45 protein-coding genes are annotated in these 51,091 nt (G+C 66.6%); 20 read left to right on the plus strand and 25 right to left on the minus strand.

Annotated elements, in window-relative coordinates; translation table 11 throughout:
- Positions 1-156: 156 nt before the first annotated feature.
- The 6 genes from ilvA to ACYQ2W_RS09845 form a co-directional block, all read right to left on the minus strand.
- Complete coding sequence (ilvA, locus tag ACYQ2W_RS09820) at positions 157-1,674, minus strand: threonine ammonia-lyase, biosynthetic (RefSeq protein ID WP_459865760.1); 1,518 nt, start codon at positions 1,672-1,674, stop codon at positions 157-159.
- Between the two features lie 289 nt (positions 1,675-1,963).
- Complete coding sequence (locus tag ACYQ2W_RS09825) at positions 1,964-2,395, minus strand: copper-binding protein (protein ID WP_459865762.1); 432 nt, start codon at positions 2,393-2,395, stop codon at positions 1,964-1,966.
- Positions 2,396-2,543: 148 nt separating this feature from the next.
- A complete protein-coding gene (locus ACYQ2W_RS09830) occupies positions 2,544-5,690 on the minus strand; it encodes an efflux RND transporter permease subunit (protein ID WP_459865764.1) in 3,147 nt (1,048 codons plus the stop codon).
- Positions 5,683-7,503 (minus strand): heavy metal-binding domain-containing protein, encoded by a 1,821-nt coding sequence (locus ACYQ2W_RS09835; RefSeq protein WP_459865766.1) that lies wholly within the window; start codon positions 7,501-7,503, stop codon positions 5,683-5,685. The genes ACYQ2W_RS09830 and ACYQ2W_RS09835 overlap by 8 nt, the downstream gene beginning before the upstream one ends.
- Positions 7,500-8,759, minus strand: coding sequence for a TolC family protein (locus tag ACYQ2W_RS09840; protein ID WP_459865768.1), 1,260 nt, complete (start codon positions 8,757-8,759; stop codon positions 7,500-7,502). Before ACYQ2W_RS09840 ends, ACYQ2W_RS09835 begins: the two co-directional genes overlap by 4 nt.
- A gap of 88 nt (positions 8,760-8,847) precedes the next feature.
- Positions 8,848-9,201, minus strand: a complete 354-nt coding sequence (locus ACYQ2W_RS09845; RefSeq protein WP_459865770.1) for a hypothetical protein — start codon at positions 9,199-9,201, stop codon at positions 8,848-8,850.
- Between the two features lie 157 nt (positions 9,202-9,358).
- On the opposite strand from ACYQ2W_RS09845, the gene rpiA reads away from it, so the two are divergent.
- The gene (rpiA, locus tag ACYQ2W_RS09850) at positions 9,359-10,015 is read left to right on the plus strand and encodes a ribose-5-phosphate isomerase RpiA (protein WP_459865772.1); all 657 of its coding nucleotides are present in this window, start codon (positions 9,359-9,361) and stop codon (positions 10,013-10,015) included.
- A 302-nt stretch (positions 10,016-10,317) separates the two neighbouring features.
- On the opposite strand, the gene ACYQ2W_RS09855 is transcribed toward rpiA, so the two are convergent.
- The 3 genes from ACYQ2W_RS09855 to ACYQ2W_RS09865 form a co-directional block, all read right to left on the minus strand.
- Positions 10,318-13,239, minus strand: coding sequence for an Lcl C-terminal domain-containing protein (locus ACYQ2W_RS09855; RefSeq protein WP_459865774.1), 2,922 nt, complete (start codon positions 13,237-13,239; stop codon positions 10,318-10,320).
- Positions 13,240-13,576: 337 nt separating this feature from the next.
- A complete protein-coding gene (locus ACYQ2W_RS09860) occupies positions 13,577-14,848 on the minus strand; it encodes a virulence factor BrkB family protein (protein ID WP_459865776.1) in 1,272 nt (423 codons plus the stop codon).
- A gap of 112 nt (positions 14,849-14,960) precedes the next feature.
- A complete protein-coding gene (locus tag ACYQ2W_RS09865; RefSeq protein ID WP_459865778.1) occupies positions 14,961-15,644 on the minus strand; it encodes a DUF4126 domain-containing protein in 684 nt (227 codons plus the stop codon).
- A gap of 119 nt (positions 15,645-15,763) precedes the next feature.
- Here ACYQ2W_RS09865 and lspA point away from each other — a divergent pair, with 119 nt between their 5' ends.
- Positions 15,764-16,231, plus strand: coding sequence for a signal peptidase II (gene lspA, locus ACYQ2W_RS09870; RefSeq protein WP_459865780.1), 468 nt, complete (start codon positions 15,764-15,766; stop codon positions 16,229-16,231).
- 171 nt (positions 16,232-16,402) lie between these two features.
- Complete coding sequence (locus ACYQ2W_RS09875; protein WP_459865782.1) at positions 16,403-16,843, plus strand: FKBP-type peptidyl-prolyl cis-trans isomerase; 441 nt, start codon at positions 16,403-16,405, stop codon at positions 16,841-16,843.
- A gap of 257 nt (positions 16,844-17,100) precedes the next feature.
- On the opposite strand, the gene ACYQ2W_RS09880 is transcribed toward ACYQ2W_RS09875, so the two are convergent.
- The 7 genes from ACYQ2W_RS09880 to ACYQ2W_RS09910 form a co-directional block, all read right to left on the minus strand.
- The gene (locus ACYQ2W_RS09880) at positions 17,101-18,243 is read right to left on the minus strand and encodes a D-alanyl-D-alanine carboxypeptidase family protein (protein ID WP_459865784.1); all 1,143 of its coding nucleotides are present in this window, start codon (positions 18,241-18,243) and stop codon (positions 17,101-17,103) included.
- Positions 18,244-18,398: 155 nt separating this feature from the next.
- Entirely contained in the window at positions 18,399-19,322 is a 924-nt protein-coding gene (locus ACYQ2W_RS09885) for a septal ring lytic transglycosylase RlpA family protein (RefSeq protein ID WP_459865786.1), read from the minus strand.
- A gap of 70 nt (positions 19,323-19,392) precedes the next feature.
- Entirely contained in the window at positions 19,393-20,526 is a 1,134-nt protein-coding gene (rodA, locus tag ACYQ2W_RS09890; protein WP_459865788.1) for a rod shape-determining protein RodA, read from the minus strand.
- 381 nt (positions 20,527-20,907) lie between these two features.
- Positions 20,908-22,749: a penicillin-binding protein 2 gene (mrdA, locus tag ACYQ2W_RS09895; RefSeq protein ID WP_459865790.1), complete on the minus strand. Its 1,842-nt coding sequence runs from the start codon at positions 22,747-22,749 to the stop codon at positions 20,908-20,910.
- Between the two features lie 111 nt (positions 22,750-22,860).
- Complete coding sequence (gene mreD / locus ACYQ2W_RS09900; RefSeq protein ID WP_459865792.1) at positions 22,861-23,355, minus strand: rod shape-determining protein MreD; 495 nt, start codon at positions 23,353-23,355, stop codon at positions 22,861-22,863.
- Positions 23,352-24,242, minus strand: coding sequence for a rod shape-determining protein MreC (mreC, locus tag ACYQ2W_RS09905; protein WP_459865849.1), 891 nt, complete (start codon positions 24,240-24,242; stop codon positions 23,352-23,354). Before mreC ends, mreD begins: the two co-directional genes overlap by 4 nt.
- A gap of 114 nt (positions 24,243-24,356) precedes the next feature.
- Positions 24,357-25,403 carry a rod shape-determining protein gene (locus tag ACYQ2W_RS09910; RefSeq protein WP_459865794.1) on the minus strand — a complete coding sequence of 349 codons (1,047 nt, stop codon included), beginning with the start codon at positions 25,401-25,403 and terminating at the stop codon, positions 24,357-24,359.
- 706 nt (positions 25,404-26,109) lie between these two features.
- On the opposite strand from ACYQ2W_RS09910, the gene gatC reads away from it, so the two are divergent.
- From gatC to ACYQ2W_RS09945, 7 genes are all read left to right on the plus strand, one after another.
- A complete protein-coding gene (gatC, locus tag ACYQ2W_RS09915; protein WP_459865796.1) occupies positions 26,110-26,397 on the plus strand; it encodes an Asp-tRNA(Asn)/Glu-tRNA(Gln) amidotransferase subunit GatC in 288 nt (95 codons plus the stop codon).
- A gap of 121 nt (positions 26,398-26,518) precedes the next feature.
- Entirely contained in the window at positions 26,519-27,973 is a 1,455-nt protein-coding gene (gene gatA / locus ACYQ2W_RS09920; protein WP_459865798.1) for an Asp-tRNA(Asn)/Glu-tRNA(Gln) amidotransferase subunit GatA, read from the plus strand.
- Positions 27,974-28,020: 47 nt separating this feature from the next.
- Positions 28,021-28,272 carry a type II toxin-antitoxin system HicB family antitoxin gene (locus tag ACYQ2W_RS09925; RefSeq protein ID WP_459865800.1) on the plus strand — a complete coding sequence of 84 codons (252 nt, stop codon included), beginning with the start codon at positions 28,021-28,023 and terminating at the stop codon, positions 28,270-28,272.
- Positions 28,273-28,294: 22 nt separating this feature from the next.
- A complete protein-coding gene (locus tag ACYQ2W_RS09930) occupies positions 28,295-28,486 on the plus strand; it encodes a type II toxin-antitoxin system HicA family toxin (RefSeq protein WP_459865852.1) in 192 nt (63 codons plus the stop codon).
- A gap of 61 nt (positions 28,487-28,547) precedes the next feature.
- Positions 28,548-29,984, plus strand: a complete 1,437-nt coding sequence (gene gatB / locus ACYQ2W_RS09935; protein ID WP_459865802.1) for an Asp-tRNA(Asn)/Glu-tRNA(Gln) amidotransferase subunit GatB — start codon at positions 28,548-28,550, stop codon at positions 29,982-29,984.
- Between the two features lie 252 nt (positions 29,985-30,236).
- A complete protein-coding gene (gene mobA / locus ACYQ2W_RS09940) occupies positions 30,237-30,830 on the plus strand; it encodes a molybdenum cofactor guanylyltransferase MobA (RefSeq protein ID WP_459865804.1) in 594 nt (197 codons plus the stop codon).
- Between the two features lie 136 nt (positions 30,831-30,966).
- The gene (locus ACYQ2W_RS09945) at positions 30,967-32,610 is read left to right on the plus strand and encodes an HD-GYP domain-containing protein (protein ID WP_459865806.1); all 1,644 of its coding nucleotides are present in this window, start codon (positions 30,967-30,969) and stop codon (positions 32,608-32,610) included.
- 263 nt (positions 32,611-32,873) lie between these two features.
- Here ACYQ2W_RS09945 and ACYQ2W_RS09950 read toward each other — a convergent pair whose 3' ends face one another.
- Together ACYQ2W_RS09950 and ACYQ2W_RS09955 are read right to left on the minus strand one after the other, a co-directional pair.
- Positions 32,874-33,608 carry a hypothetical protein gene (locus ACYQ2W_RS09950; protein WP_459865808.1) on the minus strand — a complete coding sequence of 245 codons (735 nt, stop codon included), beginning with the start codon at positions 33,606-33,608 and terminating at the stop codon, positions 32,874-32,876.
- A 167-nt stretch (positions 33,609-33,775) separates the two neighbouring features.
- Positions 33,776-34,525 (minus strand): HesA/MoeB/ThiF family protein, encoded by a 750-nt coding sequence (locus tag ACYQ2W_RS09955; protein ID WP_459865810.1) that lies wholly within the window; start codon positions 34,523-34,525, stop codon positions 33,776-33,778.
- Positions 34,526-35,066: 541 nt separating this feature from the next.
- Between ACYQ2W_RS09955 and ACYQ2W_RS09960 the strand changes: the two genes are divergently transcribed.
- From ACYQ2W_RS09960 to ilvC, 3 genes are all read left to right on the plus strand, one after another.
- Positions 35,067-36,761: an acetolactate synthase 3 large subunit gene (locus ACYQ2W_RS09960; protein WP_459865812.1), complete on the plus strand. Its 1,695-nt coding sequence runs from the start codon at positions 35,067-35,069 to the stop codon at positions 36,759-36,761.
- Between the two features lie 15 nt (positions 36,762-36,776).
- Complete coding sequence (gene ilvN / locus ACYQ2W_RS09965; RefSeq protein WP_459865814.1) at positions 36,777-37,271, plus strand: acetolactate synthase small subunit; 495 nt, start codon at positions 36,777-36,779, stop codon at positions 37,269-37,271.
- Between the two features lie 169 nt (positions 37,272-37,440).
- Positions 37,441-38,457 carry a ketol-acid reductoisomerase gene (gene ilvC, locus ACYQ2W_RS09970; protein WP_459865816.1) on the plus strand — a complete coding sequence of 339 codons (1,017 nt, stop codon included), beginning with the start codon at positions 37,441-37,443 and terminating at the stop codon, positions 38,455-38,457.
- A gap of 302 nt (positions 38,458-38,759) precedes the next feature.
- On the opposite strand, the gene ACYQ2W_RS09975 is transcribed toward ilvC, so the two are convergent.
- The 6 genes from ACYQ2W_RS09975 to ACYQ2W_RS10000 form a co-directional block, all read right to left on the minus strand.
- A complete protein-coding gene (locus ACYQ2W_RS09975; RefSeq protein WP_459865818.1) occupies positions 38,760-39,203 on the minus strand; it encodes a hypothetical protein in 444 nt (147 codons plus the stop codon).
- Positions 39,204-39,286: 83 nt separating this feature from the next.
- Complete coding sequence (locus tag ACYQ2W_RS09980; RefSeq protein WP_459865819.1) at positions 39,287-39,718, minus strand: hypothetical protein; 432 nt, start codon at positions 39,716-39,718, stop codon at positions 39,287-39,289.
- A gap of 243 nt (positions 39,719-39,961) precedes the next feature.
- Positions 39,962-42,187, minus strand: a complete 2,226-nt coding sequence (spoT, locus tag ACYQ2W_RS09985; protein WP_459865821.1) for a bifunctional GTP diphosphokinase/guanosine-3',5'-bis pyrophosphate 3'-pyrophosphohydrolase — start codon at positions 42,185-42,187, stop codon at positions 39,962-39,964.
- A gap of 22 nt (positions 42,188-42,209) precedes the next feature.
- Positions 42,210-42,479: a DNA-directed RNA polymerase subunit omega gene (gene rpoZ / locus ACYQ2W_RS09990; RefSeq protein ID WP_459865823.1), complete on the minus strand. Its 270-nt coding sequence runs from the start codon at positions 42,477-42,479 to the stop codon at positions 42,210-42,212.
- 265 nt (positions 42,480-42,744) lie between these two features.
- Positions 42,745-43,374 carry a guanylate kinase gene (gene gmk, locus ACYQ2W_RS09995; protein ID WP_459865825.1) on the minus strand — a complete coding sequence of 210 codons (630 nt, stop codon included), beginning with the start codon at positions 43,372-43,374 and terminating at the stop codon, positions 42,745-42,747.
- 61 nt (positions 43,375-43,435) lie between these two features.
- Entirely contained in the window at positions 43,436-44,296 is an 861-nt protein-coding gene (locus ACYQ2W_RS10000) for a YicC/YloC family endoribonuclease (RefSeq protein WP_459865827.1), read from the minus strand.
- A gap of 178 nt (positions 44,297-44,474) precedes the next feature.
- Between ACYQ2W_RS10000 and rph the strand changes: the two genes are divergently transcribed.
- From rph to ACYQ2W_RS10025, 5 genes are all read left to right on the plus strand, one after another.
- Positions 44,475-45,191 (plus strand): ribonuclease PH, encoded by a 717-nt coding sequence (gene rph / locus ACYQ2W_RS10005; protein WP_459865829.1) that lies wholly within the window; start codon positions 44,475-44,477, stop codon positions 45,189-45,191.
- Positions 45,192-45,467: 276 nt separating this feature from the next.
- Positions 45,468-45,839 (plus strand): succinate dehydrogenase, cytochrome b556 subunit, encoded by a 372-nt coding sequence (sdhC, locus tag ACYQ2W_RS10010; protein WP_459865831.1) that lies wholly within the window; start codon positions 45,468-45,470, stop codon positions 45,837-45,839.
- Entirely contained in the window at positions 45,827-46,168 is a 342-nt protein-coding gene (gene sdhD / locus ACYQ2W_RS10015) for a succinate dehydrogenase, hydrophobic membrane anchor protein (RefSeq protein ID WP_459865833.1), read from the plus strand. The genes sdhC and sdhD overlap by 13 nt, the downstream gene beginning before the upstream one ends.
- Entirely contained in the window at positions 46,165-47,943 is a 1,779-nt protein-coding gene (gene sdhA, locus ACYQ2W_RS10020; protein WP_459865835.1) for a succinate dehydrogenase flavoprotein subunit, read from the plus strand. The genes sdhD and sdhA overlap by 4 nt, the downstream gene beginning before the upstream one ends.
- On the plus strand, positions 47,943-48,704 hold the full coding sequence (locus ACYQ2W_RS10025) for a succinate dehydrogenase iron-sulfur subunit (RefSeq protein WP_459865838.1): 762 nt from the start codon (positions 47,943-47,945) through the stop codon (positions 48,702-48,704). The genes sdhA and ACYQ2W_RS10025 overlap by 1 nt, the downstream gene beginning before the upstream one ends.
- Positions 48,705-49,010: 306 nt before the next feature.
- On the opposite strand, the gene ACYQ2W_RS10030 is transcribed toward ACYQ2W_RS10025, so the two are convergent.
- A complete protein-coding gene (locus tag ACYQ2W_RS10030; RefSeq protein WP_459865841.1) occupies positions 49,011-49,451 on the minus strand; it encodes a hypothetical protein in 441 nt (146 codons plus the stop codon).
- Positions 49,452-49,984: 533 nt separating this feature from the next.
- Here ACYQ2W_RS10030 and ACYQ2W_RS10035 point away from each other — a divergent pair.
- Together ACYQ2W_RS10035 and ACYQ2W_RS10040 are read left to right on the plus strand one after the other, a co-directional pair.
- Complete coding sequence (locus ACYQ2W_RS10035; protein WP_459865843.1) at positions 49,985-50,335, plus strand: hypothetical protein; 351 nt, start codon at positions 49,985-49,987, stop codon at positions 50,333-50,335.
- 114 nt (positions 50,336-50,449) lie between these two features.
- On the plus strand, positions 50,450-51,073 hold the full coding sequence (locus tag ACYQ2W_RS10040) for a rhodanese-like domain-containing protein (RefSeq protein ID WP_459865846.1): 624 nt from the start codon (positions 50,450-50,452) through the stop codon (positions 51,071-51,073).
- Positions 51,074-51,091 lie beyond the last annotated feature (18 nt).

Consider the following 51,091-nt stretch of genomic DNA (forward strand, 5'->3'; position numbering starts at 1 on the left):
TAACCAGGAACCTTGGACGCTCTGCGTCCTCGTGTCCGGTACGGCGGTGAGGTTTCGGTGCCTTCGTTCGGCAGGACGCGGAGCGTCGAAGAAGACGTTTCCACGCAGAGCGTGGAAACGAGATGATGAGCGCGGAAACGAGATACATCTCATCCCTCATCCCTGATTGAGAAACAGCCGATAGGCCGGATTCTCCGTCTCCTCCCGCCACAGGTAACCGGTCCCCTCCAGGAAGTCGCGGAAGCGGCCGCGGTCGCCGTAGGGCACCTGGATGCCCACCAGCACCCGGCCGTAGGCGGCGCCGTGGTTACGGTAGTGGAACAGCGAGATGTTCCACTTCTGGCCGATGGCGGTGAGGAAGCGGAGCAGGGCGCCGGGGCGTTCCGGGAACTCGAAGCGGTAGAGGATCTCGTCCTCCACCCGCGCGCTCCCGCCCACCATGTGGCGGATGTGCAGCTTGGCCATCTCGTCGTCGGTCATGTCGATGACCGGATAGTCATGGCGCTCCAGCGCCTCCAGCACTGCCGCCCGCTCCTCGTCGCCGTCGGCCAGCTGGATGCCGGCGAAGACGTGGGCGCGGTCGGCATCGGCGTAGCGGTAGTTGAACTCGGTGATCGGGCGCTGGCCGATCACCTGGCAGAACTTGCGGAAGGCGCCGGGACGCTCCGGGATGGTCACCGCGAACAGCGCCTCGCGCCGTTCGCCCAGCTCCGCCCGCTCGGCGACGTGGCGTAGCCGGTCGAAGTTGATGTTGGCGCCGGAGTTGATCGCCACCAGGTGCTCGTCGCGAATGCCCCGCTCGGCGACGTACTTCTTCAGCCCCGCCACGCCCAGCGCGCCGGCCGGTTCGACGATGGATCGGGTGTCGTCGAAGATGTCCTTGATCGCCGCGCAGAGCTCGTCCGAGCTGACCGTCACCACCTCGTCGACGTGGTCGCGGCACACCTTGAAGGTCTCGCGGCCGATCTGGCGCACCGCCACCCCGTCGGCGAACAGGCCGACCTGGGGCAGGGTCACCCGCCGCTTCTTCTCCATGGCGGCGGCGAGGCAGGCGGCGTCGTCGGGCTCCACCCCGATCACCTTGATCTCCGGGCGCAGCGCCTTGACGTAGGCGGCGACGCCGGCGATCAGCCCGCCGCCGCCCACCGGCACGAAGATGGCGTGGATCGGTTCCTGGCGGCAACGCAGGATCTCCATGGCGATGGTGCCCTGGCCGGCGATCACCTCGGGGTCGTCGTAGGGGTGGACGAAGGTGTAGCCCTTCTCGTCGCACAGGGCCCGGGCGTGCTGGCTCGCCTCGTCGAAGGAGTCGCCGTGGAGTACCACCTTGGCGCCGTAGCCGCGCACCGCCGTCACCTTGATCGGCGGGGTGGTCTTGGGCATCACGATGACCGCCTTGATCCCCATCTGGTGCGCCGAGAGCGCCACCCCCTGTGCGTGGTTGCCGGCGCTGGCGGCGATCACCCCAGCGGCGCGCTGTTCGGGGCGCAGGCCCGCCATCTTGTTGTAGGCGCCGCGCAGCTTGAAGGAGAAGACCGGTTGCAGGTCCTCGCGCTTGAGCAGCACCGTGTTGCCGAGACGGATGGAGAGCTTCTTCGCCTCCTCCAGCGGGGTCTCGCGGGCGACGTCGTAGACGCGGGCGGTGAGGATCTTCTTCAGGTAGCGCTCGAGCATGGGGCGGCCTTCGTAGGGGAGGGCGGGAGATCGACCCATTGTAAATGAATCCCCCGCAAGACGAAGGCCGCCCCGATGGAAACATCCTTGCCTGTCCTGTTTTCCATTCTCCGTCAATCTGAAAAATCGGGATGCGGTTCTCGTAGGATGGGCAAAGGAGCGCTAGCGACGTGCCCATCGAACGAAGGCAGTGAATTTTGCTGTGGCAGTGCCGTTTTGATGGGCACGCTACGCTTTGCCCATCCTACGGCTACGGGAAGATTTCATCCCAAATTTTCAGATGGACAGACTACTGGTGTCCCATGTGGTGAGCGCCCCCCGCCGCCTCCATGGCGGTGATCCGGAACCGGTCGTCGCGTCCCTTCTTGAGGGTGAACATCACCTCGTCACCCGCCTTGAAGACGGAGAGATCGACCCGCTTGGTGACCGGCAGGTCCATGGTCATCGCCGGCCAGTTGAGCGCCGGGATCGGGGCGTGGCTCAGGTTGACCGTGCGCGCCTCGGCGTCCACCGCGTGGAGGGTGCCGTGTCCCTCCGCCTCGTCGGCCGCCGGGGCGGCCATCGCGGCGTGGTCGTGCATGGTGTGGTCGCCGTGTTCCGCCGAATCGCTCATCGCGGCGTGGTCGCCCATGTCGTGGCCGCTGTGCTCATCGGCCGACGCGGGGGCGGCGGCGAGGGTGAGCAGGGAGGCCAGCAGGGTGATTTTCAGGGTTCCGTTCATCGGAGTTCTCCTCGGGTTGGTTGTGGGGAAAAAATTCAATGAACCGCAGATTTACGCAGATTGGCGCAGATCAAGAAGACAGAAATCTGCGTTCATCTGCGTAAATCTGCGGTTCACTCTTCTCTTCATCCGGGTGGGTCGGCGGCGGTTATCGCGGGCAGCGCCGGCCCTCCCAGATCAGGTAGATTGCCGGGATGACGATCAGGGTCATGACGGTGGTGCTGACCATGCCGCCGACCATCGGCAGGGCGATGCGGCGCATCACATCGGCGCCGGGGCCGTCGGTGAAGAACACCGGCAGGAGGCCGGCGATGATCACCGAGACGGTCATCAGCTTGGGGCGCACGCGCAGCGCGGCGCCGGCTATGATCGCCGCGAACAGGTCAGCGCGGTTGGCGGGGGGGCGCTGGCGCACCTGCTGGTCGATGTAGAGCAGCATCACCACCGCGGTCTCCACCGCGATGCCGCCGAGCGCGATGAAGCCCACCGCCACCGCCACCGAGAGGTTGTAGCCGGCGAGATGGACCGCCCACAGCCCGCCCACCAGGCCGAAGGGCAGCGCGCTCATCACCATCACCGTGCGGTCGGCGCGGCCGAAGTGGATCATCAGCAGCACCAGGATGATCGCCGCCGCCGCGGGGATGGCGAGGTTGAGCCGCGCGCGCGCCTCCAGCATCTGCTCGTACTGCCCCGACCAGGCGATGGCGTAGCCGGGCGGCAGTGCCACCTCTTGCGCCACCCGCGCGCGGGCCTCCTCGACGTAGCCGCCGATGTCGCGCCCGCCGATGTCGACGAAGACCCAGCCGGTGAGCCGGGCGTTCTCCGACTTGATCATCGGCGGCCCCTCGGCGAAGGCGATGGTGGCCAGCTCGCCGAGTGGGATGTGCATCCCCTCGGGGGTCGGCACCAGGATCCCGGCGAGGTCGTCGGGGCGTTCGCGGAACGGACGGTCGTAGCGCAGGATGATGTTGTAGCGCTCCCGCCCGCGCACGCTTTCGGCGATCTTCATGCCGCCCAGCGCGGTCTGGATCACCCCCTGGAAGGTGCCGAGGTCGATGTTGCGCCGGGCCAGCTCCTCGCGGTTGGGGGTGATCTCCAAGTACTTGCCGCCGGTGATCCGGTCGGCAAAGGCGCTGCGCGTGCCCGCCACCTCCTTGACCGCCGCCTCCACGTCGAGGGCGATGCGGCCGATCTCCTCCAGATCGGCTCCCGAGATCTTGATCCCCACCGGGGTGCGGATGCCGGTGGAGATCATGTCCATGCGGATCTTGATCGGGTAGCCCCAGCTGTTGACCAGCCCCGGCAGGCGGACTCGCGCGTCCAGCTCGTCGATCAGCCCGTCGACGTCGAGCCCCGGCCGCCACGCTTCGCGGGGCTTGAGGCGCACCCAGCTCTCGATCATCGAGATCGGCGCGGGGTCGGTGGCGGTGTCGGCCCGTCCCACCTTGCCGAAGACCTGCTCCACCTCGGGCACGGTGCGGATCAGCCGGTTGGTCTGGGCGAGGATCTCCTTCGCCTTGGTCAGCGACACCCCCGGCAGGGTGGTGGGCATGTAGAGCAGCTCCCCTTCGTAGAGTGCCGGCATGAACTCGGAGCCGAGCTGCTTGAGCGGCCAGGCGAGGCTGGCGACCGCCGCGACCGCCGCCGCCAGGGTGAGCCAGCGGGTGCGCAGGGCGAAGCGCAGCAGCGGTTTGTAGAGGGCGACGAAGAGCCGGTTGAGCGGATTGGCCTCCTCGCGCCGGATGTGCCCGCGGATCAGCCACATCATCAGTACCGGCACCACGGTGACCGAGAGCAGCGAGGCGAAGGCCATGGCGTAGGTCTTGGTGTAGGCGAGCGGTGAGAAGAGCCGGTAGCTCTCGCCGGTGAGCGCGAACACCGGCAGGAAGGAGACGGTGATGATCAGCAGGCTGAAGAAGAGCCCCGGCCCCACCTCCTTGGCGGACTGGAGCAGGGCGCCGTTGCGGGCGATCCGGTCGGCGTCGGCGGGCAGCTCGCTCAGCTTACGGTGGGCGTTCTCCACCATCACGATGGAGGCGTCGACCATCGCGCCGATGGCGATGGCGATCCCTCCCAGGGACATGATGTTGGCGGTTATCCCCTGCGCCGCCATCACCGTGAAGGCGCCGAGCACCCCCAGCGGCAGGGTGACGATGGCGACGAAGGCGGAGCGGGCGTGGAGCAGGAAGATCAGGCAGACCAGCGCCACCACCAGCCCCTCCTCGATCAGCTTGTGATTGAGGTACTCCACCGCGCCGCGGATCAGCGGCGCGCGGTCGTAGACGGTCTCGATCTCCACCCCCTCGGGTAGCCCGCCGCGCAGGGCGTTGAGCTTGCGTTCCACCGCCTTGATCACATTCAAGGCGTTCTCGCCGGAGCGCATCACGATGATCCCGCCGACCACCTCCCCCTCGCCGTTCAGCTCGACCACCCCGCGGCGCAGCTCCGGCCCCTCGATCACCCGCGCCACGTCGGTGAGCAGCACCGGCGTGCCGTTGCGCGCCCGCAGCACCACCCGGCGCAGCTCGTCGACCGAGGCGACGTAGCCCTTGGAGCGGATCATCAGCTCGGTCTCCGCCCGCTCCAGCACCCGCCCGCCCACCTCGGCGCTGGCCGCCTTCACCGCCTCGCGCACGCGCACCAGCGGGATGTCGTAGGCGCGCAGCCGGTTGGGGTCGATCAGCACCTGGAACTCGCGCACGAAGCCGCCCACCGAGGCGACCTCGGAGACGCCGGGCACGGTGGCCAGCTCGAAGCGCAGGAACCAGTCCTGCAACGCCCGCAGCTCGGCCAGGTCGTGGCGGCCGCTGCGGTCGACCAGCGCGTACTGGTAGATCCAGCCCACCCCGGTGGCGTCCGGACCGAGCCGCGCGGTGGCGTTGGCCGGCAGCCCCTTCTGCGCGCTGGCCAGCGCCTCGGTCACCCGGCTGCGTGCCCAGTAGGTGTCCACCCCGTCCTGGAAGATGACGTAGACGAAGCTGGTGCCGAACATCGAGAAGCCGCGCACCGCCTCGGTCTTCGGCAGCCCCAGCAGGGTGGTGGAGAGGGGGTAGGTGACCAGGTCCTCGACGATCTGCGGCGCCTGTCCGGGAAAGTCGGTGCGGATGATCACCTGGGTGTCGGAGAGATCGGGGATGGCGTCGAGCGGCATCCGCCCGAGCGCCAGCAGCCCGGCCGCCGCCAGGGCGAGGGTGAAGACCACCACGATCAGCGGGTTGTGGACCGACCAGCCGATCACCCGGGCGACGAACGAGCGGGTGGGGTCCTCCCCGCCGAGGTCGTGGGGGCTACTCATGGCCGTCGCCCCCGCCGTTCACCGCCTCCCCCTTGGCCGAACCGTAGGGGTTGTAGGGCGTGGCGCCCTGTTGCAGCCAGAGCCGGTCGCGCTGCGGGTCGCGGAACAGCCGCACGTCCTTGTCGCGGTAGTGGGCGGTGCGCCCCTCCAGCACCCACGGGCGTAGCGCGGAGACCAGGTGGTGGAGCGCTTCGGTCAGGGTGCTCTCGGTGCGCGCCTGCTGGGCCTCGCCGACCGCCTGCTCGGCGGCGTCGAGCAGCGGCCCCAGCCGGGTGTCGCCGAAGCGCGGCCAGAGCAGGCCGCGGATCTCGCGGGCCGGCTGGAGCTGCTCCGGGGTGACGTCGTAGCCGTCGACCAGCGCCTCGTGGAGGTAGAGCGCGGCGTCCACCAGATGGTCCATCATCGCCAGCTGGGCCGCGCTCAGGGTGAGGTCGGCGAGCGTCTGTTTGAGCCTTTGCAGCTTGCGGAACGAGTCGCGGAGTGCGCTTTCGGAGTCGATCAGGAACTGGCCGGAGACCACCACCCGGTCCCCCGCCGCCGCCCCTTCGAGGATCTCGGTATAGCCGTCGGCGGAGAGTCCGGTGCGCACCGCCCGCGGCTGGAAGCGGCCGTCGCCGAGCGCCGCCACCAGATAGGGGCCACCGGCCCCCAGCAGCAGGGCGCTGTCGGGCACCGCCAGCCGCTGTACCGCCTCCACCTCGAACAGCACGTCGGCGTAGGCGCCGGGGCGTAGCGCCCCGTCCGGGTTGTCCAGGGCGAGACGCACGGTGCCGGTGCGGCTGGCGGGGTCTACGGTGGGGTGGATGTAGTCGACCTTGGTTTCGATCACCTGCCCCGGCAGGTTGGGGAGCACCACCCGCACCGCGGTATCGGGGCCGATCGCCGTTAGCCTGCATTTCTCACCAGCCTCCGTAGCGAGGGCGCCGAGATCCCGCTGTGACGGGGCGCGCGGACTGGAGGGCGACGAAGGCATAGCCGACTCTATGTTGAGGAGCCTGGAGGGAGCACGCCTCGTCACAGCGGGAAGATCGGCGGTCGCAGTAGGAGGCTGGTGAGAAATGCAGGCTAAATCCTGCTCCGCCACCGCGGCGTTGATCCACACGGACGAATAGTCCTGGATCACCGCCAGGGTCTCGCCGGGGCGCACGTAGGCCCCCTCGCGCACCCGCAGCTCGGCGAGTGTGCCGGCGGTGGCGGCGGCGAACGGCACCCGCTCCTCGACCTTGCGGGTCTGCTTCAGCCGGTCGATGAACTCGGTCGAGACCCCTAGCGCGCGCAGCCGGTCGGCGGCCGAATCGCTCCGCTCCGCGCCGTTGCGCGCCAGGGCGCTCAGGTAGTCGCGCTGGGCGGCGGCCAGATCGGGGCTGAACAGGCGATAGAGCACCTGCCCGCGCTGCACCGGGTCACCCACCGCGGTGACCGCCAGCGCCTCCACCCAGCCCGCCACCCGGCTCGCCACCTCGCCGCGCCGCCGCTCGTTGGCCACCACCACGCCGTAGGCGCGGATGCGGCGGCCGAACCGGGTCGGCTCGGCGCGGCCGTAGCGCACCCCCATGTTCTGGATGGTCTCGGGGGAGATGGTCACCTCGGCGCGGGCCGGTGCCCCCGTCGGGTCGTCGGCGACCGGTTGCGCGGGGCCGCTCGCCACCGGCACCAGATCCATGCCGCAGATCGGGCAGGTGCCCATCTGGTCGGCGATGTAGTGGGGGTGCATCGGGCAGGTGTACTGGGTAGCTTCCTCCGCCGCGAACAGCGGGGCGGTCCAGGCGAGCAGCAGCCACAGCAGGGCCGCGGGAAGTGGTAGCCGTTTCATGGCATCTCCTCCACCAGCAGGGCGTTGATCCGCGCCGCGGCGACGGTGCGCCGCGCCCGCTGGGTGGCCCGTTCCAGCTCCAGCTCGGCGTGCTGCATCGCCGGGCGGATCACCGCCTCCAGCGAACCGTCGCCTGCCTCGTAGCGGCGCCGGTTGGCCGCCTCCAGGTCTTCCAGGCGCGCCGCCCGGTGTTTTAGCTCGGTGAGCAGTGCGGCGGCGGTCTCGTAGTCGGCGCGCGCCGTGTCGTACTCCCGGCGGGTCTCGCGCAGCCGTTGCTCCCAATGGGCGGTGGCCCGCTCCAGGGCCACCTCGGCGGCGGCCAGCTTGGGTCGCTGGTTGTTCTCCGCCCACAGCGGCACGCTCACCGTCAGCTTTACCGTGAACCAGTCCTCACCGTCGAAACCGCGGCCCGACTCCCGCTGCTGCCAGGCGAAGCCCACCGCATAGTCGGGGGAGAGGTCGGCGACGCGGCGCGCCACCCCGTTGCGGGCCAGGGTCCGTTCGCGCTCGGCGATCAGCGGCGCGAAGGCCCCTTCCGGCGAACCGTCCCAGCTCCGCGGCTCGACCGCCGGCGGCGGCATCTCGGGTACCGCCTCCACCAGCTCGCGCAGCGTCGCCTCCCAGCGCCGCGCCTCCCCCTCCAGCGCCACCCGGCGCTCACCGATCCGCGCCCGCTGGATCTCCAGCTCGTCGAAGCGACCGTAGACCGCCTCTCCACCCGCCATCTCGCCGCGCAGCCACTGCTCCAGCTCGCCGATCAGCGTCACCTGCCGCGCCAGCGCCGCCCGCGACGCGCCGATTCGCTCGCGCTCGGCGAGCGCCTCGATCAGCCGCCGCTCCAGCGCCGCCAGCCGCTCGCGCCGCTCCAGCTCGGCCAGCCCCCGGCGGGTGAGCAGGGTGTCGCGCTCCGCCTCGCGGCCCGCCGCGTTGGGGATCTTCTGGCTCACCTCCAGGCTGCGGCTGCTCGGCAGGTAGCGGTCGAAGCGGGTCGGCTCGTTCACCGGCAGGTTGTTGAGGCCGAGGGTGACGCTGGGGTTGGGTAGCCCCAGCGCCCCCTCCGCCTGACGCGCCCACTGGCGCGCCTGGGCCTCGTCGGCGCGCACGTCGGGGTGTTGGGCGAGTCGGGCGCGCAACGCTTCATAGGCGGGGGTGGAGGCGCCGGCCGAGGCGCAGAGCGCCAGGGTCAGCGAGGCGAGCGCACGCAGCCGAACGTGCGCGGCGGATCGGCGCCGATGCGCCGAGAGGGCAGTGGACATGGAGGGAACTCCCAACCGGGGATGGGCCGCGCCGCAGCCACGGCACGACGACCGCCGGCCCGGTATTCAACCGGGGCCGGCCCGATGCTCAGACCGGACGGTTGGGTTGGGGAGGGCGCAGCTCCACCGGCTGTTCGAAGTGGTGGGCGCTCCGGTCGGAGAAGGGTTCCAGCTGGGAGAGCAGGGAGAAGAAGGTATCGACCCGCGGGGCGTGGGCGGTGGGGGCGACGCCGCAGAAGACGCAGCCGCGATCCTTGCACGGGCCGCTTTGATCGGCGGCCCCGTCATGGCAGTGGTGGGTCCCGTCGGCGGCCATCGCCATCGCCGTGGGGGCCCCTGCTTGTGGGGCCTCCCCGCGGTGCAGCCACGGCGCGCTCACCGTCGTCTGCAACAGCAGCAGGGCGAGCAGCAGGGTGGACCAGAATTTGCGATGGGTAGCCATGACGGCCCGATTGTTCTCCCGGCCGGGCGTGGCTGTCAACATCGCGCTGTGCGGTGAAATCATCCTCGCTCGGGAGGAACTGACGTCGGTTCGGAACCACTGGTATGATGGATCGGACTCGCGCAGAGCCTTTCGTCAAAATTAGAGAGAACGAACGATGACCCAGGATGAACTGAAGAAGAAGGTGGCCGAGGCCGCCCTCGAATACGTCGAGCCCGGCATGGTGGTCGGTATCGGTACCGGCTCCACCGCCAACCACTTCATCGATCTGTTGGCCGGCATGAAGGGCAAGATCGACGGCACCGTCGCCAGTTCCGTCGCCTCGGCGGACCGGCTGCGCGGCCACGGCATTCCGGTGATGGAGCTGAACGAGGCGGGTTCGCTGCCGATCTACGTGGACGGCGCCGACGAGTCCAACCGCCACCTGCACCTGATCAAGGGCGGCGGCGGCGCGCTGACCCGCGAGAAGATCGTGGCCGGGGCGAGCGAGAAGTTCATCTGCATCGCCGACGAGTCGAAGCTGGTGGACGTGCTCGGCAAGTTCCCGCTGCCCATCGAGGTGATTCCGATGGCCCGCTCGCTGGTCGCCCGCGAGATCGTCAAGCTCGGCGGCGAGCCGGTGCTGCGCGAGGGCTTCACCACCGACAACGGCAACATCATCCTCGATGTCCACGGGCTGGAGATCATGGAGCCGACCAAGCTGGAGCAGCAGCTCAACAATCTGGCCGGCGTGGTCACCGTCGGCATCTTCGCCATCCGCCCGGCCGACGTGCTGCTGCTCGGCTGCGCCGACGGCGTCAAGAAGTTCGACTAACGCGGAAATCCCGCCCCATCGCCGCCCCGCGGGCTTTCGCCGCGGGGCGGCGATGGGGCGGGATTTCCGTGTGTGTTATGTCGAAAAGGTTGCGTTGGGTTTCCTCTGGTTACTACGCTCTGCGTAGTAACCCGCTTCATCTGGTCCTCTGGTTACTACGCTCTGCGTAGTAACCCGCTACCTTGGACGCTCTGCGTCCGGGATTACGACGCGGAGCGTCGCGGTGGTGCGTTACGACGCGGAGCGTCGTAACGAGAGGAGAGAGGACGGCGGGCGCCCGCGCTTTCAGCGCCGTCTCCGGATCACCAGCAGAAACAGTACCCCGAGCTGGCGTTGTACAAACCGCCCGAGGTCCACGCGCCCCCGGCGGCCCGGCAGTCCGTGCTGTTGTAGATGTTCGCCACCGCGTCGCGGTCGCAGGTGCCGGTGTTCCCCGTCTGATCACCGCAATTCGTGCCGATCTCGAACGTGGGGGCGCTATGCACATAGTCGGCGCCGTATTCCCAGCGCATGATCGGCTGATACTCCCGGCTCTCCAGGTAGTCGCTGGTGTCATCGTCCACCGTGATGGTGACCTCGTGCAGCAGCCGCTTGCGCTTGAAGTAGTAGGCGCTCTCGCTGCACGGCCCGTTCGCGCCTGAACCCTCCTGATCCCACGCGTCGGCGAAGCTCCTGGCGATGGAGATGATCGGGATGCCCCGGGTGGTCATGTCCAACGCCTTGTCGGTGACGACGCGGATCGCGTTGCTGTCGGTGTTGTCCCGGGCGTCGCGAAATCCGGCGACGACACCGGATACGAAGTCTCCCACCCGCTCCTTCCACACGCCGATGAAGCCGACGCTGCTGTTGACCAGTCCGTAGAGCTGGCAGCGCGTGGTCCAGGCGTCGAAGTCGTCGCCCGGCACGGTGATGTAGAAACGATAGAGGTAATCCGCCTCGCTCCCCTCATAGGTGTTTTCCCACACGTCGGCGCGGTAGGTCCGGGCGAGCAACGGGTATTTCTTGGCGAGGATGGCGCTGAAATTCCGCCGTACGGTGACCTTCGGCGCGCGCTCCGCGCAGGTCATGATGTCGCCGATGTAGGTCAGCTCGGTATACGCCTCGTAGGGCCGGCCGTCCCGCGGCAGGGTGCGTCGGGTCGACGTGCGCGCCGCCATGCCGGCGAAGCGGTTCGCGATCCTCATCGTCTCGCTTTCGCCGTTCACCGACAGGGTGATCTCCGCGATGTCGGCGGAGGGGTAGGAGAAGCCGATGGTGCCATCGGCCCCGCCGCGCAGCTCAAACAGGGTGGGCCGGCCCAATTCGTCGAACTCCATGGCCACATAGGCGTCCAGTGAGCCGTCGGCGTTCTTGTCGAACGTCTCCAGGCGGTTGTAATAGATCGGCTGGTTCTGCCCGTCCTTCACCGCGTAGAGGGCGTAGTAGCGGTCGTTGGCATCGGTGAAGGTGGCATAGAGCGGGTCGCTGCCGTACTCGTTCAGATAGAGGTTTCTGAACGGGGCGGATCTCGTGGCGCCGGTCGGGGTGAGGCCGTTGATGTCGAATCCGATGGGGTTCGCTGATGCCAGCGACAGGCCCACCTCGTAACCGTTCTCGCCGACTGAAACGCAGGCGATGTCGAGCGTCCCCGATTCGGGGTCATATTCGCTGCAATCCGGATTGACTGCGCCGCTGCGGGCGGTGCCGACGCCGGTGACGGTAAACCGCGCGCCCCGGTCCATCTGCAGATTGGCGGAGAGCGCCTGGTCGTCGGTGATGACGCACGGGATGTCGACGGCCCCGCTGGCGGGGTCGAAGGTGGCGCACTGCTCCCGCTCCGTGTTGTAGCGGCATTGGCCGGTCTGGCAGGCGCCGTTGCACCAGTAGCCGTTGCCCTCGGAGACGCAGGTGAGTGCGGAGGCGCAGCGGCCAAGCGTGGTCGGGCCACACTCCGGAACATGGGAGGAGCTTACGATGTCGCCGCTATCGTCGGTTCCGCCATCACCCGTTCCCGGATCGACGGTGCCTTGGTCGCCGGTGTCGTCTCCGTTGTCTCCGCCGTCGGTGTTGTCATCCGGTGAAGTGTTGTCATCCGGTGAAGTGGTGTCATCCGGTGAGGTGGTGTCATCCGGGGTGTCGGCGTCGTCCGGGGGGGGCGGGTCACCCGGTGAGGCGGAGTCGTCGGCGGGGGCGTGGGGTTCCAGGCGCACCTCGTTCACCAGCATGTAGGTGTTCGTGTCGACGCTATCCGCAAAGCCCATCCGGAACGAAGTGCTGGCGCAGGCCGCCAGTTCGTCGGCGCTCAAGGTACCGCTGTGGGCGGCGAGCGGCGTGCCTCCCGCATCGTCATAGTTCCCTGTCGCAAGGTTCGTGGAGTAACTCCCGTCGCCATCGATGGCGATGCGCAGGTATACGGTGGTGGTATTCGGCAAGAGGTCACCGTCGCCGCTGGTCTGACCGGTGCTCATGGCGATGGGAGGTATACAGGCGGGCTGCGCCGTGATGGCGGAGAAATACCCCCGGTCCAGCATCTTGAAGGAGAGGTAGCTGGTCGCCCCTACATGGTCGTAGGTGTAGAGGGAGTGAACGGCGTTTCCTCGGGTGGTGTCCTGCATCAGTCTCAGGCCGTCGACGGAGGTGAGGATGCTCCCGCTCTGCCCGGATTCCTGGACCCACAGGGGGGCGGCCATCGGGATGTCGTTGAGCGGATCCACCTCCGACCACGATCCGTCGGCCCCGTCGCTGCCGTCCATGGAGCGGACGCAGCGGACGTACCCGGTATTGACGTTGTAATAGGTGTGCGAATAGCCCCGATAGAAAAACAGGACCCATGCCTGGTCGGTGTCGGCGGCATCGACGTTAGACGACCAGTAGTAGGTGTCGTGGCTGTTCGGAAAAAAGGAGTCGTTGATGGTCGGGTAGTAGCTGGTGTCGACGATGCTTTCCAACTGGTGGATGCCGGGCAAGACCCAGTCGGTGTGCCCGCCGAGCCTCAATCCCTGGCAGTAGGCGCAAGCGGTTTCCCAGTTGTACAGCCTGCCATCGTCCTGTTTTTGCCACACGTATCCCGTGCTGCTATCGCTGACGGTGCCGTCACCGTTGTCGGTGAAGGTGTCGTTGACGCCGTCCTCGTAAAACCCATTGGCATAGTGGATGGCGTCGCCGCACTCTGCCGTCCATGCGGGAGTGGAACAAAGCAGACCGGTGACCACGGATACCCACGACAACAGATGTTTCATCTTCATCGACAGCACCCCTTCAAGTGTTTTTCGCGATTTCCATGCCACTCCCCAGAGGGTTCGCGGTGGCGTGGAGTGACGTCATCTGTTCCGGTCAGCACCCCTTCCTGTCGGGTGTTTTTTTATTCCCTGATAAAAAATATGTAAATCAGTTTGGATCATAGGAGGTTTCGATCCACCCGTAAATCGGAATCGGGGGGGGGGCAGTCGAGGTGCTCCGGCTGGACGGGCCTTCCGCTCCTTCGGTTCCCACGTTCTGTGTGGTGACCCACTGCCTTGGAGACGCTGCATGGGGAATCGGAGGCTCAGGGTGTGGTAACGAGCCTGTCGGACCACGGATGAATCAGCCGGGGGATTTTCCGGATTTCGTCGGCTGCTTGGCGTGAAGGAGCGGTCGCAACGGGGTGGAGAGAGTCTGTTCCAGCGCCTCTTCGCCGGCGTGCAGCTGCGCCTCCAGGGCGGCGCGCCACGGCACGTGGCCGATCTCCGGCGGCAGTTCGCGGGGCAGCGGCCAGGGCAGGGCGTGGTGCAGGTCGAGCAGGGTGAGGTCGTCCAGGTCGCGGGCCAGCAGGTAGCGGTGGGCGTTGGTGTGCTGCACCCAGCGGGCCTCCTCCAGGGGGGAGAGCACCCGGCGCAGCGCCTCCTCGTGGAGGTCGGGGTGGCGGCGCAGCAGGTCGTTGAGGGCGAGGGTGTCGCCGCGGCGCTGGGCCTCCTCCAGGGTGGCCAGCAGGCGCAGGGCGGTGACGAAGCCGAAGCGGCCCGGATCGTCGCCGCTCTCCTGGTGGATGCGGTAGGTGGCGAGGCAGTAGGTCACCTCCGCGCCGAACAGGATGATCAGCCAGGAGACGTAGACCCAGATGAGGAAGATCGGGACGGCCGCCAATGCCCCGTAGATCAGCTCGTAGGTGGGGAAGCTGGTGACGTACCAGGCGAACCCTCGTTTCCCCGCCTCGAACAGCAGCGCGGCCACCACCCCGCCCACCGCGGCGAAACGCAGCGGCACCCGGCGGTTGGGGATGGCGAGGTAGAAGAGGGTGAAGGCGACCGTCACCAGGGCGAAGGGGACCAGCGCGAGGATCGGCTTGTGCAGCCCGGCGGTGGTGTCGGCGAGCAGCGGCAGGGAGACCAGGTAGGAGGTGACCGCGAGGCTCATGCCGACCAGGATCGGGCCGAGGCTGAGCACCGCCCAGTAGACCAGGAAGCTGGCCAGCCCGTTGCGCTGTACCTTCACCTTCCAGATGTCGTTGAGGGCGCGGTCGATGGTGCGCAGCATCATCAGCGCGGTGGCGAGCAGCACCAGGGTGCCGATCGAGGTGAGCTGTTTGGTCTGCTGGGAGAATTGGGTGAGATGCTCGCGCACCGTCGCGCCGGCGGTGGGGACGAAGTTGTCGAAGATGAAGTCGTTGAGCGGATCGGTCAGCCCCTGGAACACCGGAAAGGCGGAGAGCAGGGCGAAGACCATGGTGGTCAGCGGCACCAGCGAGAGCAGGAAGGTGTAGGCGAGGCCCGAGGCGGTCTGCATCACCCGGTCCTCGGCGGTGTTGCGCAGCAGGTAGCGCAGGAAGCGCAGCGGGTGTTGCAGCGCCTCGTTGTCGATCAGGTCACGTGGCGACATCGGAATACCGGAAGAGTTGAACGCAAAGACGCAAAGACGCAGGGGGTCGGGTTGTTCCGGAAACCGTTTCCCTTTTGCGTCCTCCGCGTCTTTGCGCCTTTGCGTTGGATGCTCAAGGTTTTTCGTCGTGCCGTCCCGGTGGTGGGAGGTGGTGGGGCGGGGGACCGTGTTCGGTGAGTTTGGTGCCCTGGGTCTTCACCTGGCCGAAGAAGCCGGCGAGGAAGCGGAAGACCTTTTTCACCCCCGCCCACAGCTTCGGCAGCAGCCACACCAGCAGCACGATGAACAGCGCCAGCAGCACCAGGAAGAGCGCCGGGTGGTTGAGCGCGGTCCACAGCCCGGCGATCACCGCCACGTCCTCGCCCACCGAGGCGAACCAGTTGGTGAAGGGTTCCGGCGAGGTGTTGATCAGCACCCGCGAGCCCGCCTTGGTGGCGTGGGTGGCGGTGGTCAGGGTGCCGCCGAGGATGCCGGCTGCGAGGATGAAGGCAGGGTTCACGTCGCCCACCGCGCCGGCCGCGAGGGCGGCGCCTGCGGGGATGCGGACGAAGGTGTGGAGGGTGTCCCAGCCGGTGTCGACGCCGGGCATCTTGTCGGCGAAGAATTCGACGAAGTACATGAAGCCGGCGGCCGAGATCACCATCGGGTCGGCGAGGATCTCCAGGTTGGGCGGCAGTTCCATGTAGCCGTTGGCACCCATGAAGCCGAGCATGAACATCGCGGCGTAGAGGTTGATGCCGCTGGCCCAGGCGACGCCGAGGGTCAGGGCGATGGTGTGGACGATCTGCGTTTCCATGGGGATGCTCTTGGTTTTTCGTCTCCTTCCGGGAAATTTCAGTATAGGCCGCGGGCCCGCCGGGGCGGAAGGCGCGGTGGTACAATGGGCGCCCGTTTTTTCCGGCGAGGACCCCCTGCGTGGTCTGGCTTCTGCTCTCTTTGGCGGTGGTGGCGCTCGATCAGGCGAGCAAGCATTGGGCGCTGAATGCCCTGGTGCTGCATCAACCGCGGCCGGTGGTGCCCCACTTCGATCTCACCCTGGTGTTCAACCAGGGGGCCGCCTTCAGCTTTCTCAGCGATGCCGGCGGTTGGCAGCGCTGGCTCTTCGTCGGCCTGGCGGTGTTGGTGAGCGTGGTGCTGATGGTGTGGGTGTTGCGTCTGGGGGCGCGCCAGCGCTGGATCGGCAGTGCCCTGGGGCTGGTGTTGGGCGGAGCGGTGGGCAATCTGATCGACCGCATCCGCTTCGGCCATGTGGTCGATTTCCTCGACTTCCACTACCAGAGCTACCACTGGCCCGCCTTCAACCTGGCCGACAGCGCGATCACCGTCGGTGCGGTAATGCTGCTGATCGACGCCTTTTTCCTCGCCGGGCGCAGTTCTTCCTGAGCTTAGGCACCAATAACGCGGAGAACGCAGAGACGCAGAGAACGCTGAGATTCCGTGTGCGGGGTCGTGAGGCGACCCGGGTGGATCGAGTTCTATTCAATTCTGTTTTCTTCTCCGCGTTCTCTGCGTCTTTGCGTTCTCTGCGTTTAACGACAATGTCAGGAGATTCGAGTGAGTGATGTGGTCGAGGCCGGGGCGCAGGTGACGCTCCATTTGCGGATCGCGCTGGAGAGCGGGGCGGTGGCGGAGGAGAGTTTCGGCAAGGAGCCGCTGACCTTCACCATCGGCGACGGCACCATGATCGAGGGGCTGGAGAAGTTGCTGATCGGGTTGAAGGTCGGTGAGCAGGCGAATTTCCTCGTCGCCCCCCGGGACGCCTTCGGCATGCACGACCCGGACAAGGTCCACCTGATGGAGCGCACCGAGTTCCCGTTGGCGATGAGCGAGCAGCTCCAGCCGGGTCAACTGGTCGCCTTCCACACCCCGGCCGGCGACGAGATGCTCGGCATGATCAAGGAGCTGACCATCGACCGGGTGGAGGTGGATTTCAACCACCCCCTGGCCGGCCGCACCATCCGTTTCGAGGTGGAGATCCTCAAGGTCGGTTCGTAACGCGCCCTCGTGGCGTTTTCGTAGCGGCCTTCAGGCCGCGATCGAGGCGGAGTGGGGCGTTTCGTTTTCGATTGGCGGGAGTTGCGGAGAGGGCGTCCGGCTTCCGCATCCTGCTCACGCCAAGTACCTACATCCCTGTAGGCAATCGCGGCCTTGGGGCCGCTCCTACAGGGGGGCGGTAGATCGTGAAAGGGGCGGCCTTTGGCCGCCCCTTTTTTGTCATCCCAAATGATGATTTTTCGCGCTTTGGCGAAAAATCATTGGAACATCATCATCACCTTGTCGGTCATCTTCTGCCACAGGCTCCCCTCGGGGATCTCCTGGTAGGCCACCAGCGGTACGCTGGCCAGCGGTTTGCCGTCGAGGGTGACGTTGACCTGCCCGTACTCGCCGCCCTTGGCCACCGGGGCGATGATCGAGGACTGCACCTCCATGGTCGCCTTCAACTGCTTGTATTGGCCGCGCGGGATCACCACATGGAGGTCCCGGGCGAGCCCCAGCGGGAGTTTGTCCGCGGCGCCCATCCACGCGCGCGCCTCGGTGAGCGGCTTGCCGGCGGCGTAGAGGCGGTGGCTCTCGAAGAAGCGGAAGCCGTAGTTGATCAGCTTCTGGCTCTCGCTGGCCCGCGCCTTCTCGCTCTTGGTGCCGAGCACCACCGAGATCAGCCGCATCCCCTCGCGCAGGGCGGAGGTGACCAGGCAGAAGCCGGCCGATTCGGTGTGGCCGGTCTTCACGCCGTCCACCGAGGGGTCGCGCCACAGCAGCTTGTTGCGGTTGTACTGGGTGATGCCGTTCCAGGTGAACTTCTTCTCCGAGTAGAGCTTGTAGTGGTCGGGGTACTCGTGGATCAGCGCGCGGGTGAGCAGGGCGATGTCGTAGGCGGTGGTGTAATGCTCGGGGTCGGGCAGGCCGGTGGCGTTGACGAAGTGGGTGGCATTCATCCCCAGCTTGCGGGCGTAGCGGTTCATCAGGTCGGCGAAGGCCCCTTCGTCGCCGGCGACATGTTCGGCCAGCGCCACGCTGGCATCGTTGCCGGACTGCACGATCATGCCGCGGATCAGATCCTCGATGTCGACCTGCTTGCCGACCTCGATGAACATCCGCGAGCCGGGCATGCGCCACGCCTTTTCACTGATCCGCACCTTGTCGGTGAGCTGGATGGTCCCTTCGCGCAGTGCCTGGAAGACTACGTAGGCGGTCATCAGTTTGGTGATGCTGGCGGGTTCCATCCGCTCACGGGCGGCCTCCTCCACCAGTACCTGACCGCTGTCGTAGTCCATCAGCAGGTAGCCCTTGGCGGCCAGTTCGGGGGCGCTGGGGACCGGCAGGGCGGCGGCGTGGGCGAGGCCGGAGACGAGCAGCAGCAGGGTGCCGATGAATTGGGGAAAAGGGGTTCTCATGGTGGGTTCGACTCTCGGTTCCATGGCGGGCGCTCCGGGAAGGGGAGGGCCCGGGGAGGTTCGCGGGTGGTGGCGTCAGGGGATGGCGCCGACGATGGGGCCATTTTACCAGTCTCTCCCGTCGGTCTGAACCGGCCCGTCGCGCCGAATCGACGTCAGTCGGAGACCACCCGGGGGCCGACGACGCCGAGCTGGCTGGCCCGAGTGGCCAGGCGGTCGGCCTCCTCGGGGTCGTGGAGGGGGCCGATGCGGACCCGGTAGAGGGCACCCTCGGCGGTGCGCAACTCGCTGATCTCGGGACTGCCGAGGCCGCCGGCGCGGAGCCGGTCGGCCAGCCGTTGGGCATTGCCGCGGCTGGAGAAGGCGCCCAGCTGGAGGTAGAAACGGGCCGGTACGGCGGCTGCGGCCGCCTGGGGGGGGGCGGCCTCGGCCCGCGAGGCGGCCTCCGCCGCGGCGCCGGCCGCGGTGGCGGTGTACACCGGCGCGGCCGGTGCGGAGGGCGGCGTGGCCGCAAGCGAGGGGCGGCCCCAGGTGGCGGGGTCGATCGCCTCCACCTCGACGAAGCCGGTGCCGGTGGCCTTGATCCCGAGTTTCACCGCGGCGGCGTAGGAGAGGTCGATCAGGCGGTTGTCATGGAACGGGCCGCGGTCGTTGATCTTGACGATGACGCTGCGCCCGTTCTTCAGGTGGGTGACCCGGGCATAGGTGGGCAATGGCAGGGTCTTGTGGGCGGCGGTCATCTGGTAGAGGTCATAGGGCTCGCCGCTGGAGGTCTTGCGGCCGTGGAACTTGGTGCCGTACCAGGAGGCGATGCCCCGCTCCTTGTAGCCCTTGGCGCTCTTGCGGACATAGTAGCGCTTGCCGTAGACCTCATAGGATTCGGGGTTGCCGTAGCGGGCGCGGGGTTCGATCCGCGGCACCGCGTCGTGGATCGAGGCGACGTCGATGTGGCGGTCGGGGGCGCCGTCCTCCTCCTCGAACAGGTCGCCGACGCGACTGGTGGTGCCGCAGGCGGCGAGGGTGAGGGCCAAGGCGGTGGCCAGGGCGGCGGCGGCGAGCGGTCGCAGCGGGCATCCCATGGGGCGGCTCCTACCGCCGGGCGGGCGGGCGGGGGGCTGAAGTTGTATCGGGTGGTCGGGCAATGCGGGATCAGAACGCCAGCAGGCGGCGGTGGGTGTGGATCGACATCAGCATACCGAATCCGGCCATCAGGGTCACCATGGAGGTGCCGCCGTAGGAGACCAGCGGGAGCGGCACGCCGACCACCGGCAGCAGCCCGGTGACCATGCCGATGTTGACGAACATGTAGATGAAGAAGGTGAGGCTGAGCGCGCCGGCGAGCAGCCGGGTGAAGGTGTCCTGGCCCTGGGTGGCAATGTACATGCCGCGCACCACGATGAAGAAGTAGAGCACCAGCAGCAGCAGGATGCCGATCAGGCCGAACTCCTCGGCGAACACCGCGAAGATGAAGTCGGTGGAGCGCTCGGGGATGAAGTCGAGCTGCGACTGGGTGCCGTTGAGCCAACCCTTGCCGTAGAGGCCGCCGGAGCCGATGGCGATCTTGGACTGGATGATGTGGTAGCCGGCCCCCAGGGGGTCGTTCTCCGGGTTGAGGAAGGTGCGCACCCGCTGGCGCTGGTATTCGTGCATCGCGTACCACAGCAGCGGCATGCAAGCGGCGCCCAGCGCGCCGAGGGTGTAGATGATGCGCGGCCGCAGGCCGGCCATGAACAGCACGAAGGCGCCGGCGGCGCCGACCAGCAGCGCGGTGCCCAGGTCGGGCTGCTTGGCGATCAGCAGCGTCGGCACCAGCAGGATCAGACAGGCGATCGCCAGCCGCATCCGTTCCGGTGGCAGCGGCTTGTCGGAGAGGTACCAGGCGACCATCATCGGTACCGCCAGCTTGAGTACCTCCGAGGGCTGGAAGCGCACCACGCCGAGGTCGAGCCAGCGCTGCGCCCCCTTGCCGATCTGGCCGAATACCAGCACCGCCACCAGCAGGGCGACGCCGACGCCGAAGATCCACGGGGTCCAGGTGCGCAGCAGCGCCGGCGGGATCTGGGCGACCAGGATCATCACCGTGTAGCCGACGCCGAGGCGGATCACCTGACGGATCACCAGGTCGAGGTTCTCGTTGGAGGCGCTGTAGAGCACCACCAGCCCGACGCAGGAGAGGGTGAGCAGGCCGAGCAGCAGCGGGCCGTCGATGTGGAAGCCGCGCAGCAGCCCGGAGAGCCCTTCGCTCGCCTCGGCCGAGGTGTGGTTGAGGGACGATTGTCGCATGGTGGTTTCGTATGAGGATGTGGTTTCAACACAGAGGGCGCGGAGGGGAAGGCGCGGAGGACACGGAGATCAGGAAATCCTCACGCCCGCTACGTCGTTTTTCTCTGTGTTCTCTGTGCCCCTTTCTCCGTGTTCTCTGTGTTGGAGGAAAGCATTCGGTAGCGGTTCCATGCGAAAGGGATACCCCCTGGTTACGACGCTCTGCGTCGTAACCGGCGACCTTGGACGCTCCGCGTCCTGCCGTAGGCAGGATATCGAAAACGCGGTGCCCGCGTCGGGCACGACGCGGAGCGTCGAGGAAGACGTTCCCACGCAGAGCGTGGGAACGAAAATGGTGCGCTGTGCCGAGAGGTCGTTTCTCCCTTGCGCGGCAAGTCGAATTCACTCCTTCACCAGATAGTGGTCGAGGACCTTGCGGGCGATCGGCGCGGCGACGTGGGAGCCGGAGCCGCCGTTTTCGGCGATCACCGCCACCGCGATGCGCGGCGTTTCCACCGGGCCGAAGGCGATGAACAGCGAGTGGTCGCGCAGGTGGGCGGCGATCTTGTCCGCCTCGTACTCCTCCTCCTCGCCGAGACCGAACACCTGGGCGGTGCCGGTCTTGCCGGCGAAGCGGTACTTGGCCCCGGCGCCCACCCGCCGGGCGGTGCCGCGGGGGCCGTGGACGACGTGGACCATGCCGGAGATCACGTCGTCCCAGTGTTCACGGTCGCTGATCGGCACCGGCGCCAGCTCCTTTGGCTGGAGGGACTGCGGCGCGCCCTGGCCGGCGTGGCGCAGGGCGCGCACGATGCGCGGCTGGAAGCGCTTGCCGTAGGTGCCGAGCACGCCGGTGGCGGCGGCCAGCTGCAGCGGCGAGGTGAGGGTGAAGCCCTGGCCGATGCCGGTGATCAGGGTCTCGCCGGGGAACCAGGGGAGCTTGCGGGCGCGCCTTTTCCACTCCTTCGAGGGCAGCAGTCCGGTGGTCTCTCCACCGATGTCGATGCCGCTGCGCTCGCCGAAGCCGAACTGGGCGAGGTAGCTGTGGATGCGCTCGATACCGAGGTGCAGCGCCAGTTCGTAGAAGTAGACGTCGCAGCTCTGGGCGAGCGCCATCTCCAGGTCCACCGGGCCGTGGCCGCTGCGCTTCCAGTCGCGGTATCTGCGCTCGTCGCCGGGCAGCGAGAAGTAGCCGGGGCAGAACACCTTGTGGCTGGCGGTCAGTACCCCGTACTCCAGGCCGGCGAGGCCGACGAAGGGCTTCAGCGTGGAGCCCGGCGGGTATTGGCCGCGCAGCGCGCGGTTGAACAGCGGTCGCGACTTCGACTTGCGCAGCACGTTGTAGGCGCGGGGCTCGATGCCGTTGACGAACAGATTGGGGTCGTAGCCGGGGTTGGAGACGAAGGCCAACACGTCGCCGTTGTTGGGGTCGATCGCCACGATCGAGCCGCGGTAGTCGCCGAGGGCGTCGGCGGCGGCCTTCTGCAGCGAGGCGTCGACGGTCAGGTAGAGGTCGTCGCCGGGGACCGGGGCGGCGCGCTCCAGGGCGCGAAGGGTGCGTCCCTGGGCGTTGATCTCCACCGGCTGGAACGCCACCTCGCCGTGGAGCGCCTTCTCGTAGGACTTCTCCACGCCGATCTTGCCGATGTGGGTGGTGCCGGAGTAGGCGCGCTCGTCGAGACCGGCGAGGTCCCGTTCGCTGATCCGGCCGACGTAGCCGACGGCGTGGACCAGGGTCTCGCCCAGCGGGTAGTGGCGGGCGAGGCGGGCGACGATGTCGACCCCGGGGAAACGGTGGCGGTTGATGGCGAAGCGGGCCACCTCTTCGTCGGAGAGGCGGAAGCGTAGCGGGATCCCCTCGAAACGGCGCTTCTGGTGGAACTGCTTGCGGAAGCGCTCCAGGTCCGCGTCGCGGATCTCCACCACCTTGCGCAGTTTGGCGATGGTCTCCTCGATGTCGCCGGCCTGCTCCGGGATCACCTCCAGGGAGTAGGCGGGGAGGTTCTCGGCGAGCAGCACGCCGTTGCGATCGTAGATCAGGCCGCGGGTGGGGGGTAGCGGCACCACCTTCACCCGGTTGTCCTCGGAGCGGGTGATGTAGTGCTCGTGGCTGATGATCTGCAGGTAGATCAGCCGTGAGACGAGGACCGCGATCATCACCACCACCAGCGCCACCGCGGCCACGGTGCGGCCGAGGAAGAGCTGGCTCTCGAAGAGGTGGTCCTTGATCGTTAGGTGACGCAACTTTGCTTCGCAGTGTTGAGTGTTCCGTGTTGAGTGTTTAGTGAAGGCGCGCGAAGCGCGCTCGCACGCTAACCACTAAACGTTCAACACCAAACACTACGCCCTCGGGCGTTAGGAGAGGTGGAAGCGCCTGCGCAGCCTGCGCAGGGCGACGAATACCAGGGGCCAGAGCAGGGCGCCGCTGGCGGTCGGCGCCCAGTGCAGCCAGTCGGTGATCGGCCGCCCCATCATGCCGTGGATCCACAGCACCAGCAGCTGGTTCAGCGCCAGCAGCAGGCCGACGCTGATCGCCTGCTGCCACAGCGGGTGGACGCGGATGCGCAGGTGCAGCTTGAGGACGATGAAGGCGACCATGGTCATCCCCAGGGCGTGCTGGCCGAGCAGCGTCCCCTTCAGCACGTCGAGCATGATGCCCACCATCCACGCGGTGCCGAGACCCACCCGGGTGGGCAGCGCCAGGCACCAGTAGATCAGCACCAGGGTGGCCCACTCCGGGCGGAACGGGTCCACCGCCTCCGGCAGCGGCACGATGGTGAGGATCAGTGCGACGATGAGGCTCGCGGCGACCACCGGCAGGCAGTTGGGAGAGAGCGGACCGGCGTTCACGGCTGGTCGCCCTCGGCCTTCGGCGCTTCGGCTTTCGCCGCCGGGGTACCCTCCTGTTCGATGGGCTCGTCGTTGCGCCACACCAGCAGTACCTCGCGAGCGCGGTCGAGGTGGGCGGTGGGGGTGGCGCGCACCTCGACGAAGGGCTGGCCGGGGTTGTGGACGATGTGCGAGACGATCGCTACCGGGTAGCCGGGGGGGAGGCGGCCGCCGAGGCCGGAGGTGACCAGCAGATCCCCCGCCTCCAGGTCGGCGCTGTTGGGCAGATAGGGGAGTTCCAGGCGATCCGCCTCGCCGGTGCCGACGGCGATGGTGCGCAGGCCGGTGCGGTTGACCTGTACCGGGGTGGCGTGGCCCGAGTCGGTGATCAGCATGGCGGTGGCGGTGAGCGGGCCGACGTGGATCACCTGGCCCATGATGCCGTCGGCGTCGACCAGCGGCTGGCCGACGTAGACTTCGTGGAGGCGCCCCTTGTTGACCACGATCTGCTGCTTGTAGGGGTCCAGCTCCACCGCCAGCAGCTCGGCGATGAGCACCCGCTCGCCGGCCTTTGGCGAGGAGTCGAGCAGCTTGCGCAGCCGCTCGTTCTCCGCCTCCAGGGCGGCCATCTTCTGCAGCCGGACGTCGAGTTGCAGGTGCTCGGCGTGGAGTGCGCTGTTCTCCTCCAGCAGGTGCTGGCGCAGGGCCAGGTGCTGGGCGAGCCAGCCGCCGGCGGTGACCGGCAGGTCGACCACGTAGCGGATCGGGTAGACCACCGCGGAGAGTGCCGCGCGCACCTCTTCCAGGTAGTGGAGACGGTGGTCGACGGTCATCAGGATGATCGAGGCGAGCGAAAACCCCAGCAGGCGCAGGATCAGCGAAGGCCCTTGAAGAAACAGCTGTTTGATCGCCCCGCCCTTCCCAGGTGGTGAAAAACCGTCGCCTCATAACGCAAATAACCGCGTTCACGCGGTTATTTGCACTCATCATCTTTCAAATGATGATTTTTTCACCAGAAAAAATCATTCGTGGATGAACACGTCGCCGCCGTGCTGATCCATCAGCTCCAGGGCGCGGCCACCACCACGGGCGACGCAGGTGAGCGGGTCCTCGGCGACCAGTACCGGCAGCCCGGTCTCCTCCATCAGCAGCCGGTCCAGCTCGCGCAGCAGGGCGCCGCCGCCGGTGAGCACGATGCCGCGTTCGGCGACGTCCGCCCCGAGCTCCGGCGGGGTCTGCTCCAGGGCGGTCTTGACCGCGCCGACGATGCCGGAGAGCGGCTCCTGCAGCGCCTCCAGGATCTCGTTGGAGTTGAGTGTGAAGCTGCGCGGGATGCCCTCGGAGAGGTTGCGCCCCTTCACCTCGATCTCGGTCACCTCGGTGCCGGGGTAGGCGGTGCCGATCTGCTGCTTGATCTTCTCCGCGGTGGCCTCGCCGATCAGGGTGCCGTAGTTGCGCCGCACGTAGTTGATGATGGCGTCGTCGAAGCGATCGCCACCGATGCGCACGGACGCCGAATAGACGATGCCGTTCAACGAGATCACCGCCACCTCGGAGGTGCCGCCGCCGATGTCGAGCACCATCGAACCGCGTGCCTCGTCCACCGGGAGTCCTGCGCCGATGGCCGCGGCCATCGGCTCCTCGATGAGGAACACCTCACGGGCGCCGGCGCCGGCCGCCGACTCGCGGATGGCGCGCTTCTCCACCTGGGTCGAGCCGCAGGGGACGCAGACCAGCACGCGCGGGCTGGGGCGGAAGAAGCGGCTCTCATGCACCTTGTGGATGAAGTGCTGGAGCATCTTCTCGGTCACCGTGAAGTCGGCGATGACGCCGTCCTTCAGCGGGCGGATGGCGACGATGTTGCCGGGGGTACGACCCAGCATCAGTTTGGCCTCCGTGCCTACCGCGGCGATCGCCTTCGGTCCGCCGGGCCCGCGATCCTGCCGGATCGCCACCACCGACGGTTCGTTGAGCACGATGCCCTTTCCACGCACGTAGATCAGGGTGTTGGCGGTACCCAGATCGATGGAGAGGTCGTTGGAGAAGAGACCGCGAAGGGACTTGAACATGGCGGTATATCGATATTCCTTAATAAAGTCGCGTACTGTATCAACCGCGCCCCCCGCCGGGCAAGCGGAAACCGGCCGGTAGAACTACTTAATCTGGGGTTTGGTGGGGGTTTAACCACGAAGATGTTGTGTGTTTTGGCCTCGGTGTCCGGCAGGGGGGAGAGGAGCGTTGGCGCTGGTGGTTCCGTTTGGCGTTTTTCCAACACGAAGGGCGCGAAGGAAGAGGAACGAAGAACACGAAGGGGGGCAATGTCTCAGATTGTCGGGTAGGGCGTGCCGAGGATTTAGGATACGTACCCGTCGGCAGGCGCTGTGGACAAGGGGGCGAGTCGTTGGTCCCTGGCCCTGCCCGTAGGAGCGGCCCCGAGGCCGCGATGACGCCGTTTCCGCTTCTCCCGTATGTCGGTTTCATGCGCCGCACCCCGAACCCAGCACCCATCGCGGCCTAAGGGCCGCTCCTACAGTCGGCGGCGGTGGGGACTCAAACCCTTCCGCTCTTCGTGTCGAAAAGCGGCCTTTCCAACGGAGCGTTGGCGTGTTGGATCGGTTCGGCGGCAGTTGGTTCCGAGGCCCAGCCGGGGAAACCCTTCGTGGTTGACGCGGGGTCGGGAGCGAGGTTCCGCGCTCAGGGGCGGTATGGTAAGTTAGCGCGTTTGTTGTCGGCCCCCCAGGCGGGGTCGTGGACCCCTTCCGCACGGAGAAAACGATGTCCCTGCAACCGGAAGACGTGGCGAAGATCGCCCATCTGGCCCGGCTCGCCCTGCGCGAGGAAGACGTGCCGAAATACGCCGGCGAGCTCTCCAACATCCTCCATCTGGTGGAGCAGATGAACGCCGTCGATACCAGCGGCGTGGAGCCCATGGCCCACCCCCTCGACGCGGTCCAGCGGCTGCGCCCCGACGCGGTGAGCGAGAGCGATCAGCGCGACAAGTTCCAGGCCATCGCCCCGCAGACCGAGGCCGGCCTCTACCTGGTGCCCAAGGTCATCGAATAAACAAGAGGAAAGATTAAAGATGAAAGATACAAGCAAGAGGGCTTCATCTTTCGTCTCCGGCCCCTGCCGGTGCTCTGGCTTTCCCCTTTTATCTTTTCTCTTTTATCTCAAGTAAAGCGATATGCACGACAAGACCATTGCCGAATTGGCCGCCGGGCTGAAGGCGGGCGAGTTCTCCAGCGAGGAGCTGACCCGCCACTACCTGGAGCGGATCCAGGCCCACGATCCGGCGCTCAACGCCTTCATCACGGTGACCGAGGAGTCGGCCCTGGAAGCGGCCCGCGCCGCCGATGCCGCGATCAAGTCGGGCGACGCCGGCCCGCTCACCGGCGTGCCGATCGCCCACAAGGACATCTTCTGCACCGACGGGGTGAAGACCTCCTGCGCCTCGAAGATGCTCGACAACTTCATCGCCCCCTACGATGCCACGGTGGTGACCAAGCTGAAGGCGGCGGGCACGGTGATGCTGGGCAAGACCAACATGGACGAGTTCGCCATGGGCTCCTCCAACGAGACCAGCTTCTACGGCCCGGTGAAGAACCCGTGGGACACCGCCGCCGTTCCCGGCGGCTCCTCCGGCGGCTCCGCCGCCGCGGTGGCCGCCCGCCTGGCGCCCGCCGCGACCGGCACCGACACCGGCGGGTCGATCCGCCAGCCCGCGGCGCTCTGCGGCATCACCGGCATCAAGCCCACCTACGGCCGGGTCTCGCGCTATGGCATGATCGCCTTCGCCTCCTCCCTCGACCAGGGCGGGGTGTTCGCCCCCAGTGCCGAGGACTGCGCGCTGATGCTCGGGGCCATGGCCGGCTTCGATCCCCGCGACTCCACCAGCGTCGACCAGCCGGTGCCGGACTACACCGCGGCCCTCAGCGGTGACGTGAAGGGACTGAAGATCGGCCTGCCCAAGGAGTACTTCGGCGAGGGGCTCGACCCCGAGGTGGCCAAGGTGACCGAGGCGGCCATCGACGAGTACCGCAAGCTCGGCGCCGAGGTGGTCGAGGTGAGCCTGCCCAACACCCACCTGGCGATCCCCACCTACTACGTGGTCGCCCCCGCCGAGTGCTCCTCCAACCTGTCGCGGTTCGACGGCGTCCGCTTCGGTCACCGCTGCGACGCGCCGAAGGACTTGGAGGACCTCTACAAGCGCTCCCGCGCCGAGGGCTTCGGCGCCGAGGTGCAGCGCCGCATCATGGTTGGCACCTACGCCCTCTCCGCCGGCTACTACGACGCCTACTACCTGAAGGCGCAGCAGCTACGCCGGCTGATCCGCGACGATTTCACCCGCGCCTTCGAGCAGGTGGACGTGATCATGGGGCCCACCTCGCCGTCGGTCGCCTTCAGGATCGGCGAGAAGAGCGAGGACCCGGTGAGCATGTACCTCTCCGATATCTACACCATCGCGGTCAACCTGGCGGGTCTGCCCGGCATGTCGATCCCCGCCGGCTTCAGCGGCGGGCTGCCGGTGGGCCTCCAGCTGATCGGCAACCACTTCGACGAGGGGCGCCTGCTCAACGCGGCGGATGCCTTCCAGCGTGCCACCGACTGGCACAGGAAAACGCCCCGGGCGTTTTCCTGAAATGAGGCTTTAATTGGGGTGGCTTATCGACAGTAGAGGGTGCAGCGATGATTCGGGAGTACGTTGACGCCGCGCTCGCCAGCGCGCATTACGAAATGATCGAGGATGAGGAGCCCTTTTACGGCGAGGTGCCGGGTCTGAGCGGTGTTTGGGCCAGTGGTCACAGCTTGGAGGAGTGTCGTACCCATTTGGCCGATGTGATCGATGGTTGGGTGTTGATCCGCATCTCGCGGGGGCTTGCGTTGCCGGAGATCAATGGGGCTGTGATCACCCTGCCGGAAGCGCCGCGGTTTGCCTAAGCTCACGCCGGTCAGTTGGTGGGTGTTGGTTCGGCGGCTTCGTGCTTTTGGATTCGATGGCCCTTTCTACGGTGGCAAGCATCCCTACATGGTCAAAGGTGGATTGGTGTTGACGATCCCCAACAGCCATCGTGAAGAGGTTGGTCCCGCGCTCCTGGCGCGAATTCTCCGTCAGGCAGGCATCGATCGCGACCAGTGGTTGGCGGCCAAATAGACATCCTTTGCGTTCTTTGCGCGCTTTGCGCCTTCGCGTTGAATACGAGGTTTTAGACGATATGGAATGGGAAGCGGTAATCGGGCTGGAGATCCACGCCCAGCTCGCCACCAAGAGCAAGATCTTCTCCGGCGCCTCCACCGCCTTCGGCGCGGCGCCCAACACCCAGGCGTGCAACGTCGACCTCGGCCTGCCCGGGGTGCTGCCGGTGCTCAACGAGGGGGCGGTGCGCTGTGCGGTGAAGTTCGGTCTGGCGACCCGCGCCGAGCTGGGCCGGCGTTCGGTCTTCGCGCGCAAGAACTACTTCTACCCCGACCTCCCCAAGGGCTATCAGATCTCCCAGTTCGAGCTGCCTATCGTCGGCAAGGGCGAGGTGGAGATCGAGCTGGAGGACGGCACCACCAGGAATATCGGGGTGACCCGCGCCCACCTGGAGGAGGACGCCGGCAAGTCGCTGCACGAGGACTTCCACGGCATGTCCGGGATCGACCTCAACCGCGCCGGCACGCCGCTGCTGGAGATCGTCTCCGAGCCCGACCTGCGCTTGGCCAAGGAGGCGGTGGCCTATGCAAAGAAGATCCACACCCTGGTGCGTTACCTGGAGATCTGCGACGGCAACATGCAGGAAGGCTCCTTCCGCTGTGACGCCAACGTCTCGGTGCGCCGCCCCGGCGCCCCCTTCGGCACCCGCGCGGAGATCAAGAACGTCAACTCCTTCCGCTTCCTGGAGCGCGCCATCGACTTCGAGATCGAGCGCCAGATCGATCTCATCGAGGGCGGCGGCACGGTGGTGCAGGAGACGCGTCTCTTCGATGCGACGAAGAACGAGACCCGCTCCATGCGCTCCAAGGAGGAGGCCAACGACTACCGCTATTTCCCCGACCCCGACCTGCTGCCGGTGGTGCTCGACGAGGCGCTGATCGAGGAGCTGCGCGGCCAGCTCCCGGAGCTGCCCGACGAGAAGAAGCACCGCTTCATGGAGCAGTTCGGATTGAGCCTCTACGACGCCTCGGTGCTCACCGCCTCGCGGGATCTGGCCACCTATTTCGAGGGGGTGGTGGCGGCCGCCGGTGGCGAGGGCAAGCTCTCCGCCAACTGGGTGATGGGCGACCTCTCCGGTTTCCTCAACAAGGAGGGCAAGGAGATCGGCGAGAGCCCGGTGTCGCCCGAGCAGCTCGGCGGCATGCTGGTGCGGATCACCGACAACACCATCTCCGGCAAGATCGCCAAGGAGGTGTTCGAGGCGCTGTGGAACGGCGAGGGGGCGAGCGCCGACGAGATCATCGAGAAGAAGGGGCTCAAGCAGATCACCGACAGCGGCGCGATCGAGGCGATCATCGACGAGATCATCGGTAACAACCAGGCCCAGGTGGAGCAGTACCGCTCCGGCAAGGACAAGGTGTTCGGCTTCTTCGTCGGCCAGGCGATGAAGGCGACCAAGGGCAAGGCCAATCCGCAGCAGGTCAACGAGCTGCTGAAGAAGAAGCTCGCCGGCTGAGTTCCCCCCCCCTCGGGGGAGCGGCTGAAAAAGGGCGCTGCGGCGCCCTTTCCGCGTTCTAGGAGCCTGTCGGACTATGGGGGATCGAGCTGCGGGAGTGGGAGGGCGGCCCCAATTTTTCGAAAATCCGAGGAGAATAGCGAGCTATTTGACGAGGTTTTTCGGAAAAGTGGGGTCGTCATCCCGCTTTCGCGGCCGATTCATCCATAGTCCGACAGGCTCCTAGGGCATAATGCCCGGATGAATCAGCCGTTGGCCGTACCCCCGATCGCTCGCCAGGAGATCACCGGCATCCTCCTCGCCGGAGGTGAAGGGCGGCGGGTTGGGGGGGCCGACAAGGGGCTGTTGCCGTTCCACGGCCGTCCCCTGGTGGAGGTGGTGCTGGCGCGGCTGACCCCCCAGGTGGGGCGGGTGGTGATCAGCGCCAATCGCAACCTCGAGCAGTACGGCGGCTACGGCTGGCCGGTGGTGGCCGATGAGGCGGACCACTGTCTCGGTCCCCTGGCCGGGGTGGTCGCCGCCCTCGGCTCGGTGACGAGCCCTTTCGCCATGGTCGTCCCGTGCGATGCGCCGTGTCTGCCGGAAAACTTGGTGGCGCGCCTGGCCTCGGCCCTCGGCGAGCGGGAGGTCGCGTTGCCCGATGACGGTGAGCGTCGGCAATACGCCTTCGCCCTGCTGCGTAGCGCCATTCGGCCGTGGCTCGCGGCCTGTCTGGAGAGCGGAAATCGCGGGTTGGGGCGCTGCTTCGCCACGCGGCGTACGATTTTCGTCGATTGCCGCGACGAGATTGGGGGATTTCGCAATTTGAATAGCCTTAATGCGCTATCTAACCTATGCGGTAGATAGTGGCTGGCGGGGCCATGGGTAGTGCTACGGCGGGGGGGCTACAATTGGGAAGGGCGCCTCGCCGTTGGCGGTGGCGGCCTTGTTGGGGGCCGTGGTTCGGTCCCGTTCTCATCGGGGTAGATAGAGACCTGCGGGTATGATGCAAAACAACCGGCCGACCATGACCCATGCCGAGCTGATCGACCGGCTCGACAAGCTGACCTCCATCGGTCTGGCGCTCTCCAAGGAGAAGGACTCGGCTCAGCTGCTGGAGAAGATCCTGCTGGAGGCGAAGGCGCTCACCTCTGCGGACGGCGGCACCCTCTACACCGTTACCGACGAAGATACCCTGGAGTTCCAGATCGTGCGCACGGACTCCCTGGGCATCGCCATGGGCGGCAGCACCGGCCAGCCGATCAACTTCCCGCAGATCCCTCTCCACGACGCCGACGGCAACCCCAACGAACACGCCGTGGTGGCCCACGCGGTGCTCCATGACGACACCATCAACATCCCCGATGCCTACGAGGCGGAGGGCTTCGACTTTTCCGGCACCCGCGCCTTCGACCAGCGTACCGGTTACCGCTCCAAGAGTTTCCTCACCGTCCCGCTGAAGAACCACCAGGACGACATCATCGGCGTCCTTCAACTGCTCAACAAGATCGACGGCGACAGCGGCGAGGTGGTCGCCTTCAGCATCGAGGACCAGACGCTGGCCGAATCGCTCGCCTCCCAGGCGGCGGTGGCGCTGACCAACAAGCGGCTGATCGAGGACCTGAAGACCCTGTTCGAGGCCTTCATCCAGATCATCGCCTCGGCGATCGACGAAAAGTCGCCCTACACCGGCGCCCACTGCCGGCGGGTGCCGGTGCTCACCCTGATGCTCGCCGATGCCGCCCGCGACGCCGCCGACGGGCCGTGGGCCGATTTCCAGATGACCGACGAACAGCGCTACGAGCTGGAGATCGCGGCGTGGCTGCACGACTGTGGCAAGGTGGTCACCCCGGTCAACGTGGTCGACAAGTCGACCAAGCTGGAGGCGATCCACGACCGCGTCCACGAGGTCAGCGCGCGATTCGAGGTGCTCAGGCGCGACGCCGAGATCGAGCTGCTGAAGGGGCGGTTGCAGGCCCTGGAGGAGGGGCGGCCGGAGGCGATCCCGGCGCTCGAGGAGCACTACCGCGAGACCCTTGCGCTGCTCGATGAGGAGAACGCCTTCGTCCACAAGTCCAACGTCGGCGGCGAGTTCATGAGCGACGACGATTGCGAGCGGGTCCGCGAGATCGGTCGTCGTAGCTGGCGCCACAACGGGCGCACGGTTGCCCTGCTGAGCGAGAACGAGATCTACAACCTGACCATCCCCAAGGGGACGCTGACCCCCGAGGAGCGGGAGATCATCAACAACCACGTGGTGGTTACCCTGAAGATGCTCGAATCGCTGCCCTTCCCCAAGCACCTGAAGAACGTCCCCGAGTTCGCCGGCGGCCACCACGAGCGGATGGACGGCAAGGGCTACCCGCGGGGGCTGACCCGCGAGCAGATGTCGCCGCAGGCGCGGATGATGGCGATCGCCGACATCTTCGAGGCGCTGACCGCCTCCGACCGCCCCTACAAGCCGCGCAAGACCATCTCCGAGAGCCTGCGCATCATGGGTTTCATGAAGAAGGAGGGGCACATCGATCCCGACCTCTTCGACCTCTTCATCCGCGCCGGGATCTACCGGGACTACGCCGACCAGTACCTCGAACCGGAGCAGTCCGACGCGGTGGATCTCGCAAAGATCCCCGGCTACGAGCCGTGAGTCCTTTTCGGCGTGAGCTGATCAACGCGGAGACGCAGAGGACGCAGAGAAGAGTTTTTCCTGTTCCCACACACGCTTCCGTCGGTGGGCCGGATTCGTCTTTTGGAAGTCGCTGTCTTATAGATATGGCACAGCCCCCGTAGGGCGGATTAGCGATAGCGTAATCCGCCGGGAACGGGGGCGCCTCCGCTGGAATGGTCTCCGATTCTGCAGAATGCTACGGATCGTCTTGAGCTTAAGCGTGGAGACGATCCAAGGTGCCGTCACTCCCCCGGTTTACTCTTCTTCGTCCGTATCTCCACCACCTCCGACAAGCGAATGATGCGAACGTCGTCCCCCTCCTCGAAGGCGATGAACCGCGAGGACTCGACGAGGAGCGGCGCGGTGACCGTCTCCATCCCGTTCGCGCCGCGAAAGCGAATCGTGGGGGGCGGCGCGCAGCCCTTTTCGTTCTTCGGCCCGCTTTTTTCCTTCCAGCACGCCGTCCGCTTTTCGTAGGCCGAGATGTTCTTTTCTGCGGCGTATTTGCCTGATAGGGGTGGGATGAGCAGCAGTACCGGAAGCAAGACGACGGCGGAGAGGTACTTGCCGACGTGTTCCATCCGATCCGCCTGATTGTACAGGAATCTTTGCGCCGTCGAACGTGGTTTGTCGGATCGGCCAAATTTCCACAACCATAGGATCGTCCTTCGGCCGAGCCGCTTTTTGTAGAGTATTGCGACGATCAACACGATGCCGGCCCAGCCGAAGAACGCCACGAGTAACATTGCAGATAAATAAGGCGAATCCCTCACGTCGAATACCGCCAGCGCAACCATGTAGGCGCCGGTCAACGCCTCCTGAACGCTCGGAGTGTAGATGGACGACGGGATGTTCCAGTGATCGTTGTAGGAGACGATGTAGACCAGTCCGGTGAGATAGAGGAGCGCGGTTGCGATGGCCAGCAGCGCCGCGGTGTCGGCGAAAAACGTATGGAGTAGGGTGGTGCCGTTTTTCATCGTCCATGAATTCCCTGTTATTCGGTGTAGGTAGATCCGTCAGTCGGAGAATCCTTTGGCGCGTCGGTTTCGTCAACGGTCGTATGAGCATCCTCTGAAAAGCAGGAAATCTTCTTCTCCGCGTCTCCGCGACTCTGCGTCCTCCGCGTTGATCGTCCCAAGTTCAATCAGGACCCCGAGCAGACCGGACACCGCGGATCGCGGCGCAGCTTCAACGTGCGGATCTCCATGGTCTCCGCGTCGATCATCAGCAGCCGTCCGCTGAGCGTGCGGCCGACGCCCATCAGCACCTTCAGCGCCTCGGTGGCCTGGAGCGTCCCCAGCACCCCCGCCACCGGGGCGAGCACGCCGCTCTCCACGCACCCCTCCTCCGGCTCGCCCCCCTCATCGCGGTAGAGGCAGCGGTAGCAGGGCGATTCTCCAACCCGCGGGTCGAACACCGAGAGCTGCCCCTCCATGCGGATCACCGCCGCCGAGACCAGCGGGGTACCGGTGGCGACGCACGCCTCGTTGAGCGCGAAACGGGTGGCGAAGTTGTCGGAGCCGTCGAGCACCACGTCGGCCCGCGCCACCACCTCGCGCAGCGCCTCCCCCTCCAGCCGCCGGGAGACGATCTCCACCCCCACCTCCGGATTGATCGCGGCGAGCGCGTCGCGGGCCGAATCCACCTTGCGGCGGCCGAGGTCGGCGGTGGTGTGGAGGACCTGGCGCTGGAGGTTGGAGAGCTCCACCGTGTCGAAATCGACCACGATCAGCTCGCCCACCCCGGCGGCGGCGAGATAGAGCGCCGCCGGCGAGCCGAGCCCGCCGAGGCCGACGATCAATGCGGTGGACTCCAACAGCCGCTGCTGCCCCTCCACCCCGACCCGGGGGAGCATGATCTGGCGGGAATAGCGCAGCAACTGGTCATCGTTCATGGCGGCATCTTCAAGGTGGAAATGCCCCATTTTAGCGGTCCGGTATTCGCTCGGAGGAAGAAATGGACAGGATTAACAGGATTTTTCAGGATTGACAGGATGGAATATGGAGTTGGCGGCGTGGTTCTTTCCGGCGGGAAGAATTGGACAGGATTTGCAGCATTAACAGGTTATAAGAGTGTGCGGACCCGGACTCACCGCCGTGCGCAAATTCCGCAGCCAACTAGGACCGGAGTGCGAGCGCAACGGGAATCCGAACCAAAAACCTGTTAATCCTGCAAATCCTGTTATTCCTGTCCATTCTTTTTCTCTTCCGACCTCCACGCCTTCCGAGCCCGACAAGCCCGCCGCACGAACCAACCGGGCGATCCGCTCGACAAGCTGTAACCCGCGAAAAAGCCTGTAAATCCTGTCCATCCCCCGGTGCCCCTTTTTCGCACCCGATCCCTTGATTAGGGGGCGCTGATACGGTAACGTTTTTCCTCTTTCGCCCCGCATTCCGGGGCGAACCCCGTTTCAAGGCGAATAGGAGACCACCATCGTGGAATTGACCGGCGCGGAAATCCTCGTCCGCTGCCTCAAGGAGGAGGGCGTCGAATACGTGTTCGGCTACCCCGGAGGGGCGGTGCTGCACATCTATGACGAGATCTTCAAGCAGAAGGATGTCCAGCACATCCTGGTTCGCCACGAGCAGGCGGCGACCCACGCGGCCGACGGCTACGCCCGCTCCACCGGCAAACCCGGTGTCTGCCTGGTCACCTCCGGTCCCGGCGCCACCAACGCGGTCACCGGCATCGCCACCGCCTACATGGACTCGATCCCGATGGTGGTGTTCACCGGCCAGGTGCCCACCTCGCTGATCGGCAATGACGCCTTCCAGGAGGTGGACGCGGTGGGCATCACCCGCCCCTGCGTCAAGCACAACTTCCTGGTCAAGGACGTGAGCAAGTTGGCCGAGACGATCAAGAAGGCCTTCTTCATCGCCACCACCGGTCGTCCCGGCCCGGTGGTGATCGACGTGCCCAAGGACGTCACCGCCCAGCGCACCCGCTTCCGCTACCCGAAGAGCGTCAAGATGCGCTCCTACAACCCGACGGTGAAGGGCAACCCGCGCCAGGTGAAGAAGGCCGTCGAGCTGATGCTGAAGGCCAAGCGGCCGATCTTCTACACCGGCGGCGGGGTGATCCTCGGCGACGGCGCGGCGGCGCTCACCCAGCTCGCCCGTCAGCTCGGCTTCCCGGTGACCAACACCCTGATGGGCCTCGGCGGCTACCCCTCCAGCGACCCGCAGTACCTCGGCATGCTCGGCATGCACGGCACCTACGAGGCGAACATGGCGATGCACCACTGCGATGCCTTGATCGCCATCGGCGCGCGCTTCGACGACCGGGTCACCGGCAACGTGCAGAAGTTCTGCCCCACCGCCGAGATCGTCCACGTCGACGTCGATCCCGCCTCGATCTCCAAGAACGTCAAGGTGGACGTGCCGATCGTCGGCGAGGTGGATTCGGTGCTCAAGCAGATGCTGGCGGTGCTCGAAGAGCACGGCGGCCAGCCCGATGCCAAGGCGATGGAGGAGTGGTGGACGCGGATCAACGAGTGGCGCGGCCGCGACTGCCTCGCCTACGACCGCTCGGGCGACGCGATCAAGCCGCAGTACGTGGTCGAGACCCTGCACAAGGTGACCAAGGGCGACGCCTACGTCTGCTCCGACGTCGGTCAGCACCAGATGTTCGCCGCCCAGTTCTACGGCTTCGACAAGCCGCGCCGCTGGATCAACTCCGGCGGCCTCGGCACCATGGGCTTCGGCTTGCCGGCGGCGATGGGCGTCAAGTTCGCCCACCCCAAGGAGACGGTCTGCTGCATCACCGGCGAGGGCTCGATCCAGATGAACATCCAGGAGCTCTCCACCTGCCTGCAGTACGGGCTGCCGATCAAGGTGGTCAACCTCAACAACCGCTTCCTCGGCATGGTACGTCAGTGGCAAGAGCTGTTCTACGAGGGGCGCTACTCGATGTCCTACATGGAATCGCTGCCCGACTTCGTCAAGCTCGCCGAGTCCTACGGCCACGTCGGCATGCAGATCACCGATCCGAAGGACGTCGAGGGGGCGCTGGAGGAGGCGATGAAGCTGAAGGACCGGCTGGTCTTCATGGACTTCCTCACCGACCGTGAGGAGAACGTCTACCCGATGATCCCGGCCGGTGCCGGGCTCAACGAAATGATCCTGATCTGAGGGGGAGATACTACGATGCGTCATATCATCTCCATCCTGATCGAGAACGAGGCCGGCGCCCTGTCGCGGGTCGCCGGCCTGTTCTCCGCCCGCGGCTACAACATTGAATCGCTCACCGTCGCCCCCACCGAGGACGGCACCGTCTCGCGCATGACCCTGGTCACCCGCGGCTCCGACGAGATCATCGAGCAGATCACCAAGCAGCTGAACAAGCTGGTCGACGTGGTCCGGTTGATCGACCTCACCGAGGGGGCGCATATCGAGCGCGAGATGATGCTGATCAAGGTGCGCGCCGAGGACAACGAGCAGCGCGCCGAGATGACCCGGCTGGCGGAGATCTTCCGCGCCCGGGTGGTCGACGTCACCGACTGCTCCTACACCATCGAGCTGACCGGCAACAGCCAGAAGCTCGACGCCTTCATCCAGGCGGCGCATAAGCCGTCGATCCTGGAGGTGGTGCGCACCGGAGTCTCCGGCATCGCCCGCGGCGACCGCGCGCTGCACATTTGAATTGAAGAATAACGGACAGGATTAACAGGATTTCGCAGGATTTACAGGTAAGAGAGTAATCGCTCGATACTGCGGGCATTCATTTTTTCTGACCTGTAAATCCTGAAAAATCCTGTTAATCCTGTCCATTCCGAATTTTCGAGAACCAAACGAAGTTAAGGAACGGAAAATGAACATCTACTACGACAAAGACTGCGACCTCTCCATCATCCAGGGCATGAAGGTGACCATCGTCGGCTACGGCTCCCAGGGCCACGCCCACGCCAACAATCTGAAGGACTCCGGGGTCGAGGTCACCGTGGCGCTGCGCGAGGGCTCCGCCTCCGCCAAGAAGGCCGCGGGCGCCGGCCTCACCGTGAAGAACACCGCCGAGGCGGTGAAAGACGCCGATCTGGTCATGATCCTCACCCCCGACGAGTTCCAGTCCCAGCTCTACAAGCAGGACATCGAGCCCAACATCAAGCAGGGCGGCGTGCTCGCCTTCGCCCACGGCTTCTCGATTCACTACAACCAGGTGGTGCCGCGTGCCGACCTGGACGTGATCATGATCGCCCCCAAGGCCCCCGGCCATACCGTGCGCTCCGAGTTCGTCAAGGGCGGCGGCATTCCCGACCTGATCGCCGTCTTCCAGGACGCCAGCGGCAAGGCCAAGGAGATCGCCCTCTCCTACGCCTCCGGCGTCGGCGGCGGCCGCACCGGCATCATCGAGACCACCTTCAAGGACGAGACCGAGACCGACCTGTTCGGTGAGCAGGCGGTGCTCTGCGGCGGCGCGGTGGAGCTGGTCAAGGCCGGCTTCGAGACCCTGGTCGAGGCGGGCTACGCCCCCGAGATGGCCTACTTCGAGTGCCTCCACGAACTGAAGCTGATCGTCGACCTGATGTACGAGGGCGGCATCGCCAACATGAACTACTCCATCTCCAACAACGCGGAGTATGGCGAGTACGTGACCGGTCCGCAGGTGATCAACGACGAGTCCAAGTGGGCCATGCGCGAGGCGCTGACCAACATCCAGAACGGCACCTACGCCAAGCGCTTCATCCTCGAAGGGCAGTCCAACTATCCCGAGATGACCGCCTGGCGCCGCAACAACGCCGCCCACCAGATCGAGCAGGTGGGTGAGAAGCTGCGCTCCATGATGCCGTGGATCACCGCCAACAAGCTGGTCGACAAAGAGAAAAACTAGCGTTTTTTCTCTTAAGTGGATGTGTGAACGAGGGGGCCTGCGGGTCCCCTTGTTCGTTCAGGGGCGTGGGTTGGCGCAGGGTGTGCCGACGACAGGAGGCGCACCAGCTCAAGAGAGCTGCGCACTACGAGGGTTGCCGTTTCCGTCTGTAGGTCGAACGCAATCCTGTCCCTGTCATCAAGAGCTACGAGACCTTGCAAAACGGGAGGAGACCATATACGGCGATGCTTCGCCGACGCAAACGGAGGCACCGTCGAAAAATCCGGATCCAATCTTTCCGACCGCTACCGGCCTGCCGCGGCTCAATTCGCCCGAAACTGCTCATGACAGGCGAGGCACTGCTTCATCAGCTCCCCGGTCAGCGCGGTCAGCGAATCCATCTCCTCCACCTCGGCGCGCACCGCCAGCTCCTCGAACAGCAGGTGGGTGGGCCCACCCAGCGCCTTGAACGTATGCGGCAGCTTGGCCCGCACCGAATCCGGCGTGGCCCGCGCCATCCGGTTCCCCGAATGGTGCGCCGCCGCGATGATCCGGTCACGATCCTCCGTCGCGATGCCGGCGACGATTCCCTGCACGCTGGCCAGCATCCCGCGCATTTCGCTGAGAAACTGCACCCGTTCGCCCGGCGTCAGGCCGAGGGATTGGCGCGGGTCTTCCGTCGTCTCCGCTGCCGCCCGTCCCATGGTGAACAGGGCTAGCAACAGAAGAAGGGAAGTGGAAGTGCGGGAGAAACAGTGGGAACTCATGGGCTATCTCAAATCGTGGCGTAGATTGGGGTGTGTCGAGGAGTGAGGTGCGCACCCGTAGGCTGGTGCGCCCCAACCCCGCTTCAGTGAACCCGATAACCGGAGTGACACGCCACACATTGCGCCATCACCTCCGATAGCGCACCGAACGCCTGCGCTGCGCCGCCTTCCACATCCGCGTCCCGCGCGGCGACGGCGAAGCGGCTCGCTGCGTGATGCATGGCGGTGCCGATCGCGGCCATCGCCGGCGGCATCACCTTGGCCATGTGGGCGGCCCCGTGGAGCCCCATGGAACTCATGCCGAGCCGGCTCTCCGCGACCTCCGCCGCCTCGTCGAATTTGCCCTCGGCGAGGTCGCGGGTGATCGTCTCCAGCGAGAGCAGATGATCACGCATGTTGGCCATCATGTGCTCGCGCATCATTTCCGGCATCTCGACCCGTTGGCGGGAATCCGCGGCGAAGGCGGGTAGGGCGAGCGCTAGGGTCAGCAGCAGCAACAGTGGTCGAACGGTCACGGGGGGATCCTTGTCGCGGAGTGAAAACGGGCTCAATGCTAATCCCCCGGGCCAGGGGCGGCAATGAGCTGATGGGGGGCGACCACGAAGGGCAGGAAGAGGCGTTGAGGCGTAGGTTGGGTTGAGCGTCAGCGAAGCCCAACGTGACGGCTGGAGCGTCAACCCAATCTACGTATTCTTCTCCGCGCCTTTGCGCCTCCGCGTCCTCCGCGTTGAGCATCCGTCGTTCGAAGGGACGCCGAATCACCCCTTGCTGCGGAAGATGCGCAGCACCGAGCGGTGGCCGCGCAGCTTGCGGATGATGGCGGCGAGATGGTCGCGGTTGCGTACGGTGATGACGAAGTTGAGGGTGGTGGTGAGCCCGTCGCGCTCTTCCATGGTGACGTTCTCGATGTTCGATTCGGTGTCGGAGATGGTCGCGGCGAGCGTCGCCAGCACGCCGCGGCGGTTGGCCACCTCGACGCGGATCTCCACCGGGAACTCGCCCTCCACCTCGGGCTCCCACTGCACCTCCAGCCAGCGCTCGGCCCGTCCGCGGTGTTCGGCGATGTTGCGGCAGCTCTCGTTGTGGATGACGATGCCGCGCCCCGAGGTGATGAAGCCGACCACCGGGTCGCCGGGGATCGGGTGACAGCACTTGGCGTAGTTGACCACCATCCCCTCGGTGCCCTTGATCGCCAGGGGGCGGAGGTGGCCCTCTTCGACGAAGCTGTTGGGGCGCTCCTCGCGCTGCGGCAGCAGGCGGCCGGCGACCAGCGGGGCCATCCGGTTGGCCAGGCCGATGTCGGCGAGCAGGTCGTCGAGGTTCTCCAGTCCGGTCTCCTCCAGCAGGGTGGCGAGCAGCCCGGGGGCGAGCGATTCGATGGTCTGGTTGTGGCTGGAGAGCTCCTTCTCCAGCATCCGCCGGCCGAGGGCCACCGCCTCGGCCCGTTGCAGGTTCTTCAGATAGTGGCGGATGTTGGTGCGCGCCTTGGCGGTGACCACGAAGTTGAGCCAGGCGGGATTGGGGCGGGCGCCCTGGGCGGTGATGATCTCGACGGTCTGGCCGTTCATCAGCGGCGTGCGCAGGGGCATCAGCCGGCGGTTGATCTTGGCGGCGACGCAGGTGTTGCCGACGCCGGTATGCACCGAGTAGGCGAAGTCGACGGCGGTGGCGCCGCGGGGCAGCTCGAGGATCTCGCCGTTGGGGGTGAAGACGTAGACCTCGTCGGGGAAGAGGTCGATCTTGACGCTCTCGAGGAATTCGAGCGAGTTGCCGGCGGACTTCTGCATCTCCAGCAGCTCGCGCAGCCATTCGCGGGCCCGCTCCTGGGTGGAGCCGCCGGAGTCGCCGGTCTTGTACTTCCAGTGGGCGGCGATGCCGGCCTCGGCGACGTGGTCCATCGCCTCGGTGCGGATCTGCACCTCGATCGGTACCCCGTAGGGGCCGAACAGCACGGTGTGCAGCGACTGGTAGCCGTTGGCTTTGGGAATGGCGATGTAATCCTTGAAGCGGCCGGGCAGCGGCTTGTACAGGTTGTGCATGGCGCCGAGCACGCGATAGCAGGTGTCGAACCGGTCGACCACGATGCGGAAGGCGTAGACGTCGAACACCTCCGCGAAGGGGAGGTCCTTGTTCCTCATCTTGCGGTAGATGCCGTAGAGGTGTTTCTCGCGGCTGGCGGTGCGCGCCTGGATCCCCTCCTGCATCAGGCCGCGGCGGATCGCGGTCTCGATCTTGCCAAGGATCTCGCCGCGGTGACCGCGGGCCTTCTTCACCGCGTTGCGCAGCACCTGGTAGCGCATCGGGAAGTAGGCGGCGAAGCCGAGGTCCTCCAGCTCCAGGCGCACCTGGTTCATGCCCAGCCGGTTGGCGATTGGGGCGTAGATGTCGAGGGTTTCGCGGGCGATGCGGCGGCGTTTGTGGGGGGGCATGGCGCCGAGGGTGCGCATGTTGTGCAGCCGGTCGGCGAGCTTGATCAGGATCACGCGGATGTCGCGCACCATCGCCAGCAGCATCTTGCGGAAGTTCTCCGCCTGCGCCTCGGCCTGGGATTCGAACTGGAGTTCGGTGAGCTTGCTCACCCCGTCGACCAGCTCGGCCACCTCCTCGCCGAACAGCTCGGCGATGCGCGCCTTCGAGGTGCCGGTGTCCTCGATCACGTCGTGGAGCAGGGCGGCAGTGATGCTGGGGGGGTCGAGGCGCTGCTCGGCGAGAATGGCGGCGACCGCCACCGGGTGGGAGATGTAGGGTTCGCCGGAGCGGCGCTGCTGATCGGCGTGGGCGTCGGCGCTGAACAGGTAGGCGCGGTAGACGTCGCGGATCTGCTCCTCCTCCAGGTACTCCTCGAGCTGGATGCAGAGATCGCCGATGCGGTAGTCGGGGCTGACCACCGGGCGGGGGCGTCCATTTCCCCCACGAGCGGTGTTGTTGTTCGGTGCGGCGAGTGGAGTGGCGGGTCGGGCGGATGGGGGCATCGGTGCGCTCACGTTGACCCGACAGGCTTCCAAGTTATTCGTCGATCATCGGCGGCTCTTCCGCCGCGGCGGCCGCCTCGCTGGCGCCGATCAGCTCGCGCTGGGCGGCGATCTCCTCGTCGGAGGGGGTCTCCAGCCCCTCGGCGATCTCGCGCAGGGCGATCACGGTGGGCTTGTCGTTCTCTTCCTCGACCATCGGCTGGGCGCCGTTGGCGATCTGGCGGGCGCGCTTGGTGGCGGCCAGCACCAGGTGGAAACGGTTCTCCACGTTGTCGAGGCAGTCTTCTACGGTGATACGCGCCATGGTGTTCAGGACTCCGGCAGGGGCCCGGCCGTGAATCCGGCGGGGCGAAACTGAAAGGAACGCATTAGTCTACTGAATCCATCGGATTCCCGCCAGATCCCGGAGGACGGACAATTCCCGGCGGTGAGCCGTCTATGGGGTACGGGGCCGGGCGGAAGGGCGCGAGGATTACCAGGCGCCTGTCGGACTATGGATGAATTGGCCGCGAAAGTGGGATGACGGCCCAGCCCTCCCGCAGCTCGATCCCCCATAGTCCGACAGGCTCCTAGCCGAGGATGTCGCGGATCAGCGCGGCGTGGCGGAGCGCCTGGTGGTCGCGGCGCAGGCGGTGGGCGAGGAACAGGGTGCGCAGCTCGGCGAGCGCCACGTCGAAGTCGTCGTTGATCACCAGGAAGTCGTACTCGTCGTAGTGGCTCATCTCGCTCTGGGCGTCGCGCATGCGCCGACTGATGATCTCCTCGCTGTCCTGGCCGCGGCCGCGCAGGCGCTGCTCCAGGGCGCTGTGGGAGGGGGGGGCGATGAAGATGCTGACGTTGTCGGGCAGTGCCGTACGCACCTGCCGCGCCCCCTGCCAGTCGATCTCCAGGATCACGTCGACGCCGGAGTCGAGCTGGTCGAGCACCGCGCTCTTCGAGGTGCCGTAGAAGTTGTCGAAGACCTGCGCGTGCTCCAGGAAGTCGCCGGCGGCCAGCTTCCTCTCGAACGCCTCCTTGGCGACGAAGTGATAGTGGACCCCGTCCTCCTCCCCCGGCCGGGCGGCGCGGGTGGTGTGGGAGACCGACACCCGGATTCCCTCGGTCGACTCGATCAACGCCTTCACCAACGAGGTCTTCCCCGCCCCGGAGGGCGCGGAGACGATGAACAGGGTTCCGGGAGCTTGGGGTTGTCCGGTCATGATCGGTGGATCCTCATGAATTCAATACTCTTCAAAATGATAGGAATGGCGGTAGCCATTCCTATTCGATGTTCTGGATCTGCTCGCGCATCTGCTCGATCAGCACCTTCAGTTCCACCGAGGCGCGGGTGGTCTCGGTGTCGGCGGATTTGGAGCCGAGGGTGTTGGCCTCGCGGTTGAGTTCCTGCATCAGGAAATCGAGGCGGCGGCCGGCCGGCTCCTCCTCGGCGAGCACCCGGCGCACCTCGGCGACGTGGGTGGTGAGCCGGTCCATCTCCTCGTCGACGTCCATCTTCTGGGCGGCGAGCACCATCTCCTGCTCCAGCCGCTGCTCGTCCAGCTCGCCGCGGATCTCCTGCAGGCGGGCGGCGAGCCGTTCGCGCAGCCGGGCCAATACCTCCGGCAACCGTTCACGCACCGTCGTCACCACCGGTTCCATGGCGTCGAGACGCTGGTTGACCAGTTCTTCCAGGCGCGCCCCTTCGCGGGCGCGGGTCTCGGCCAGCTCGTCGAGGGTCTCGTCGAGCACGCCGAGGGCGGCCTCCCGGGCGGGGGTGAGGTCGCGCTCCACCGGCTGGGCGACGCCGGGCCAGCGCAGCAGGTCCATGCCGGAGATGGGGGCGGGGTCTTCCAATAGCTCGTCGAGCTCCATGCAGACCTGGGCCATCTGGGCGGCGAGCACGGTGTCGATGCTGATCTCGCTGCTCGCCTCGGCGCGGAAACGCAGCGACACCTCCACCTTGCCCCGCCCGAGACGGGCGCCGACCCGCTGGCGCACCGCAGGTTCCAGGGCGCGGAACTCCTCGGGCAGGCGCACCGTGAGCTCCATATAGCGGTGGTTGAGGGAGCGGATCTCCCAGGTCAGCGCGCCCCAGTTCTTTTTCAGGGTGCGGGTGGCGAAGGCGGTCATGCTCAGGATCATGGGGCGGTTCCGGGGTGTCGGTTACTGGTACACGCGAAGGATGGCTTTGCTTCTGATGGTCGTGCCGTTGGTGTTGAAACAAACCGCCAACCGAGTCTTCGGCGGCTATTTCCATCGCGACGCGGTGGGGCGATGGTAAGCTTTGCGCCCACCCAATGAAACACCCCGAGGAGTCCCCATGCGTCCCAGTGGCCGTGCCCCCGACGAGATGCGCGCCGTGCGCTTCACCCGCAACTTCACCATGCATGCCGAGGGCTCGGTGCTGGTGGCCTTTGGCAACACCCGGGTGATCTGCACCGCCAGTGTGGAGGAGCGGGTGCCGCCGTTTCTCAAGGACCAGGGGCAGGGCTGGGTGACCGCGGAGTATGGCATGCTGCCGCGGGCCACCAATACCCGCGGTGCCCGCGAGGCGGCCAAGGGCAAGCAGGGGGGGCGGACCATGGAGATCCAGCGGCTGATCGGCCGCAGCCTGCGCGCCGGAGTCGACCTGCAGGCGCTGGGGGAGCGCACCATCACTCTCGACTGCGACGTGATCCAGGCCGACGGCGGGACGCGCACCGCCTCCATCTCCGGTGCCTGGCTGGCGCTGGCCGACGCCTGCGGCAAGCTGGCGGCGGAGGGTCGGATCGCCGCCTCGCCGCTGAAGGCGCAGATCGCCTCGGTCTCGGTGGGTATGCGCCAGGGCACGCCGATCCTCGACCTGGACTACCCCGAGGACTGCTCGGCGGAGACCGACATGAACGTGGTGATGAACGACGAGGGCCACCTCATCGAGGTGCAGGGCACCGCCGAGGGGCACCCCTATTCGCGCGCGGAGCTGAATGCGATGCTCGATCTGGCGGAGAAGGGGATCGGCGGGATCATCGCCGCGCAGAAGGTGGCGTTGGCGGGCTAGGAGCCTGTCGGACTATGGATGAATCGGCCGCGAAAGCGGGATGGCGGCCCTGCCCTTTTCCGAAAATCCTCGTCAAATAGCTCACTATTCTCCTCGAGTTTTCGAAAAATTGGGGCCGCCCTCCCACTCCCGCGACTCGATCCCCCATAGTCCGACAGCCTCCTAGTAGTCCGTCGTCAGAGCAGGACCTTGAAGAGGATGGTGGCGGAAATGGCGAGGTTGAAGCCGACCATCCACGGTAACGCCGTTGTCCCTTTCGTGCTTTAATCTCCCCCCATGAATTCCCGTCCTACCGCGCCCCATCTCACCATCTATCGTCTCCCGCCGCTGGCTTGGCTGTCGGTGTTCCACCGGGTCACCGGGGTGGCGCTCGCCGGGGCGGCCGTCGGTCTGGCGCTCTGGCTGGTGGCGCTGGCGCTGGGACCGGTGTGGTTCGCTCGGGTTCAGGGGCTGCTTGCCTCGTGGATCGGGCAGTTGGGGCTTGCGGCGGTGCTCTTCGCGCTGTGCTACCACCTGTGCAACGGGCTGCGTCACCTGGCCTGGGATCGCGGTTACGGTCTGGCGCTGCCGGTGGCGCGGGTTACCGGGGGCGTGGTGGCGGTCGCGGCGGCGCTGCTCACGGCGGGGGTGTGGTGGTGGCTGAGCTGAACGGCGCCCGCCGTCACTGGGTGGTGTTGCGGGTCACCGCGGTGGCGCTGGTGCCGCTGCTCGGCTGGTTCCTCTGGTCGCTGGCGGGGATGGCGCGGGTGGACTACCCGACGGTGCACGAGTGGCTCGCCCGGCGGGAGAACGGTTCGCTGATGATCGTGCTGGTGGCGACGCTCTTCTTCCACGCCCGCCTCGGCCTCGACGAGGTGATCGGCGACTATCTGAAGGGGACGCTGCGCGACCGGGTGCGGCGCGTGGCGCGCATCCTCACCGGCCTGCTCGCCTTGGTGGCGGCGTTGGCGGTGATCCAGGTGGGGCGGGGCGGATGAGTTACGCGATCGTCGATCATGTCCATGACGTGGTGGTGGTGGGGGCCGGCGGCGCCGGCCTGCGCGCCACCCTCGGCATGGTCGAGGCGGGGCTCGATACCGCCTGCGTCACCAAGCTTTTCCCGACCCGCAGCCATACCGTTGCCGCCCAGGGGGGGATCGGCGCGGCGCTCGGCAACATGGCCGAGGACGACTGGCGCTGGCACTTCTATGACACGGTGAAGGGCTCCGACTGGCTCGCCGACCAGTCGGCGGTGGAGTACCTCTGCCGCGAGGCGATCCCCACGGTGCTCGAGTTGGAGCACTACGGGGTCCCCTTCTCGCGCACCGCGGATGGGCGCATCTACCAGCGCCCGTTTGGCGGCCACACCCGGGCGCGGGGTGGCGAGCCGGCGGCGCGGGCCTGCGCCGCCGCCGACCGCACCGGCCACGCGATCCTCCACACCCTCTATCAGCAGTGCCTCAAGCAGGGTGCCCGCTTCTTCGTCGAGTACCTCGCCCTCGACCTGATCATGGACCACCACGGCGCCTGCCGCGGGGTGCTCGCCTGGAATCTGGCCGACGGCACGCTCCACCGCTTCCGCGCCCAGCGCACGGTGCTCGCCACCGGCGGCTACGGCCGCGCCTGGTTCTCCACCACCTCCGCCCACACCGTCACCGGCGACGGCCAGGGGATGGTGGCCCGCGCCGGCCTGCCGTTGCAGGACATGGAGTTCGTCCAGTTCCACCCCACCGGCCTCTACCGCTACGGCCACCTGATCTCCGAGGCGGCGCGCGGCGAGGGCGGCTACCTCACCAACGGCGCCGGCGAGCGCTTCATGGAGCGCTACGCACCCCACGCCAAGGACTTGGCCGCGCGCGACGTGATCTCGCGGGCGATCACCCTGGAGGTGCGCGAGGGGCGCGGTGCCGGGCCGGAGCGGGATCACGCGCTGCTCCATCTGGAGCACCTGGACGCCGATGCGTTCACCTACAAGTTGCCGGCGATCACCGAGAACGCCGAGACCTTCGCCGGGGTCGACCCGCGCCGCGAGCCGATCCCGGTACTCCCCACGGTCCACTACACCATGGGCGGCATCCCGACCAACGTCCACGGCGAGGTGCTGCACCCGACCCCCGAAGACCCCGATGCGGTCTGTCCCGGCCTGATGGCGATCGGCGAGTGCGCCTGCGTCTCGGTCCACGGCGCCAACCGGCTCGGCACCAATTCGCTGCTGGAAATCGTGGTCTTCGGCCGCGCCGCCGCCCGGCGTGCCGCCGCCACCGTCGACCCCACCGATCCGCTGCCGCCGCCGGATCCGGAGCTGGAGGAGCGCGCCCTCGCCCGCTTCGACGCCCAGCGCCACGCCGCCGGCGGCCAGCGGCCGCAGGCGCTGCGGCTGGCGATGCAGCGGGCGATGCAGGCCAACGCCACGGTGTTCCGCACCGAGGCGGTGCTGAAGGAGGGGGTCGCGGCGATCGACCGGGTGTGGATGGATCGCGACGACCTCGGCGTCGGCTCCAGCACGCTGGCTTGGAACGCCGAGCTGATCGACGCCCTGGAACTGGACAACCTGCTCGCCTGTGCCTCCGCCACCCTCCATTCGGCGCTGGCGCGCACCGAGAGCCGCGGCGCCCACGCCCGCGACGATCACCCCGCGCGGGATGACCAGGGGTGGCTGCGGCACACCCTGGCCTGGCAGTTCGAGGGCAAGGTGGCGCTCACCTACCGGCCGGTGGATCTCGCCACCTCGGGCGAGGTGGAGCCGGTCCCGCCGGCGGAGCGGCACTACTGATGGCCGACCTGAAGATCCCCCGCCCGCCGCTCGCCCGCGAATGGCCCAAGCCCGAAGGGGCCAGGGTGCAGGCCTTCGATATCTACCGCTACGACCCGGATCGCGGCGACCCGCCGCGGGTCGAGCGCTTCTGGCTCGATCTCGACCGCTGCGGCCCGATGGTGCTCGACGCCCTGGCGGCGTTGCGCGAGATCGATCCGACGCTCGCCTACCGCCGCTCCTGCGCCGAGGGGGTGTGCGGCTCCTGTTCGATGAACGTCGATGGGCGCAACGCCCTGGCGTGCAGCACCCGCGTCGAGCTGCGCGACCGTCCGATCACGATCTTCCCGCTGCCCAACCGCCCGGTGATCCGCGACCTGGTGGTGGACCTCGGTCATGTCTATGAACAGTACGCGTCGATCGAACCGTGGCTGAAGAACGAGGACGGGCACACCCCCGCCGATGGTGAACGACGCCAGTCCCCCGAAGAGCGGGAGCGGCTGGAGGGCCTGTGGGAGTGCATCCTCTGCTTCTGCTGCCAGACCTCCTGCCCCAGCTACTGGTGGAACGAGGAGGAGAACTTCCTCGGCCCGGCGCTGTTGCTCCAGGCCGAGCGCTGGCTTGCCGATAGCCGCGACACCGCCACCGACGCCCGCGCCGAGAAACTGGCCGAGGGCCAGCAGCTCTACGCCTGTCGCACCATTCTCAACTGTTCCGCCGCCTGTCCCAAGGGGCTCGACCCCGGTCGCGCCGTTGCCCAAATCAAACGCCGCACCCTGTAGGAGCGGCCCCAGGCCGCGATGGTGCGAAGTGCGGTGGTTGATCCTGCTTGCGGGAGAAACGGAGGCGGCGCCATCGCGGCCTGGGGCCGCTCCTACGGGAAGGGACGTGGCGCGATGTGATGGCTCCAGCGTGGGAACGCATCCGGGGACGCTCCAGCGCCGCGTATCTCACCGATCCGATCCCGCGCCGAACGCGACGCTGGAGCGTCGCTGCCTGCGTTCCCACGCAGGAGCATGGGAACGATCAAAAAATACGCGGCCAAGGCCGCGTTATTTTCGTAGAGCGAATCGGGGTTCAGTCTGTGATCACCACTGGCTGGCCTCTGCTTTGGCTTTCTCCCGGGCAATGCGCATCTTTGTCTCCACCTCACGCCGTTCCTTGCCGAGCTCGATGCCTCGCTCGCAGTCGTGTCGCACGGCAACACCCTCCAACGCATTGAACTCGCCCTTCAGGCGGGAGTATTCGGCCGCTTCCGGGCCGTCTCCCCCTTCAAGCGCGAACAGCGCTGGCCAGAACAGGATCATGCCGATGGCCATGGCCGCTTCGTCGTTGCTCGCCTTCTCGTGCAGAGAGGCGTTGAGGTCCTGGGTACGATTGAAGTTGGAGGTCATCTCCGCTTCGATCTCGTTGCAGGTCATCTTTTCGTAGCCGGCGCTGGATACCTGAGCGGCCGAAATCTTGTCGGGTCGGGAGGCGCAGGCGCTGAGTAGGGCGGCGGAAAGGGCAATCACAAGCAGCTTTTTCATTATCAGTCTCGTCGGTGGTCATAGGAAGGAACGTTGGTGCGGAGGAAGTGGGTCTCCGCGGATGGGATTATCGTGCCTGCGAGTCCTCTGGATCTATAGGATATTTCTCAATTTTCTAAGAAATTTCTTACAATATACTGATGGCTGACGCACTCGTGTGCGTCCCAAAGTTGCGTTGCCGGAGTCTGTTTGGGTGCTCGGTTTCGCTTCCTGGTGGGACGGTCGGAGAGAACATGCCGAGAATCGCCCGCAAACACGAGCGGGTCCGCCTCAACCTCGAACCATCGCGGCCTAGGAGCCTGTCGGGCTATGGGGGATCGAGTCGCGGGAGCGGGAGGGCGGTGCCCGTTTTTCGAAAATTTGAGGAGAATAGTGAGCTATTTGACGAGGATTTTCGGGAAACGGGTGCCGTCATCCCGCTTTCGCGGCCGATTCATCCATAGTCCGACAGGCTCCTAGGGGCCGCTCCTACAGGAGAAGGTGGTGCTGACCGTTGAGCGCAACAATCGCTCGCTTGGCGAAGGGGCCGGGGCTTGAGCATGCGGCGGGAGGATCGAGCCGCGGACGACGCCGATCCGTGCTGCCGGCAGGCGACGGAACTGGCGGGGCTGGCGTGGGGCTTCGCGCTCGCCGCGCTGCTGCTGGCGCTGGCGGCGGCCCTGGCCCACGCCCTGCTGCTCCCCGGGAGCGGTGAGGCCCACCCCTTCGTCGCCATCGCCGGGACCCTGCTTTTCGGCCTGCTGCTGTTGCTGGATCTGGTCTCCGCGCTCATCGCGATGGTGACCTCGCTGCTGGCGCTACGCCGGGTGCGGGGGCGCAAGGCGCCGGCGGCCCTGGTGGTTTCGCTGGTGGTTCTCCTCTACTGGATGATCGGGGGGCAATAGGGGGTGCCGGGGCGGTTTGGGGTTCTCCCCAGGTGTGCGCCGGTTGCTTCCAGTGTTATCGTCTGCTTGGATAAGATGAATAAGCGTCCAAAAAACACCGAGGAGGTCGTCGCCGTGAATTCCGTTTCCACCCTTCGTTCCGCTCTTGCCGCCGTTGCCCTTTCGCTGCCGCTGGCCGGCTTTGCCGGCGGCCACTCCATCACCAAGGACCTCGACCAGGTCACCGTCAAGCAGGACGGCAAGGAGGTGGTGATCACCCGCAATCAGGAGCACCGCGCCTGCCCGCCCTTCTGCGTCCAGCCGATCCAGATCGCGCCGGGCGTCGAGACCCTCGGCGAGCTGGAGGTGCTGAGCTACCTGAAGAGGATGTCCGACGGTGACGACTCGATCCTGGTGGTCGACTCGCGTACCCCCGAGTGGCTTGCCCGCGGCACCATCCCCGGCTCGATCAATGTGCCGTGGACCCGCATCAGCGCCGAGAGCGCCACCGCCTGGGACACCAACGCCGCCGACACCTTCCGTGAGGAGATCGCCAAGTTCGGGGTCGCCGACCACAAGGGGATGCTCGACTTCTCCGGCGCCAAGACCCTGGTGCTGTTTTGCAACGGCGCCTGGTGCGCCCAGTCGGCGACCAACGTGAAGACCCTGCTCAAGCACGGCTATCCGGCCGACAAGCTGAAGTGGTACCGCGGCGGGATGCAGTCGTGGACCGACCTGGGGCTGACCGTGGCCAAGTAGTTCGTCCACCGGGGGCTA

The organism is Endothiovibrio diazotrophicus (assembly GCF_054657215.1).

Bases quoted from the DNA above. Each gene is read 5' to 3' on its own strand.
- rph (WP_459865829.1), top strand. From the start codon at position 44,475: ATGCGTCCCAGTGGCCGTGCCCCCGACGAGATGCGCGCCGTGCGCTTC.
- ilvN (WP_459865814.1), top strand. From the start codon at position 36,777: ATGCGTCATATCATCTCCATCCTGATCGAGAACGAGGCCGGCGCCCTG.
- rpoZ (WP_459865823.1), bottom strand. From the start codon at position 42,479: ATGGCGCGTATCACCGTAGAAGACTGCCTCGACAACGTGGAGAACCGT.
- ACYQ2W_RS09860 (WP_459865776.1), bottom strand. From the start codon at position 14,848: ATGTCGCCACGTGACCTGATCGACAACGAGGCGCTGCAACACCCGCTG.
- gatC (WP_459865796.1), top strand. From the start codon at position 26,110: ATGTCCCTGCAACCGGAAGACGTGGCGAAGATCGCCCATCTGGCCCGG.
- gatA (WP_459865798.1), top strand. From the start codon at position 26,519: ATGCACGACAAGACCATTGCCGAATTGGCCGCCGGGCTGAAGGCGGGC.
- ACYQ2W_RS09910 (WP_459865794.1), bottom strand. From the start codon at position 25,403: ATGTTCAAGTCCCTTCGCGGTCTCTTCTCCAACGACCTCTCCATCGAT.
- ACYQ2W_RS09840 (WP_459865768.1), bottom strand. From the start codon at position 8,759: ATGTCCACTGCCCTCTCGGCGCATCGGCGCCGATCCGCCGCGCACGTT.
- ACYQ2W_RS09845 (WP_459865770.1), bottom strand. From the start codon at position 9,201: ATGGCTACCCATCGCAAATTCTGGTCCACCCTGCTGCTCGCCCTGCTG.
- ACYQ2W_RS09945 (WP_459865806.1), top strand. From the start codon at position 30,967: ATGATGCAAAACAACCGGCCGACCATGACCCATGCCGAGCTGATCGAC.
- ACYQ2W_RS09865 (WP_459865778.1), bottom strand. From the start codon at position 15,644: ATGGAAACGCAGATCGTCCACACCATCGCCCTGACCCTCGGCGTCGCC.
- gmk (WP_459865825.1), bottom strand. From the start codon at position 43,374: ATGACCGGACAACCCCAAGCTCCCGGAACCCTGTTCATCGTCTCCGCG.
- ACYQ2W_RS09955 (WP_459865810.1), bottom strand. From the start codon at position 34,525: ATGAACGATGACCAGTTGCTGCGCTATTCCCGCCAGATCATGCTCCCC.
- ACYQ2W_RS09880 (WP_459865784.1), bottom strand. From the start codon at position 18,243: ATGAGAACCCCTTTTCCCCAATTCATCGGCACCCTGCTGCTGCTCGTC.
- rodA (WP_459865788.1), bottom strand. From the start codon at position 20,526: ATGCGACAATCGTCCCTCAACCACACCTCGGCCGAGGCGAGCGAAGGG.
- sdhA (WP_459865835.1), top strand. From the start codon at position 46,165: ATGAGTTACGCGATCGTCGATCATGTCCATGACGTGGTGGTGGTGGGG.
- ilvA (WP_459865760.1), bottom strand. From the start codon at position 1,674: ATGCTCGAGCGCTACCTGAAGAAGATCCTCACCGCCCGCGTCTACGAC.
- ACYQ2W_RS10030 (WP_459865841.1), bottom strand. From the start codon at position 49,451: ATGAAAAAGCTGCTTGTGATTGCCCTTTCCGCCGCCCTACTCAGCGCC.
- ACYQ2W_RS09975 (WP_459865818.1), bottom strand. From the start codon at position 39,203: ATGAGTTCCCACTGTTTCTCCCGCACTTCCACTTCCCTTCTTCTGTTG.
- sdhC (WP_459865831.1), top strand. From the start codon at position 45,468: ATGAATTCCCGTCCTACCGCGCCCCATCTCACCATCTATCGTCTCCCG.
- ACYQ2W_RS09830 (WP_459865764.1), bottom strand. From the start codon at position 5,690: ATGAGTAGCCCCCACGACCTCGGCGGGGAGGACCCCACCCGCTCGTTC.
- ACYQ2W_RS09855 (WP_459865774.1), bottom strand. From the start codon at position 13,239: ATGAAGATGAAACATCTGTTGTCGTGGGTATCCGTGGTCACCGGTCTG.
- gatB (WP_459865802.1), top strand. From the start codon at position 28,548: ATGGAATGGGAAGCGGTAATCGGGCTGGAGATCCACGCCCAGCTCGCC.
- ACYQ2W_RS09835 (WP_459865766.1), bottom strand. From the start codon at position 7,503: ATGAAACGGCTACCACTTCCCGCGGCCCTGCTGTGGCTGCTGCTCGCC.
- ACYQ2W_RS10000 (WP_459865827.1), bottom strand. From the start codon at position 44,296: ATGATCCTGAGCATGACCGCCTTCGCCACCCGCACCCTGAAAAAGAAC.
- rpiA (WP_459865772.1), top strand. From the start codon at position 9,359: ATGACCCAGGATGAACTGAAGAAGAAGGTGGCCGAGGCCGCCCTCGAA.
- ACYQ2W_RS09925 (WP_459865800.1), top strand. From the start codon at position 28,021: ATGATTCGGGAGTACGTTGACGCCGCGCTCGCCAGCGCGCATTACGAA.
- ACYQ2W_RS10025 (WP_459865838.1), top strand. From the start codon at position 47,943: ATGGCCGACCTGAAGATCCCCCGCCCGCCGCTCGCCCGCGAATGGCCC.
- ACYQ2W_RS09950 (WP_459865808.1), bottom strand. From the start codon at position 33,608: ATGAAAAACGGCACCACCCTACTCCATACGTTTTTCGCCGACACCGCG.
- ACYQ2W_RS09885 (WP_459865786.1), bottom strand. From the start codon at position 19,322: ATGGGATGCCCGCTGCGACCGCTCGCCGCCGCCGCCCTGGCCACCGCC.
- ACYQ2W_RS09825 (WP_459865762.1), bottom strand. From the start codon at position 2,395: ATGAACGGAACCCTGAAAATCACCCTGCTGGCCTCCCTGCTCACCCTC.
- ilvC (WP_459865816.1), top strand. From the start codon at position 37,441: ATGAACATCTACTACGACAAAGACTGCGACCTCTCCATCATCCAGGGC.